Raw genomic sequence first — 55053 nt, 5'->3', positions numbered from 1 at the left:
GCCAGGGTCTTGATCGGGCCGGCGGAGATGCCGTTGGCGCGGATGGCGCGGCCGTCTTCGGTGCGGCCCACGGCCTCGGCCAGGTAGCGCACGGAGGCTTCCAGCGAGGCCTTGGCCAGGCCCATGGTGTTGTAGTTGGGGATGGAGCGCAGGGCGCCCAGGTAGGACAGGGTCAGCAGGGACGACTTGTCGTTGAGGTAGGGCAGGGCGGCCTTGGCCAGCGCAGGGAAGCTGTAGGCGCTGATGTCATGCGCAATGCGGAAGCCTTCGCGCGACAAGCCATCCAGGAAGTTGCCGGCAATCGCCTCGCGCGGTGCAAAGCCGATCGAGTGCACAAAGCCGTCGAACTTGCCCCAGGTGGCGGCCAGGTCGGCAAACATCTTCTCGATCTGGGCGTCATCGGCCACATCGCAGTCGAACACCAGCTTGGAGTCGAACTCGGCGGCAAACTCGCTGATACGGTCCTTGAAGCGTTCACCCACATAGCTGAAAGCCAGCTCGGCGCCTTGCTGGTGGCAGGCCTTGGCAATGCCATAAGCGATAGAGCGGTTGGACAGCACGCCCGTGATCAGCAGTTTCTTGCCGGTCAGAAATCCCATTGTTCTTCTCCTGATGAGTTCCAGGCCATGAGGAATGGCCAAAAAAGACTTGGGCACCGGCGCAAAGCGTTTCTCGGGGGTAAACGCTTGCACAGGTGGCCAGCTAGGGCAGAATTGTCGCATGCGATTCTGCCTTCCGCTGATTTTGTGTGCTGCTGCGGCAGCACCTGCCTGGGCCAGCCATGCCTACGCCCTCTGGGGCGAGCCGCGCTACGCGGCGGATTTCAAGCACTTTGCCTATGCCAACCCCGAGGCGCCCAAGGGCGGTGAGCTGCGGCTGGTCAGTGCGCTGCGCTACTCCACGTTTGACAAATACAACCCCTTTACGATCAAAGGCTCACCCCCGGCTTATATGGCCGAGATGCTGTTTGACAGCCTGCTGATTGCCAGCCTGGACGAGACGACGACCGGCTACGGCCTGCTGGCCGAGGACATCGATGTGGCCGCCGATGGCATGTCTGCGACATTCAAGATGCGCAAGGCGGCGCGCTTTCACAACGGCAAACCGGTGCTGGCCCAGGATGTGAAGCACAGCTACGAGGCGCTGATCAGCCAGTACGCTGCGCCCGGCTACAAGACCTTGCTGGCCGATGTGCAGGGCTGCGATGTCATCGACGACCGCACGGTGCGTTTTCGCTTCAAAAAGCCCAACCGCGACCTTCCGCTGACCGTGGGCAGCCTGCCGGTCTTTAGCCGCGGCTGGGGCCTGGGCGCCGATGGCAAGCCCAAGCGCTTTGACCAGATCGTGACCGATATGCCCATCGGCAGCGGCCCCTACAAGATCGGCCCGGTGGTGTTTGGCCGCGACATTACCTACGTGCGCGACCCCGACTACTGGGCCAAGGACCTGCCCGTGCGCGTGGGCAGCGCCAATTTTGACCGGGTCACGATCAAGATCTACAAGGACAACACCGCCAAGCTGGAGGCGCTCAAGGCTGGCGAGTTCGATGTGATGCGCTTTTTCAGCGCCGGCGACTGGGCGCGGCGCCTCTATGGCAAGCGCTTTGACCGGGGTGAGCTGCGCAAGGGAGACTTTGCCAACAAGCTGCCGTCGGGCTTTCAGAGCTATTTTCTGAACCTGCGCCGCCCGCTGCTGCAGGATGTGCGGGTGCGCGAGGCGCTGGGCCTGGCGTTTGACTACGAGTGGATGCAGCGCCAGCTGTTCTACGGCGCCTACGAGCGCGTGCATGGCCTGTTTGGCAACACCATGTGCGAGACGCATGGCAGCCCGAGTGATGCCGAACTGGCCCTGCTCAAGCCCTTTGAGAAAGACCTGCCCGCCGGCACCTTGGGGCCGCTGCAGGATCCCCCCCGCACCGACCAGGGCAGCAGCCTGCGCGACAACCTGCGCAAGGCCCAGGCGCTGTTGGCCGATGCCGGCTGGAAGGTGGACACAAATGGCGTGCTGCGCAATGCCAAGGGCGAAGCGCTGGAGCTGGAGTTTCTCGACAGCAACGAAGGCGGCATTCGCACCGTGTCCACCTGGATGCGCAACCTGGAGAAGCTGGGCATCAAGCTCCGGCTGCGGGTGGCCGATTACGCGCTCTACCAGCAGCGGGTCGACAAGTTCGACTATGACCTGATATCGGTCAATGTGCCGGGCACCAATATCCCGGGCCAGGAATACGCCGAGCTGTTTGGCAGCGCGGCGGCGGAGCAGGAAGGCTCGGGCAATTTCATTGGCTTGAAGAGCCCGGCCGTCGATGCGATGATTGCCCAGATGGCCAGCGCCAAGAGCGAGCAGGAGCTGTTGCCCGCCTGCCATGCGCTCGAGCGCATCATTGTGGCGGGCCACTACCTCATCCCACAGTGGTATGCCGCCAGCCACCGCGTGGTGTATGACGCCTGGCGCCTGGTCGAGCCGCCGCAGGTGCCGGCCTATGTGCCGGGCGAGACCTGGGTGATGTACTACTGGTGGGCGCGCATGCCGCCGATCACAGCTGACACGGCCAAGCCATGACCCGCCCGGATGCAGCGCCCCGCCGTTATATGATCCTTCTCACCGCCCCAGCGCGCCTGCCGCGCTGCCCAGGCCTTTTCTGCCACAGTGCCACGGCGCTTGCCCGCCCGTGCTGACATTGGAGCCCGCCCCGCATGCTTGCCTATATCCTCAAACGTTTGCTGCTGATGATCCCCACCTTGTTCGGGGTCTTGCTGCTGACCTTTGTGGTGATCCAGTTTGTGCCTGGCGGCCCGGTCGAGCAGTACCTGGCAGAGGCCAAGGCCGGCAACCGGGGCGCGGAGGGCGCGGGCATGGGCTACCGGGGCGCGCAGGGCATTGACCCCAAGCGGCTCGACGAGATCAAGGCCTTGTACGGTTTTGACAAGCCGCCCATCGAGCGCTTTGTGCAGATGCTGGGCCAGTTCGCCCGCTTTGATCTGGGCAACAGCTTTTTCCAGAACAAAAGCGTCTGGCAACTGATCAAGGACAAGCTGCCCGTCTCCATCAGCCTGGGGCTGTGGACCTTTTTCATCAGCTACCTGATTGCGGTGCCGCTGGGCATTGCCAAGGCCGTGCGGGCGGGCAGCCGGTTTGACATGGTCACCACAGTGATCGTGCTGGTGGGCTATGCGATACCCGGCTTTGTGCTGGGCGTGGCGCTGTTGGTGATCTTTGGCGGGCAGCTGCAGTGGTTTCCGCTGCGAGGGCTCACCTCATCGGGCTGGGAGGAGATGGGTTGGGCCGCCAAGCTGGTGGACTACCTCTGGCACATCACCTTGCCAGTCACCGCCATGGTGGCCGGCAGCTTTGCGGTGACGGCCATGCTCACGAAAAACGCCTTTCTCGAAGAGATCCGCAAGCAGTATGTGGTGACGGCCAAGGCCAAGGGTCTGAGCGAGCGCCAGGTGCTGTGGCGCCATGTGTTCCGCAATGCCTTGCTGCCGATCGTCACGGGCTTTCCGGCGGCCTTTGTCGGCGCGTTCTTCACCGGGGCCTTGTTGATCGAGACGCTGTTCTCGCTCGATGGCCTGGGCCTGCTCAGTTACGAGAGCGTGCTGCGCCGCGATTACCCGGTCGTGCTGGGCACCTTGTACCTGTTTACCTTGATCGGTCTGCTCACCAAGCTGGTGAGCGACCTGTGCTATGTCTGGGTGGATCCGCGTGTCAAGTTTGACTGAGGCGCGCATGCCTGCATCGGCCAGCCCAGCGCCAGCGGCCTGCCGCCGCGCCTCAGGCCTTGCGGCGCAGCTGCAGGCGCCGCAGCAGCACGGCCACGACGACGATGTTGAGCAGCAGCACCAGCGCGCCTTGCCAATGGCGGTGCGCCAGCAGGTGCTGCACTTCCAAGGGGATGTACAGCCCCGAGGACAGCGCGCCCAGCCATTCGCCCCAGGCCTTGTCATGCCACAGGCCCCAGGCCTCCAGCCAGCGCAGCGCGATATAGGCCGCGCCCAGCAACACCAGCGTATGGGCGGAGGTGGCATTGATCTTGTCCACCCAACCGATCAGCACGGCCGGGTAGCGGGCGTTGGGCGAGAGGCCAACGTGGCCGATCAGCTCCAACGCGAGGCGGTGCAGATCGTGGTGCAGCAGGCTGAGCAGTCCCAACAGGCCCAGCAGCGCGGCAACGCCTTTGAGCGCTTCAAAAATGGCAATGCTTTTGAGCGCGGTGCGCAGGGCTTGGGGGCTGGTGCTGACGGGCATGGCGCAGAGCATGGCCGATGGCGCGCCGTTTGGCTGTCGGCCAATGGCGACAGCGCAGCACCCCGTGCCGTCGCCGCCACCGTTGCCCACGTCGGCCCCAGGCCGCCCTATTCAGTGACAGCAGTGACAGGAGGGGGACGGTGCGCACACCGTCTCTGCAGACCATAACGATGACCGAGCCTGTTTCCCCACTTCCCCCCGGCCGCTCGCCCGCCGCTCGCGCCTGGCGCCGTTTCAAGTCCAACAGACTGGGCTTTTACAGCCTGCTGATCTTTGTGGTGCTGGTGGTGCTCAGCCTGTTTGCCGAGCTGATCAGCAACGACAAGCCGCTCATCGTGCGCTATGAGGGACAGACCTATTTCCCGCTGGCCAAGGACTACCCCGAGACCAGTTTTGGTGGCGACTTCCACACCGCCACCGATTTTCTCGATCCCTTCATCCAGCAGCAGCTGCGCAAGGATGGCAACTGGGCGATCTTTCCGCTCAACCGCTACGGCCCCAACACCATCAACTACTTTGCCAAATCGCCCACGCCTTCGGCACCCTCTGCCGACAACTGGCTGGGCACCGATGACCGGGGGCGTGATCTGCTGGCCCAGCTGATCTACGGCTTTCGCGTCAGTGTGCTGTTTGGCCTGGCGCTGACGGCCGTCGGCACGCTGATCGGGATTCTCACCGGTGCGATACAGGGCTTTTTCGGCGGCAAGGTGGACCTGGTGTTCCAGCGCTTTACCGAAATCTGGAGTGCCATGCCGATCCTGTACCTGCTGATCATCTTCAGCGCGGTGCTGGCGCCCAGCGCCGGCCTGCTGCTGGTGCTGCTGAGCCTGTTTGGCTGGATGGCGCTGTCCGACTATGTGCGGGTGGAGTTTTTGCGCAACCGCCAGATGGACTATGTGAAATCGGCGCGGGCCCTGGGCGTGCCGAGCTGGAAAATCATGTGGCGCCATATCCTGCCCAACAGCATGACGCCGGTGGTCACCTTTTTGCCGTTCCAGATGAGTGCCGCGATCCTGACCCTGACATCGCTGGATTTTCTGGGCCTGGGCGTACCCCCGGGCACCCCCAGCCTGGGCGAGCTGTTGAACCAGGGCAAGAACAGCATCGATGCCTGGTGGATTTCGCTATCGACCTTTGCGGTGCTGGTCGCCACCTTGCTGCTGCTGACCTTCATGGGCGATGCCCTGCGGGATGCGCTGGACCCGCGCAAGCAGCTGAATTCGCCGCGCGCTGGCGCAACGCCTGCTGCGCCTTCGGCTCAGCCTGCGCCGTCGGCCAGCGCAGATGCCAAGGAGGCCCGCCATGCTTGAGCAAGCGCAACCCCCGGTGGCCGTGCCCGCACCGCTGCTGCAGGTCAACCACCTCTATGTGGGCTTTGGCGGGCAGGACGTGGTCAAGGACCTGAGCTTTTGCATACAGGCTGGCGAGAAGCTGGCGTTGGTCGGCGAATCAGGCTCTGGCAAGACAATCACGGCCCTGTCGCTGCTGCGCCTGGTGGGCGAGGCCCAGTTGCGCGGCGAAGCGCTGATGGGTGGGCGCAACCTGCTGCAGATCTCCGAGCGCGAGATGCAAGCCGTGCGGGGCGATGAGATTGCGGTGATCTTTCAGGAGCCGATGACGGCGCTGAACCCGCTGATGACCATGGGCGCGCAGATTGCCGAGGTGCTGCAGCTCAAGCAGGGCCTGGGCGACAAGGCGGCCTGGGAGCAGGCGGTGCAGCTGCTGGCCACCACCGGCATCCCCGAGCCGCAGCGGCGCGCCGGCAGCTACCCGCACCAGCTCAGCGGCGGCCAGCGCCAGCGCGCGATGATTGCCATGGCGCTGGCCTCCCGGCCCAAGCTGCTGATCGCCGATGAGCCCACCACGGCGCTCGATGTGAGCCTGCGCGGCCAGATCCTGGAGCTGCTGAGCGACTTGCAACGCCAGACCGGCATGGCGGTGCTGATGATCACCCATGACCTGCCGCTGGTGCGCCATTTTGCCGACCGGGTCGCGGTGATGGAAAAAGGCCGCCTGGTGGAGCAGGGGGCCGTGGCCGAGGTGTTTGCCGCGCCCCAGCATGCCTATACCCAGAAGCTGCTGGCCAGCACGCCCCAGCGCCAGGTGGTGGCCCGCCAGCCTGAGGCACCCACGGTGCTGAAAACGCGCGGTCTGCAGGTGGCCTATGCCACGCCGCTGCCGGGCTTTGCCGGCTGGTTCCGCAAGGGCCGGTTCGAGGCGGTGCGCGGCGCCAGCCTGGCGCTGGGCAGGGGCCAGACCTTGGGGGTGATTGGCGAGTCGGGCTCGGGCAAGTCCACCTTGGCCCAGGCGATCCTGGGCCTGCTGCCCAGCCAGGGCGAGCTGCGCATTGGCCAAGAGACCTGGCAGTTGCCGGCCCAGCGCAACAGCGCGGCCAACCAGCAGCTGCGCCGCAAGGTGCAGGTGGTGTTCCAGGATCCGTTCTCGTCGCTGTCGCCGCGCATGACGGTGCAGGAGATGGTGGGCGAAGGCCTGCAGCTGGCGCAGCCCCAGCTGGCTCCAGCCGATCTGCAGCAGCAGGTGCTGGCGCTGCTGCAGGAAGTGGGCATGACCGAGGCCCAGTTCCCGGGCCTGCTCGAGCGCTATCCGCATGAGTTCTCGGGCGGCCAGCGCCAGCGCCTGGCCATTGCCCGTGCGCTGATCGTGGACCCCGAGATTCTGGTGCTGGACGAGCCCACCAGCGCGCTCGATGTCACCATCCAGCAGCAGGTGCTGGCCTTGCTGCAGCGCCTGCAGCGCGAGCGCGGCCTGAGCTATGTGCTGATCACGCACGATGTGGCGGTAATCCGGGCCATGGCCCATGAGGTGCTGGTGATGAAGGATGGCGAGGTGGTGGAGAGCGGCGAGGTCATGCAGGTGCTCGATGCCCCGCGCCAGGCCTACACGCAGCGCCTGATGGCCGCCAGCCTGGAGCTGGGCTGAGCGGGCAGCGCCCGGCAACGACTTTTTGAGCGGAATAGGGCCGCTGGCAGTGCGAAAGCTGCCTGCGGCATCAACGGGAAATCCATGACAGAACTGCTGCAAGTGACCGGTTTGGGCAAGCGCTTTGGCGGCGTGCAGGCCGTGGCCGATGTGAGCTTTGCCTTGCGCCGGGGTGAAGTGCTGGCACTGATTGGCCCCAATGGCGCGGGCAAGACCACCACCTTCAACATGCTGGGCGGGCAACTGGTGCCCGATGCCGGCAGCATGCTGCTTCAGGGCACGGCCCTGGGCGGCAAGCGGCCCCGCGAGATATGGCGGCTGGGCGTAGGGCGCACCTTCCAGATTGCCGAGACCTTTGCCTCACTGACGGTGGCAGAGAACGTGCAGATGGCCCTGCTGTCGGCCGCAGGCCGCATCTTTGGCCTGTGGCAGAAGGCGGCCCGCTTTCAGCGTGACGAGGCGCTGGCCCTGCTGGCGCTGGTGGGCATGCAGGACCAGGCCGACCGCGCTTGCAGCGCGCTGGCCTATGGCGATGTGAAGCGGGTGGAGCTGGCCATCGCCATGGCCCACAAGCCTGTGCTGCTGCTGATGGATGAGCCCACCGCCGGCATGGCGCAGGCCGAGCGCCTGCAACTGATGGCACTGACCCGGCAACTGGCCCGCGAGCGCGACATGGCCGTGCTGTTTACCGAGCACAGCATGGATGTGGTGTTTGCCTATGCGGACCGCATCATTGTGCTGGCGCGGGGCCGGCTGATTGCCGAGGGCGCGCCGGAGGCCGTGCGGCGCAACCCCGAGGTGCAGGCGGTGTACCTGGGCAAGGGCAGCACCTATGACAGCCAGGAACAGAGCCAGGAGCCAGCCGTATGAGCGCGCGGATACCCGATATGCACGCCGATCTGCTGCTGCAGGTGAGCGCGTTCAACGCCTGGTACGGCGAAGCCCATATTCTGTTTGATGTGGGGCTGGAGGTGCGGCGCGGCGAGGTCGTGGCCTTGATGGGCCGCAATGGCGCGGGCAAGTCCACCACGCTCAAGGCCATCATGGGCCTGGTGGAGCGGCGCAAGGGCATGGTGCAGTTCATGGGCCAGAACATTGCGCAGGCTGACCCCTGGCGCATTGCGCGCCTGGGCCTGGGTTATGTGCCGGAAGAGCGGCGCATCTTCAGCGACCTGACGGTGCTGGAGAACCTGGAAGTGGGCCGCCAGCCGCCCCGGCGCTGGGCCGATGGCAGCCTGGCCAGCCAGTGGACGGTGGATGAGTTGCTGGCCTTTTTCCCCAATCTGGCCGCCATGCCGCAGCGCGCTGGCGGGCAGATGAGCGGCGGCGAGCAGCAGATGCTCACCGTTGCCCGCACCCTCATGGGCAACCCCTATCTGGTGCTGCTCGATGAGCCCTCTGAAGGCGTGGCGCCTGTCATCGTCGAGCAGATGGCGCAAATGATTGTGCAGCTTAAGCAGCGCGGCGTGAGTATTTTGCTGTGCGAGCAAAACCTGCACTTTGCGCGCCTGGTGAGCGACCGTGCCTATGTGCTGGAGAAGGGCGCGATCGCGTTTGCCGGCAGCATGCAGGCGCTGATCGACGAAGAGCGGGCTGGCGCCAAGCGGATTGGCGTCTAAAGCGCCATCAGACAAAGCAAAGCCTGCACGCATCGCGTGCAGGCATGGGTGTCCCTCCAGAAATAAAAGGGACTGCGGCTTACCAGTGGCCGGTGGGGTTGATCCCGTCTTGCATCACCCAGTGGATGCGCGAGGTCTCCACGCCCATCAGCGCCGCCTGGTGCACCAGCATGTCGGTGGTCTTGCCATCGAGCACCGGCTGGCGCGAGAGCAGTTTGAACGAGTCGGTGGTGTCGCCCATCAGCATGGCCCAGCGGTAATCGGGGTCGATGGCGACGACATGGTAGCCCTCGTGGAAGGGACCCATGAACGAGGCCTTCATCGCGCCAAAGTTGGGCGCGCCGACAAAGCGGGCAATGCCATGGCCCTCGACCCAGCGGTGGGTGCCGGCATGGAAACCCCGGGTCGTGATGCCCAGGCTGCCGTCACTCAGCAGCTCGTATTCGATGCGTGAGCGCGTCAGCGGCTTGCCCAGGCCGCGCTCAATGCGGGCGATCTCGTACCAGTGGCCGACGAAGCGCTCTGCGTCAAAGTCGGCGACCGGCTCGATCAGGTCGACCGGCACCACTTTGCGGGATTTGTTGCTGGTCCACCAGTAAACGGCCAAGGCGGCCACGCCAGCTGCCAGGGGGAGCCAGAGAGAGCGCTGTTGCGGTCGTTGTTGATGATCGAGCTCTTGCATAAGAAATTATTCCTTGTTTTGTTTTCTGAATCCTAACCAGATAGGCGTAATTTACAAGCTGCCAGCGCGGGCCAAATGTAAGCAAAGCGCCTGATTTGCGCAGTTGCTTTGCGGTTTACATGCCTAATTTCGCACCCAGGCACGGGAATTAGCAGGTATTTTTATCTGCTCGCTTGGCATCTGTGGCCTAATGTCGGTTTTGTTTATCGCGAGGTCCCAGGATGGGCAACAAAATCGTTACGGAAGCTGACCGCAAGTTCACCCCTCAACCCACGTTGCCTAACGGCAAGAGCCTGCCTACGGCCGGTCGTGGTCAACAGGCTAGCCGTGCCCGTGGCACTGCTACCCGTTCCAAGAAGAACCCAGGCAAGCGTACGCACAAGGGCGGTTAATACCGCTACCGGTTTTGCCCCGTCCGCATGCCGCGCTTGCCACGATCAGGCGCGGCATGCGGATGGAGCTTTTTCGGTAAGGATGAGCCCGCATCAGCGGGCTTTTTTGCGTCTGTCTGAAGGGGTTGTCAGCGCTGCAAGCGGCGGCGCAGCTCCAGCACCTCTTCCATCAGGTCGACGGTCAGCGCGGCCAACTGGGGGTCGGCATCATAGGTGTGCTCCAGCAGCGCCACACGGCGCGCGCGCACGATGCAGGTGGCCGCAAAGCGCCAGCTGGTGACGGCTTCGGGGTTGCGTGTGCCGGTGCTGGGGGTGAGCACGCCATCGACGACGCGGGCCTGCACCCAGTCCAGGTTGCGCTGGCAGGCCTGGGCCAGGCTGGCCGCATCGAGGCTGTCGTCGTCAATGATCTGCAAGCTGCTGGTGTGTACGGTCGTGTAGTGGGGCATGGTCACACTCCTTGGCGAGGCTGGTAGTGGGGAAAGGCCTGGGCAAAGGCCGCGTAGGCCTCGCGCTCCTGCTCGGTCGTGGCCGGTGGTATGTGCAGTTGCAGCTCCAGGTACAGATCACCTGGCGTGGCAGCGGGCAGGCCCTTGCCCTTGATGCGCAGCTTGCGCCCGGCCGACCAGCCTGCAGGAATCGTCACTTCCAAGGTGCCGGCCGGCGTCTTGACCTCCGCGCTGCCGCCCAAAGCCGCCTCCCAGGGGCTGACGGGCATCGGCATATAGACATCCTTGCCTTCGGCACGCCAGCGCTTGTCGGGGCGAAAGTGCACTTCGAGCAAGAGATCGCCTGCTGGCCCACCCTGGTAGCCGGGTCCGCCCTGGCCGGCCAGGCGAATCATCTGGCCCTCGCGCACCCCGGCAGGGATCTTCACCTGCAGCTGGCGCTCCTGGCTGCGTACTTCGCCATCCTCGGTCACCTCCTGGCCGTGCAAGGTCAGCATGCGTTCGCTGCCCTGGTAGCTGTCGGTCAGGTCCAGCTCGATGCTGGCGTGCTGGTCCTCGCCCCGCATCGCCGCACGTGGCCCGCCGCTGCCAGGGCCACCGCGCTGGGCGCGTGCTGCGTCGCCAAACATCTGGCGAAAGAAGTCGCTGTAATCGGCATCGCCCCCCATGCTCTGGCGGCGAAACTGGTAATCGCCGCTGTCAAAGCCCTCGGCGCTGCGGAAGGGGTTGCCCGCGCCTGCCCCAAAGCCGCGCGGCGCGTCGAGCATCGCGTCGTATTCGGCACGCTTTTGCGCATCCGACAGCACCGCATTGGCCTCGTTGACCTCGGCCATGCGCTGGGCGGCGTCTTTTTCCTTGCTCAGGTCCGGGTGGTATTTGCGGGCGAGCTTGCGAAATGCTTTTTTGATCTCGTCTGCGCCGGCCTTTTTGTCCACGCCCAGAACGTCGTAGTAGTTTTTCGAATCCATGCCTGCTCCCGAAGATATGGCAGTTTGCTGTTGTACAGGCAACTGCCCAATGGCTGATGACTTCCTAGAACTTAGTTGCTTTTGGGTCTGATTCAAGTCAGAGAAGCGCGTATTCTCAAAGGCAGCAGGGCCCTCGGATACCGCAATGGTGGTACAAATACGCCTTTGTGTGTGGGATGGGTTGTGTATGACCGAGGCTGCGACGGCGCCCTGGCTGGTGGTGTGTTTGTGCGCGCAGTGGTGCGGTACCTGTGGCCAGTACCAGTCTGCCTTTGATGCGCTGGCCAAGGAGTGGCCGGGCATGGCCTTTGTCTGGCTGGATGTCGAGGATGAGGAAGAGGCGCTGGGCGAGCTCGATATCACCACCTTCCCCACGGTGCTGCTGGGGCGCGGCACCGAAGCCATGTTCCTGGGCCCCGTTCTGCCTCAGCCCGGCGTGCTGCAGCGCATGCTGGAGCGTTTTTCGCAAGGTGACGCGCAGGCCTTGCCCCCTGGCGATGAAGCCCATGCGCTGCTGCAGCGCACCGCGGCCATTGTGCAGGCGCGCAATACACAGACTTAGTCGTTCGCACGCCTAAAAGCCACTGCGCATCATTGCATCGATACTGGTTTGCCCCTATAATTGATGTCTACACGACCAACTGGGCGGTGCCAACCGCCCATTTTTTTTGGTCGCATGTTTTTCAGCTCGATGCTGCGGAATGTGTAACATTCCGTGGTTCTCGGGTTTTTTGTATTTGCGGGATAAATAGCACACGTGAGCTTGCAAGAAACCACCCTACAAACGGTGAGCGGCCTGGGCTACGACTTGGTGGAGATCGAACGCTCTGCCAGCGGCCTTTTGCGCATCACCATCGACCTGCCTTGGAATGCGGATGAAGTCCGCCCGGAAGGCGTGCCAGAGCAGTTTGTGACGGTGGAGGATTGCGAGAAGGTCACCCGCCAGCTGCAGTTTGCACTGGAAGTCGATGGCGTGGAATACAAGCGCCTGGAAGTGTCCTCGCCCGGTATTGACCGTCCATTGCGTCATGAGCAGGATTTCATCCGCTTTGCCGGCGCGGTGGTGGACCTGACGCTGAAGGAATCCATCGGTGCAGCTGCCGAGGGCACGACCATCAGCGCCAATCGCAAGAAATTTCGGGGCACGCTCGAGCGTACCGAGGCAGGTGGCTGGCAGATCGTCTGGAGCGATGCGCCGCCTGTGAAGCCCGGTGCCCGCGTGAGCAAGAAGCGCCCACCGGCACCGCTGCAAAGCCTGGGTTTTACGCTCGATGAGTTGCGTGAAGCGCGTCTGGCACCCATCGTGAGCTTCAAGGGCAGGGCGGCAGCAGGTGCTGCCGACGAACCCCAGGCCTGAGTGGCCCCGCACATGGTGGCGCTGATGATGCCGCCTTCTGGTTAAAGATTGAAATAGGAGAGTCGTCGCATGAATCGCGAATTGTTGATGCTGGTGGATGCCATCGCGCGCGAAAAGAACGTAGAGCGCGATGTGGTGTTCGGCGCTGTGGAATCTGCCCTGGCCCAGGCTACGAAGAAGCTGTATCCCGGCGAAGTGGATGTGCGTGTGGCTATCGATCTCGATACCGGCGACTACGACACCTTCCGCCGCTGGCTGGTGGTGCCCGATGATGCTGGCCTGCAAAACCCTGACGCCGAAGAAATGCTGATGGATGCCGTTGACCGCAAGGCAGACGCGCAGGTGGGCGACTACATCGAAGAGCAGATCGAATCCGTGCCTATCGGCCGTATCGGTGCCATGGCGGCCAAGCAGGTGATCCTGCAAAAGATCCGTGACGCCGAGCGCGAGATGCTGCTCAACGACTTCATGGCACGCGGCGACAAGATCTTCAACGGCACCGTCAAGCGCATGGACAAGGGCGACATCATTGTCGAGTCCGGCCGCGTGGAAGGCCGCTTGAAGCGCGGTGAAATGATTCCGAAGGAAAATCTGCGCAATGGTGACCGCGTTCGCGCGATGATCATGGACGTGGACCTGACCCTGCGCGGCGCGCCGATCCTGCTCTCGCGCTCTGCGCCCGAGTTCATGGTCGAGCTGTTCCGCAACGAAGTGCCCGAGATCGAGCAAGGCCTGCTGGAGATCAAGAGCTGCGCCCGTGACCCTGGCAGCCGCGCCAAGATCGCCGTGCTCAGCCACGACAAGCGCATTGATCCGATCGGCACCTGCGTTGGCGTGCGCGGCAGCCGCGTGAACGTGGTGACCAATGAGCTCGCTGGCGAGCGCGTGGACATCGTGCTGTGGTCCGAGGACCCGGCCCAGTTCGTGATTGGCGCACTGGCGCCGGCCAATGTGTCCTCGATCGTGGTGGACGAAGAAAAGCATGCCATGGATGTGGTGGTGGACGAGGAAAACCTCGCGATCGCCATTGGCCGTGGTGGTCAGAATGTGCGTCTTGCCTCCGATCTGACGGGGTGGAAGATCAACATCATGGACGCGGCCGAATCGGCCCAGAAGCAGGAAGAGGAAACCAGCACTTCCCGCAAGCTGTTCATGGAAAAGCTGGATGTGGATGAGGAAATCGCTGACATCCTGATCGAAGAAGGTTTCTCCAGCCTGGAAGAAGTGGCCTATGTGCCGCTGCAGGAAATGCTGGAAATCGAGAGCTTCGACGAAGAGACCGTCAATGAGCTTCGCACGCGCGCCAAGGATGCGCTGCTGACGATGGAAATCGTCCACGAAGAGAGTGTTGCCCGTGTTTCCCAAGCGTTGCGTGATCTGGAAGGGATGACGCCTGAGTTGGTAGCCCAGCTGGAAGCTGGTGGAATCCACACGCGTGACGACCTGGCCGATTTGGCCATTGATGAATTGACCGAGCTGACCGGACAGTCTGCCGATGACGCAAAAGCCTTGATCATGAAGGCCCGCGAACATTGGTTTGATGGACAGGAATAAGGTCAGGAGGCACGGAACAAGATATGTCGAGTAATACTGTCGCCGAGTTCGCTGTTGAACTCAAGAAATCACCGGATACATTGCTGGAGCAACTGCAAGCCGCAGGCGTGTCCAAGCACGATGCATCCGATGCACTGACTGAAACGGACAAACAAGCGCTGTTGTCCCATCTGCAGGCCGCCCACGGCGCTGCCGACCGCAAGAAGATCACATTGACCAAGAAATCTACCAGCGAGATCAAACAAGCCGACGCCACGGGCCGGGCACGCACCATCCAGGTGGAAGTGCGCAAGAAGCGGACCTTCGTCAAGCGTGACGAAGTGGCCGAGGCCGATTCCGACGAAGCCCTCAAGCACGCCGAAGCCAAGCAAAAGGAAGCCGAACACAAGGCTGACCTGGTCAAGCGCGAAGAGGAAGCCCGCCGCGAAGTGGACCTGATCGGCAAGCAGGAAGCCGATCTGGTGCAGCAACGTGCCGAGCGCGCCGAGCGTGAAGAGCGCGAGCGCAAGGAACGTGAGGCGGAAGAGCGCGCCGCTGCCTACGTGGCCAAGACGCAAGAGCGCAAGGCCCAGGAAGCTGCCGAGCAGGAAGAGGCTGCGCGCCGCCACGCCCAGGAGCTGGCTGCCCGCAACGAAGCCCAGGCTGAAGCCAAGAAAAAGGCCGAAGACGAATCCAAGGCCCGCGAGGCGGAGGAAACCGCGCGCGCTGTCGACCTGGACGAGCGCCGCCGCAAGGCCCTGGCCGAGGCAGAAGCCATTCGCGCCATGATGAATGCACCCAAGAAGGTGCTGGTGGCCAAGAAGCCTTCGGAAGAGAAGAAGGAAGTCAAGGCCGCTGATGCCAAGAAGGGCACCTTGCACAAGCCTGCCACGACCGGCACTGGCGCGGCCAAGCCTGCCGCTGGCGCAGCGCCTGGCAACAAGGAAGTCAAGTCGGCCAAGCTGTCTTCGAGCTGGAGCAACCAGAACGACAGCAACGGCAAGAAGAAAGAACTCAAGACCCGTGGTGATTCCTCGGGTGGTGTGGCCGGTCGCGGCAACAACTGGCGCTCGGGCCCCCGTGGCGGCCGTCGCGGCAATGACCGCAACGACCACCGTGGCGCGCAATCGGCAGCACCGGTGGAAGCACGCGTGCTCGACGTCTATGTGCCCGAGACCATCACCGTGTCCGAGCTGGCCCACAAGATGGCCATCAAGGCATCCGAGGTGATCAAGTCGCTGATGAAGATGGGCCAGATGGTCACCATCAACCAGCCGCTGGACCAGGACACCGCGATGATCGTCGTGGAAGAAATGGGCCACAAGGCACATATCGCCGCACTGGACGATCCGGAAGCGTTCACCGCCGAAGAAGAATCCCAGGCCGAATCCGAAGCGCTGCCACGCGCGCCGGTCGTGACCGTGATGGGCCACGTCGACCACGGCAAGACCTCGCTGCTGGACTACATCCGCCGCAGCAAGGTCGCTGCGGGCGAAGCCGGCGGCATTACGCAGCACATTGGTGCCTACCACGTGGAAACCCCACGCGGCATGATTACCTTCCTGGACACCCCTGGTCACGAGGCCTTCACGGCCATGCGTGCCCGTGGTGCACAGTCGACCGACATCGTGATTCTGGTGGCCGCTGCCGACGACGGCGTGATGCCCCAGACCAAGGAAGCGATCAAGCACGCCAAGGCCGCTGGTGTTCCTATCGTGGTGGCCATCACCAAGGCTGACAAGCCCGATGCCAACCCCGAACGCGTCAAGCAGGAGCTGGTGGTCGAGCAAGTGGTGCCCGAAGAGTACGGTGGTGACTCGCCTTTCGTGGCCGTGTCGTCCAAGACCGGCCAAGGCATTGACGAGCTGCTCGAGCAAGTGCTGCTGCAGGCCGAAGTGCTGGAACTCAAGGCACCGGTGGAAGCCAATGCCAAGGGTCTGGTGATCGAAGCCCAGCTGGACAAGGGCCGCGGCCCGGTGGCCACGGTGCTGATTCAGTCCGGTACCTTGAAGGTGGGCGATATCGTGCTGGCTGGTCAAACCTATGGCCGCGTGCGTGCCATGGTCGACGAAGACGGCAAGGTTGCCAAGGAAGCCGGTCCATCGCTGCCCGTTGAAATCCAGGGTCTGTCGGATGTGCCGCAAGCCGGTGACGACTTCATGGTGCTGCCCGATGAGCGCCGCGCCCGTGAAATCGCGACCTACCGTGCTGGCAAGTTCCGCAACACCAAGCTGGCCAAGCAACAAGCGGCCAAGCTGGAGAACATGTTCGCCGAAATGGGTGCGGGCAACGTGCAATCGCTGCCGATCATCATCAAGGCCGACACCCAGGGTTCGCAAGAAGCGCTGGCTGCCTCCTTGCTCAAGCTGTCGACCGACGAGGTCAAGGTGCAGATGGTCTACACCGGCGTGGGCGGTATCAGCGAGTCGGATGTGAATCTGGCGCTGGCCTCCAAGGCGATCGTGATCGGTTTCAACGTGCGTGCCGATGCGCAAGCGCGCAAGACCGCCGAGAGCAACGATGTCGATATCCGCTACTACAACATAATTTACGACGCTGTCGATGAGTTGAAGGCGGCCATGTCCGGCATGCTCGCTCCCGAGCAACGCGAAGAGATCATCGGTATGGCCGAGATCCGCACCGTGTTCGTGGCCTCCAAGATCGGCACTGTGGCTGGTTCGTACATCACCCAGGGTCACGTTACCCGCAATGCACACTTCCGTCTGCTGCGCGACAACGTGGTCATCTACACCGGTGAGATCGACTCGCTGCGCCGCCTCAAGGACGACGTCAAGGAAGTCAAGGAAGGCTTCGAGTGCGGTATCAAGCTCAAGAACTACAACGACATCAAAGAAGGTGATATGTTGGAAGTCTTTGAGATCAAGGAAATCGCTCGTACGCTGTAATTTCCGATGGCAACTCGCAAGAAAACTGCTGCGCCCAATCGCAGCTTCAAAGTCTCCGACCAGATCCAGCGGGATCTGTCGGAGCTGATCGCCCGTGAGTTGAAGGACCCACGTGTGGGCATGGTGACGCTGCAAGCCGTTGAGGTGACGCCGGACTATGCCCACGCCAAGGTCTATTTCAGCTTGCTGATCGGTGACCCCGACCAGACCCAGGACGCACTGAACCAGGCAGCTGGCTTCTTGCGCAATGGCCTGTTCAAGCGCCTGCATATCCACACCGTGCCGACCTTGCACTTCATCTACGACCGCACCACCGAGCGTGCCGCCGACATGAATGCCTTGATCGCCAAGGCCGTGGCATCGCGCGGACCCGAGGAAGGCTGATCGCATGCATGCCTCTCGCACACGGGTGCAGCGGCGCCCTGTGCACGGGGTGTTTCTGCTCGATAAACCCATTGGCCTGTCCAGCAACGACGCTTTGCAAAAAGTGAAGTGGCTGCTGCGCGCCGAAAAAGCGGGCCATACCGGCACGCTCGACCCATTGGCCACGGGTGTGCTGCCGCTGTGTTTTGGCGCGGCCACCAAGTTCAGCCAATTGCAGCTCGATGCCCCCAAGACCTATGAGGCCCTGGTACACCTGGGTGCTACCACCACCACCGGCGACGCCGAGGGTGAGGTGCTGCAGACCTGGGCGGTGGATGCGCCCGCGCTGACGCCCGAGAAACTGGCCGCCGTGGCGGCCCGCTTCACCGGCCCCATCAGCCAGGTGCCGCCGATGTACAGCGCGCTCAAGCGCGATGGCAAGGCCCTCTACGAATACGCCCGCGCCGGCATCACGCTCGAGCGTGAGCCGCGCGCTGTCACCATCTTGCATCTGACGCTGTCGCGTGTGCAAGAAGAGCAGGACTTTGTCGCGCTCAAGATGACGGTGCGCTGCAGCAAGGGCACCTATGTGCGTACGCTGGCCGAGGATATTGGCCAGGCGCTGGGCTACGGCGCGCATTTGCGCAGCCTGCGCCGCATAGAAACCGGTGGGATCGACCTGTCCCGCTGTATCAGCCTGCAAACCCTGGAAGCGACGCCCGATGCGGAGCGCCTGCAAACCGTGTTGCCTGTCGACACGTTGCTGGCAGCGCACACCCGTGTCACGCTCGATGGGGATAATGCAGGCAGATTTTTGTCCGGCTTGCGCCGGCGGGGTGAATGGGCCGATGCCGATGCAGTGGCCGTTTATGGAGAAGAGCCTCCTGCGCTTTTGGGTGTGGCACACATCCGGGCGCGCGAGCTCATTCCCGACCGCCTCTTAAGCCCCGTCGAGATTCAACAAATTTTGGAAGGAACGCCGCGCCCACAAGCCAGCGGCATTTTGGAAACATCATGAGCAAACAAATCCGCAATATTGCGATCATCGCCCACGTTGACCATGGCAAGACGACCATGGTGGACCAGCTGCTGCGCCAGTCTGGTACCTTCGCCGAACACGAAAAAGTCGTGGACACCGTGATGGACAACCACGCCATCGAGCGTGAGCGCGGCATTACCATCCTGGCCAAGAACTGCGCCGTGTCCTGGAACGACACTCACATCAACATCCTCGACACCCCCGGTCACGCGGACTTCGGCGGTGAAGTGGAGCGCGCGCTGTCCATGGTGGACGGTGTCGTGCTGCTGATCGATGCGCAAGAAGGCCCCATGCCCCAAACGCGTTTTGTGACCAAGAAGGCACTGGCCCTGGGTCTGAAGCCCATCGTCGTGGTGAACAAGGTCGACAAGCCCGGTGCCAACCCTGACAAGGTCGTGAACGCTGCGTTCGACCTGTTCGACAAGCTGGGCGCGACCGATGAACAGCTGGACTTCCCTGTGGTGTACGCCTCGGGCATCAACGGCTGGTCGTCGAAGGAAGAAGGCGAGCCAGGCGCGCAATGGGGCCCCGACATGTCGGCCCTCTTCGAAACCATTCTGGAACACGTGCCTGCTGTGCAGGGCGACGCGACTGCACCGCTGCAGATGCAAGTCTCCGCACTGGACTACTCCACCTTCGTGGGCCGTATCGGCGTGGGCCGTATCACCCAGGGCACGCTCAAGCCCGGCCAGCAAGTGGCCGTGATGGCCGGCCTGGACGGCAAGAGCTACACCGGCAAGATCAACCAGGTCCATACCTTCCAAGGTATTGACCGCGTGCAAGCCACCGAAGCCGGTCCTTCCGAGATCGTGCTGATCAGCGGTATCGAAAACATCGGTATCGGTGAGACCGTGACCGACCCGGCCAATCCACAGCCTCTGCCGATGCTGAAGATTGACGAGCCTACGCTGACCATGAACTTCTGCGTGAACACCTCGCCTCTGGCAGGTCGTGAAGGCAAGTACGTGACCAGCCGCCAGATCTGGGACCGCCTGCAAAAGGAGTTGCGCTCCAACGTGGCCCTGCGCGTCAAGGAAACCGACGAAGACGGTATCTTTGAAGTGGCTGGCCGTGGTGAACTGCACCTGACCATTCTGCTCGAAGAAATGCGCCGCGAAGGCTACGAGCTGGCCGTGTCCAAGCCACGCGTCGTGATGCAAATGATCGACGGCGTGCGCAACGAGCCTATCGAGCTGGTGACGGCTGACATCGAAGAAGGCCACCAAGGCGGCGTGATGCAAGCCCTGGGCGAGCGCAAGGGCGAGCTGGTGAACATGGAACCCGATGGCCGCGGTCGCGTCCGTCTGGAATACCGCATTCCGGCCCGTGGCCTGATCGGCTTCACCAACGAATTCCTGAACCTGACCCGTGGTTCCGGCCTGATCGCCAACATCTTCGACAGCTACGAGCCACACAAGGGCGAAATCGGCGGCCGCAAGAACGGTGTGCTGATCTCGATGGACGATGGTGAAATCTTCACCTACGCGCTGGGCAAGCTCGACGACCGTGGCCGCATGTTCGTCAAGCCCAACGACCCTGTGTACGAAGGCATGATCGTTGGTATCCACAGCCGTGACAACGACCTGGTGGTGAACGCGACCCGTACCAAGCAGCTGACCAACTTCCGCGTGAGCGGCAAGGAAGACGCGATCAAGATCACGCCTCCTATCGAGCTGTCGCTGGAATACGGCGTGGAGTTCATCGAAGAAGACGAACTGCTGGAGATCACCCCCACCAGCCTGCGCGTGCGCAAGCGCCACCTGAAGGAACACGACCGCAAGCGCGCATCGCGCGAAAACGCATAATCTGCGTTGCGACGTGATCCAACACCAGCAAAGGCCGCATCTGCGGCCTTTTTTGCGTCTTAGACTTGCTGAAAGTAGGCGGGCGAACTGTGGCGAACACGAGACTCGCGGCATGGCGCTGCCAACATCAAATGATAGAATTGAACTATTAATTTAATAATATTAATTAATAAATATTAACAATTTGCGAGGCCGATTTTCGGCCTTCGTCTTTTGTTTTTGAGCAATCGATGCGGGCCGATTTGCGCCATTTGTGCGATCTATACCGCACGTGCTTGATGACCCCATCGATATCCATCGGTAGCCAAAGTCTGCCGTTCATCCTTGTTATTTCTTCATGGAGTAGTTCGCTTTGAAGTTCCATTATTTGGCAGTGTTAGCTGCAGTGTCGCTGTCCGGCTGTGTCAGCAACCCATCGACTTCGTCAACCGATGCCAAGCCCCAGGATCTGGTGCAGGCCATCCAGATCTTTGAACAGGTCTGCATCAAGCAGGCCCCGTCCTTTGCGGGCTCGATCCAGGCAGCAGCCGAGTTCGGCGTCAAGGATGTCATGGATGGGGGATTTGCCACATTTGCGTCTAAACCCGACAAGAGCCTGACTGTGCAGGTCAAAGAGGGACGAGAGTGCGCCGTAACCACGCCTTCGCAGCGCGACAGAACGCTGAGCAAACAGCTGCTGTCCGTTATTCAGAAATATTCCACCACCACGGTGGCGACACGCATCCCAACCCAGGGAACCATTGAAGGCACAAGCTTCCTGTTCCACCACGACCGCAAGGGTGGCGAGGCCTTTGTCATGCTGGCCAAGGATGGCGTTAAGAAGTAAAGGGCTTCAGCTCGTATGTTCATCACTGTCCCAAGCTCAGCAGCAGCTCCTTCAAACGCTGGGCAGTAGCCACCGGCTGGCGCTGGTTCAAGGCCAGCGCAATGCCGATCTGGGGCAGGTGCTGGGTGTCGGTCAGCTCGCGGAAGATGACGCCGGGTGTCGCGGCCTTGGCGACCACGGCCGGCACCAGGGCCACGCCCAGGCCGGCGCCCACCAGGCTCACCAAGGTCTGGGCCTGCACGGCATGCTGCTTGATCTGCGGCATAAAGCCGGCGTTCTGGCAAGCCAGCACCACGAGGGCATGCAGGCCCGGCACCTCGCTGGGGCGGTAGTTCACAAAGGGCTGGTCGGCCAGGTCGATCAGCTGCAGGCTGTCCTTGATCTGCAGTGGGTTGCCTGCGGGCAGGGCGGCAATCAGGCGGTCGGGCTCGACGGGGGTGATGGACAGCTCGGTGGCCTGCGTGACGGGATAGCGCAGCAGGCCGGCATCAAAATCACCGCTGGCGACCTGGGCGCAGATCTCGCGCGTCGTGGATTCGGTCAGCACCAGGTCAATCGCAGGGTGGGCGGCGCGAAAGGTCTGCACCAGTTGCGGAATCAGCGAGAACGTGGCCGAGCCGATAAAGCCGATATGCAGGCGCCCCAGCTCGCCGCTGGCGGTGGCCTGCGACACGGCCTGCACCTGGCGCGCATGGTAGAGGGCCAGCTTAGCGCTCTCCAGCGCCGCCCGGCCCGCGCTCGAGAGCACCGTGCCGCGCCGGTCGCGCTCGAACAGCTGCACGCCCAGGTCGTCTTCGAGCTTGCGGATCGACTGCGACAGCGGCGGCTGCGACATATGCAGCTGCTCGGCCGCCTGGCGGTAGTTCAGGGTTTGCGCCAGGGTGACAAAGTGGCGCAGTTGGCGCAAGTCCATTGATATCTCCTGTGTATCAGTACCTGTCAATTGCGACATAGACACAGCTGTGAAACATATCAAATAATGCCATTCATCGCTATCACCACAACGACGGAGACAAGCCTTGAGTGCATTGACAGGCCTGCGGGTGCTGGACCTTTCCAGCGTGATTTTCGGGCCGCTGGCCAGCCAGGTGCTGGCCGATTACGGCGCCGAGGTGATCAAGATCGAGCCGCCTGGCGGCGACTCCACGCGCTACACCGGGCCGGCGGCCGAAGCCGGTATGTCGGCGCTGTTCATGGGCTCCAACCGCAGCAAGAAAAGCGTGGTGCTGGACCTGAAGGCGCCCGAAGCCCAGGCAGCGCTGCATGCGCTGCTCAAGACCGCCGATGTCTTCATGCACAGCATGCGGCCGCAAAAGCTCGCCAAGGTGGGGCTCGACCCAGTGCGGCTGCGCGCCCAGTACCCGCGCCTGGTCTATGTGGGCCTGCATGGCTTTGGTGAGGACGGCCCCTATGCCGGCCTGCCGGCCTATGACGATGTGATCCAGGGCATGAGCGGCCTGGCCGACCTGATGGAGCGCCAGACCGGCGAGGCCCGCTACCTGCCCACGATTGCGGCCGACAAGACCTGTGGCCTGGTGGCAGCGCATGCGGTGATGGCGGCCTTGTTCCAGCGCGAGCGCACGGGCGAGGGCAGTTTTGTCGAGGTGCCGATGTACGAGACCATGGTGGGCTTCAACCTGGTTGAGCACTTTTACGGCATGCATTTTGAGCCCGCGCTCAGCGGCGCCGGCTACCCGCGCGTGATGGCGCCCTGGCGCAAGCCCTACAAGACCTTGGACGGCCATGTCTGCATGATGCCCTACACCGATGGCCACTGGCGCCGCTTTTTTGCCGCCGTGGGCCAGCCCGCGCTGGCGCAGGACGAGCGCTTTGCCACCCAGGCCCAGCGCACCCGCCATATCGCGACCCTGCTGGAGACCATGAGCAGCTATGTCGCGCAAAAGGACACTGCCTACTGGCTGCAAACCTGCGAGGAGCTGGAAATTCCCGCCGCCCCCGTCGCCCGCATGGACGACCTGCCGCGCGACCCGCACCTCCAGGCCACCGGCTTTTTTGTCGAGCAGCACGACCCCGCCATGGGCACGGTGCGCTTTCCGCGCTCTTCCGTGCGCATCGATGGCGCGCAGGCGCCCATCGGCATGCCGCCGCGCCTGGGTGAGCACACCGAGCAGCTGCTGCGCGAGGCCGGTTGGGACGATGCCCGCATTGCGGCGTTGCAGCCCTCGGTGGCTGAATGAAATGCAGAAAGTAAAAACACCATGACCGCCCATAACTGGATTTCTTCGACCGACAACCGCGCAGCCAAGCTGGCAGGCACTGCCCGCATGGGCCAGGGCTTTGTCTGGCAGGACCTGCAGGTCGGCCAGCAGCTGCGCACCTTTCGCCGCACGGTGACGGAGACCGACCTGGTCAATTTCATCAATACCACCGGCATGCTCGAGGCCATCTTTATCGAAGACGGCTACGACGGCGGCGCGATCCGGGGCCGCCCGGTGCCCGGTGCGCTCACCTACACCTTGATCGAAGGCTTCATCCTGCAAAGCATGATCCAGGGCACGGGCCTGGCGATGCTGGAGCTGCACCAGAAGATCCTGGGCCCGGTGGTGGTGGGTGACACGATCGAGGCGCTGGTGGAGGTGACCGATATCAAGCCGACCAGCAAAGGTGGCCGGGCGGTGGTGACTTCGCGCATCGAGGTCTACAACCAGCGACAGGAGCAGGTGATGGTCTACACCGCCGTGCGCCTGCTCGCTGGGCGCTAGGCGATCACAGCAACCCGCGTCAGATGAAAAAACACATACAGGAGACAAAGATGCAATATGGTTTGGTACGTCGTTCCGCCTTGCTGGCCCTGGCGCTGGTTGCTGTTGGTGGGGCCGCACAGGCGCAGGATCCCTGGCCCAGCCGGCCGATCACCCTGGTCGTGCCGTTCCCGCCTGGGGGGCCCACCGATATGGTGGCGCGCGTGCTGGCCCAGCAGGTGGGCCAGCAGCTGGGGCAGACGGTCATCGTCGACAACCGGCCCGGCGCCAACGGCAATATTGGCAATGCGCTGGTGGCCAAGGCGGCCGCCGATGGCTATACGGTGCTCTACAACACCTCGTCGATTGCGCTCAGCCCCTCGCTGTACAAAAAGCTCAGCTACGACGTGGCCAAGGACCTGCGCCCGGTCGCATTGACGGCCGTGGTGCCGCTGGGCCTGGTCGTCAACCCCAAGGTGCCCGCCAACACGGTGCAAGAGCTGGTGAAGTATGCGCAAGACAACAAGGGCAAGCTCTCTTACGGCTCGGCCGGCAATGGCAATGTCACCCACCTGGCCGCCTTTCAGGTGGTGCAGCACTATGGCATCGACGCCAGCCATGTGCCCTACAAAGGCAGCGCCCCGGCCGATGTGGACCTGGTGGCCGGCCAGATCGAGTTCATGACCGACACCATCAACTCGGTCGCGCCCTTCATCAAGGACGGCAAGCTCAAGCTGCTGGCAGTCAGCACCGCCCAGCGCATTCCGAATTTTCCCAACGCTCCCACCCTGGCCGAAAGCGGCATGACCGGCTTTGAGGCTGGTGCCTGGCAAGGCGTGATGGTGCCCGCCAAGACGCCCGATGCGGTGGTGCAGCGGCTGAACGCTGAGCTGATGAAGGCGCTGAAGGACCCCGGTGTGCTGGAGAAGCTGCGCGTGCAGGGCACCGAGCCGCTGGGTTCTACCCCGCAGGCCTATGGCGACTATATCCAGAGCGAGATCAAGCGCTGGGCCGGCGTGGTCAAGAGCACGGGCGTGTCCCTGGATTGAACGAAAGCGAAGACGATGACGATTTTGAACGGACTGGCGCTGACGCGCATCCCGCCCGAAGGCGAAGCGCTGCGCGCCCAGGTGCGTGCCTTTTTGCAAGAGGCGGTCAAAGACATTCCTGCCCATATCCGCGCCAAATCCTGGAGCGGCTACGACCCGGCCTTCAGCCGCAAGCTGGGCGAGAAGGGCTGGCTGGGCATGACCTTTCCCACCGCCTATGGCGGCCACGCGCAGGGTGCGTTTGCGCGCTATGTGGTGGTCGAGGAGCTGCTCAATTTTGGCGCCCCGGTCGGCTCGCACTGGATTGCCGAGCGCCAGAGCGCGCCCTTGATCCTGAAATACGGCACCGAGGCGCAAAAGCAGCGCTATGTGCCGCCGGTGGCGCGCGGTGAGAGCTTCTTCTGCATCGGCATGAGCGAGCCCAATGCCGGCTCGGACCTGGCCAGCGTGCGCACGCGCGCCGTGTCCAACGATGCCGGCTGGCTGCTCAATGGCCAGAAGATCTGGACCACCAACGCCCAGCACTGCCAGTACATGATTGCGCTGGTGCGCACCTCGGGCGAGGCGGCCGACCGCCAGAAAGGCCTGTCGCAGCTGATCGTGGATCTGAGCCTGCCGGGCGTGACGGTGCGGCCCATCGAAGACATGTCGGGCGACCGCCATTTCTGCGAGGTGTTTTTTGACAATGTGCAGCTGGCCCCTGATGCGCTGGTGGGCGCCGAAGGGCAGGGCTGGGAGCAGGTGACGGCAGAGCTGGCTTTTGAGCGCAGCGGCCCTGAGCGCCTGTTTTCGTCCGTGGTACTGCTGGACCAGTGGCTGGCCTTTTTGCGCACGCAAGCGGCGCCGCGCGCCGAATCCCTGAAGCTGGCCGGCCAGATCCTGGCGCGCCTGGCACCGCTACGCGCGCTCTCGGTGGCGGTGCAGGAAAAGCTGGTGCAGGGCCAGAGCCCCATCGTCGAGGCCGCCCTGGTCAAGGACCAGGGCACGGTGCTGGAGCAGTTCATACCGGCTGCGATTGCCGATGACCTGATGGCGCTGGAGGGCGAAGCCGTGCCGCACGAGTTGCTGCTGACCCTGAACTACCTCAGCCTGGTATCGCCGTGCTACACGCTGCGCGGCGGCACCCGCAGCATTTTGCGCGGCATGATTGCGCGCGGCCTGGGCCTGCGTTGAGCGCAAGGAGAAGATGATGGACCATTTGATTACCGAGGCCCTGCGCGATCTGCTGACTGGCCAATGCACGCCCGCTGTGGTGCGCGCGATCGAGGGCGAAGTGGCTGCCGGCCAGAGCCCCGCCGCTGCGGCGCTGTGGCAGCAGATTGAGGACACCGGCTTTGCCGACCTGCTGCTGAGCGAAGAGGCTGGCGGCGCCGGCCTGGGCTTGCGTGATGCCTTTGGCGTCTGGGACTTGCTGGGCCAGCACGCGATGCCGCTGCCGCTGGCAGAGACCATGCTGGCGCGGGCCTGGCTGGCAGCTGCCGGTGTGGCGCTGCCGCAGGGCGCGATTACATTGGCTCCGCAGCTGGCTGCTGATTCCGGGGGCCTGCGGGCCAGTGGTGTGCGCGGCGCCCGCGTGGCGCCATGGGTGCTGGGCCAGCAGGGCGCTGATCTGTGGTTGCTGCCGGCGGCCGCCGCGCAGGCCAGTGCCAGCATTTTTGTGCTCGATGCGGATCTGCACTGGCCTGAAGCCGCGCTGGCCTCGGCCCAGCGGCTGCCGGCCGCAGCGTCATTGCTGGTGGCCCAGGCCGGGCTGGTGTCGGCCTTGCTCGCGGGCAGCCTGCTGACGGTGTTTGAGAGCACCTTGAACTTTGCCAACGAGCGCCAGCAGTTTGGCCGCCCGATTGGCAAGTTCCAGGCGATCCAGCATGAGCTGGCGGTGATGGCCGAGCATGTGAGCGCCGCACGCATGGCCGCGCAGATCGCCTGCGAGGCCGATGGCGTGGCCGCAGACCCGCTCAAGGTGGCCGTGGGCAAGGCGCGCACCAGCGAGGCTGCGGTGGAGGTGGCATCGCTCGCGCATTCGATCCACGGCGCGATTGGCTTTACCACCGAGTTTGACCTGCAGCTCTACACCCGCCGCCTGCACCTGTGGCGCCAGACGGCTGGCAGCGAAAGCTATTGGCAGCTACAGGCTGGCCAAGCATTGTTGGCGGCCGATGGCATGGCGCTCGATGTGATCCGCCAGATCACGGACAGCTGCACGCCCGTAGCCTGATTTGGCACCTGATTGACCGCAGCCCGCGCCGTTTTTCGGCTATGGTGGCGGTTGTTTTCAGAAGAACAAGGAGTCAAATCTTATGTCGGTCTACACCGAAGATGTGCAAAGCGAAGTGCGTGGCCAGCTGGGCTTGATCACGCTCAACCGGCCCAAGGCGCTGAACGCGCTGTCGCTGGCGATGGTGCGCGAGCTGCGCGATGTGCTGCTGCGCTGGCAGCAGGACGAGAAGGTGCTGGCCGTCGCGATCCGGGGCAGCAACAAGGAGGGCGCCTTTGGCGCCTTCTGCGCTGGCGGCGATATCCGCTTTTTGCATGCAGCGGGCATGGCAGGCAACCCCGAGCTGGAGGATTTCTTCAGCGAGGAATATGCGCTCAACCACCTGATCCACCATTTTGGCAAGCCCTATATCGCGTTCATGGACGGCATCGTGATGGGCGGCGGCATGGGCATCAGCCAGGGCGCAAGCCTGCGCATCGTCACCGAGCGCACCAAAATGGCCATGCCCGAGACCGCCATCGGCCTGTTCCCCGATGTGGGCGGCGGCTACTTCCTCTCGCGCTGCCCCGGCCATGTGGGTGAGTACCTGGGCCTGACCGGCCAGATGATCGGCGCGGCCGATGCGCTGGCCTACCAGCTGGCCGATGGCTACCTGGGCAGCGCGCAGCAGCAGGCGCTGTGGGACGGGCTGGCCAGCGGCAGCTTTGCCAATGGCCAGGCCGTAGAAGCCTTTGTCAAAGCCGCCTTGGCACCTCTACCTGAGCGCGCAGCCAACCCCGATGCCGAGATCGCCCAGTATTTTGGCCTGGCCGATGTGCCGGCCATCATCGCTGCGCTGGAGGCCGGCAGCAGCGACTTCGCCCGCGCCACCGCCGAGACCCTGCGCAAGCGCTCGCCGCTGATGCTGTTTGTCGTGCTCGAGCAGATCCGCCGCGCACGCGGCATGGGCCTGGCCGAAGACCTGCGCATGGAGCGCGACCTGGTGCGCCACTGCTTCTATTTGCGCCCAGACCGCAAAAGCGAAACGCTCGAAGGCATCCGCGCGCTGGCGGTCGATAAGGACCACCATCCCCGCTGGAGCCCCGCCCGCATTGAAGAGGTGGACCTGCAGGAAGTGGCACAGATGTTTGCCAGCCCTTGGCCGGTAGAGGCGCACCCGCTGCTGGCGCTGAACTGATAAGCCATCAGCCATCACAGCCTCCGAGCCAGACAAGGGCCTGCGTGAATACGTAGGCCCTTGCCGCCTGTCAAAGGGCCTGGCGAATCGGTGTGCTATACCTTGGCATGTGATCCTCAGGTATCCATGAAAGGCAAGACCATGACGCATGCAGACTCCCAGGCCTCCTCGATCCGCGTGGAGGCCAATATCGGCGAAGGCTTTTGGCGCAAGGGCCCGCAAGACAGCCTGCCACCACCGGACATGATGGGCGCCTATATGCGCAACCGGCCGGTGTTGGGCGCGCCGGTAGCGGGGCGCAAGGCCTGGATCATCGGCAGCGGCATTGCCGGCCTGGCAGCCGCCTTCTACATGATCCGCGACGGCGGCATGGCCGGCGAAGACATCACCATCTTGGATACGCTGGGTGTGGCTGGCGGCTCGCTCGATGGCGCGGGCAATGCCGAGCAAGGCTATATCGTGCGCGGCGGCCGCGAGATGAACTGGAACTACGACAACTTCTGGGACCTGTTCCAGGATGTGCCGGCGCTGGAGCTGCCCGAGGGCTACAGCGTGCTCGACGAATACCGCTTCGTCAACGACAACGATCCGAACTGGTCCAAAGCCCGGCTGATGCACCAGCAGGGCAAGATCCGCGATTTCTCGACGCTGGGTCTGACCAAGGCGCACCAGTGGGAGATCGTCAAGCTGCTGCTCAAGCGCAAGGAGGAGCTCGACGACATCAGCATCGAGTCCTATTTCAGCGCCAGTTTTCTGGAGACCAATTTCTGGTACCTGTGGCGCTCGATGTTCGCGTTCGAGAACTGGCAAAGCCTGCTGGAGATGAAGCTCTACATGCACCGCTTCCTGGACGCCATCGATGGCCTCACCGACATGTCGGCGCTGGTGTTTCCCAAGTACAACCAGTACGACAGCTTTGTCGTGCCGCTGACGCGCATGCTCAAGGACAAGGGCGTGAAGGTGCAGTTCAACACCCGTGCCTATGACCTGGACATGAAGGACGATGCGGGCCGCCGCACGGTGACCGCGATCCGCTGCAAATCAGCAGGCCAGGAGGTTCAGATTGACGTCGGCCCCCATGATGTGGTGTTTGCGCTGACTGGCTCGATGACCGAGGGCACCGCCTATGGCGACCTGGACACCGCGCCGGTGCTGGCGCGCGGCAATGAGGAGCCGGGTGAGGACAGCGACTGGACCCTGTGGAAGCGCCTGGCGGCCAAGTCGCCGGTGTTTGGCCGGCCCGAGAAGTTCTATGGCGATGTGAAGGGCTCGATGTGGGAGTCCGCCACCTTGACCTGCAAAGCCTCGCCGCTGATCGACAAGCTCAAGGAGCTGTCGGTCAACGATCCGTACTCGGGAAAGACGGTGACCGGCGGCATCATCACCTTCACCGATTCGAACTGGGTGATGAGCTTTACCTGCAACCGCCAGCCGCACTTCCCCGACCAGCCCGGCGATGTGCTGGTGCTGTGGGTGTACGCGCTGCTGATGGACAAAAAGGGCAACCATGTGGCCAAGACCATGCCCGAATGCACGGGCCGTGAGATTCTGGCCGAGCTGTGCTACCACCTGGGCATTGCCGACCAGATCGATGCGGTGGCGGCCAATACCAAGGTGCGCCTGGCCTTGATGCCTTACATCACCGCGCAGTTCATGCCCCGCGCTGCTGGCGACCGGCCCCATGTGGTGCCCGAAGGCTGCACCAACCTGGCCTTGGTCGGCCAGTTTGTCGAGACCAGCAATGACATCATCTTCACGATGGAAAGCTCGGTGCGCACCGCGCGCATCGGTGTCTACACCTTGCTGGGCCTGCCCAAGCAGGTGCCAGACATCAGCCCCACGCAGTACGACATCCGTAACATCATCAAGGGCGCGCGGGCGCTGAATGGCAACCAGCCCTTTGTCGGCGAGCGTTTGCTGCACCGGGTTCTGGGCAAGACCTATTTCGCCCACATCCTGCCGCCGCTGCCCGAGAACGAGGAGACCTTGCGCGAGCGCGCGGAATCGGAGCTGGCGCAACTGCTGGGCAAGGGCGGCCAGGCTTTGAGCAAGGTCTCCACCTGGCTGGAGCGCTACAGCAGCAATCTGCGCGACAAGTCCAAATAAGCAGCGCGCGGGACTGATCGCCCCAACGCAAAGAGGTGGCCGCAAGGCCACCTCTTGTTGTTTGCGCTAAGGGCTAAAGGCGCTGGCCAATCAAGGCTTGGCCAGCTTCCACACACCGCCGCCCATGCCATCGCCACGCTTGTCGCCCGCCTGGCTGTCTTTGGCAAAGTAGTACAGCGGCCAGCCCTTGTAGGCCCATTGCTGGGTGTTGTCGGTGCGGGTGATGATGCTGAAGTCACCAATCGGCTTGGCACCGGCGGCCACGCCCAGCGGCGGCCAGTTGGTGGCGCACTGCTGGTAGCAGGTGGATGCACCGCTGCCGGCAGTGTCCTTGGTGAAGGTGTAGAGCGTGCGGCCATCGGGGCCGACGAGCACGCCATCTGCGGATCGCACTGGCGTGCTCGTGTCCGCCGCTTTGTGGTGCATGGAGCCACAGGCGGTCAAAAGAACGGCGGACAGCGGAATGGCCAGTACAGCAAGCTTGGAGAACATAGACGGCACCCAGGTTGGTTGATGGTGTCCTCAATATAGGTGGGGGCGCTGGCCTGCCATGTCGGACAGATGCCCATCCTGGCCGCGCGCCGCGCCCAGCCGCCGGTCCGCTGTGTCGGGCCTTATCGCATGCGCTTGCTGGCAGCCAGGCCCTGGGCGGCAGCCAGCAGCACACTCCCCAGCACGACAAAACCCAGCGCAATCGCTGCCGCATAGACCGCCACACCGCCAAAGCCACCGACATGGGCCGGGTTCAAAAAAGGGTAGGGGTACCAGCCCGTCAGCTGGCCGCGCAGCAAGGTGTAGAGGAGGTAGAGCGCCGGCAGGACCAGCGCCTTGCCCAGAGCCTTGCGTGCCAGCGGCGTGGCCGGCGGGGCGAGCAGCCAGTCGAGCACCACGGCGACCGGCATCAGGTAGTGCAGTACCGCGTTGATCCAGGCCTGCATCAGGCCCACATCCAGATTGCGCAGCAGCAAGGCAAACACCAGGCCGACAATGGCCATATTGAGCGCGGAGAAAAAACGCAACAGGCTGAGCCAGGGGCGTTCGCCATGCGCCGGTGTGCATGCACTGAGCACCAGCACCAGCGCGGCCAACAGGTTGGACAGCACCGTGAAATAGCTGAAGAAGTTGGCAAAACGCAGGCCGTGCGCGGCATGCAGAGACAGCTGTTGGCCGATAGCCGCAAGGACCAGGGTGGCCAGGCCAAAGCGCGCAAGCCGCAGCACTGTGTGCATGGCGGGGTCTCCCGTCAGAATGGAGCCGCTATCTTAGAGCCAGGGCATGATTTTTCTCAGGCGCTGGCGCCCAGGTGCAACCACCGTTGAAGCATCTGGTCTATCAGCGGTTATGCACCTTCATCGCGCGCTCGACCTCGCGCTTGCCTTCGCGGTCCTTGATCACATCGCGCTTGTCGTGCTCGGCCTTGCCCTTGGCCAGCGCAATATCGCATTTGGCCAGGCCGTTTTTCCAGTGCAGGTTGATGGGGACGAGGGTGTAGCCCTTTTGCTCGACCTTGCCGATCAGGCGCTTGATCTCGTCCTTCTTCATCAAGAGCTTCTTGATGCGCGCGGCATCGGGGCTCACATGGGTGGAGGCGGTCTTGAGCGGGTTGATCTGGCAGCCCATCAGAAAGAGCTCGCCATTCTTGACCAGCACATAGCCATCGGTGAGCTGGGCCTTGCCCTCGCGCAGCGCCTTGACCTCCCAGCCGTGCAGCACCATGCCCGCTTCGAAGCGTTCCTCAAAGAAATAGTTGAATGCAGCCTTCTTGTTATCGGCTATGCGGCTGTTGGTGTTGTTCGTCTTCGACATAATTGCAATATTAGGGGCAAAACGGCTTTCCCAAGTCCATAGGGCTGCTGGGGGCTGCGCTTTTTGTTCTGGTCTATGATTTTATGAATGTTTCGGGCCGCAGCCGGTTTGCTGCTGCGGCCCTCTCTCCTGTCTGCATGAAAACTGTCAACAAGTCCGTCCTGATCTGGTACAGCCCCCAGGAGATGTTCGATCTCGTGGCCGATGTGCCGCGCTATCCCGATTTTCTGCCCTGGTGTGACCATGCGCGCGTGCTCGAGCAGCACGCCGATGGCGTGACAGCCGAGGTCGGCATTGCGCTGGCGGGCATCAAAAAATCCTTTGTCACCCGCAACACCTATGAGCCGGGCAAGCGGCTGCAGATGGCCCTGGTCAAGGGACCGTTCTCGCAGCTGCAAGGCGACTGGCGCTTTGAGCCGGTGGGCGATGGCAGCCAGCGCGCCTGCAAGGTATCGCTGAGCCTGAGCTATGGCTTTGACAGCATGGCGCTGGCCGCCGTGGTCGGCCCCATTTTTGACAAGATCGCCGCCACGATGATGGATGCTTTCATCCAGCGGGCCGAGAAGATCTATGGCTGATACCGCAGCGGACGCCGCGCTGATGCAGATCGAGGTGGTCTGGGCCCAGAACGGCCAGCCCCAGACGGTGCAGCTGCAGCTGGCCGCCGGTGCCAGCCTGGCCCAGGCCCTGGCAGCGGCTGGCCAGCAGAGCGGTCAGGTGTTTGCCGATGCGCAGGATGCAGGCATCTGGGGCAGGGTGCGGCCCCGCAGCCAGCTGCTGGCCGATGGGGATCGGGTGGAGCTGTACGAAGCCCTCAAGGTCGACCCCAAGAAAGCGCGCCGTGAGCGCTTTGCCAAGCAGGGCGCCCGCGGCACCGGCCTGTTTGCCCGGCGCAGGCCGCAGTCCAAGGCCGGCTACGGCGCCTAAAGAAAGGTCCACAGCCATTGCGCGGCCATCGCCGCATGAAAAAAGCCAAGCAGATGCTTGGCTTTTTGGCGTGGGGCACGGACGATCAGCAGTTGTTGAAGATCACCTCATCGGTGCGCTTGATCTCGGCATCGCGCTGCTCGGCGCTCTGGAACACCATCTCGCCCTTTTCATTGGGCGCGCGCACGGCCTTGCCAGTGTCATACATCGCCTTGGCCTGCTGGGCGCGTTTGCAGTTGTCGGCCTTGGCTGCTGCTTGCTTGGTTTTTTCAGCGGCTTCAGCATCGGCCTTGGCTTTGGCATCAGCTGCCTTCTTGGCTTCAAGCTCCTTGTCCTTGCCGGTAGCGGCCTTGGCAGCGGCTGCGCCGCCAGCCGGAGCGGACCCAGCAGCGGGGGCGGGGGCGGGGGCTGCTGCACCATCGCCAGACTCGCCTTCCTGGGGAGCGGGGGCGACCTCGCGCAGCGCAGGGCCCGTGCCCGAGGACTGCACGCCCTTGAGCGAGCCGTAGCCCTTGGGGCGCTTGACGATGTTTTTCTCTGGCACGTCCAGCCCGGGTGGTCGGTCGCTGAAGACCTTGCGGCCATCTTTGTCGATCCACTGCCATTGGGCCATGGCGGGCGCGCCAATGCCAATGGCTACCGTGAGCAGGAGCAGCTTGATGAGTTTCATAGAAGGCGAGTGTAGCTTGCCGATTGTCAACGCCAGACAAAGTTGTTGGTTAGAGATAACAACCTGGAGTTGTGGGGCTGTCATACGGCGGCCCTGCAAGCTGCTTACAAAAGACGGTAGAATCTTTCTTTTGGAGCCTTCACAATGCGCCTGATCGGAAAAGCGCTCACCTTCGACGATGTGTTGCTGGTGCCCGCATACTCCCAAGTCCTGCCCAAGGACGTCTCTCTCGCCACCCAATTCTCCCGCAATATCCGCCTGAACCTGCCCCTGGTGTCTGCCGCCATGGACACGGTGACGGAAGCCAGACTGGCGATTGCCATCGCCCAAGAGGGCGGTATTGGTGTGATCCACAAGAACATGACCGCCGAGCAGCAAGCTGCCGAGGTCTCCAAGGTCAAGCGCCATGAATCGGGCGTCGTGCACGACCCGGTGGTGATCACGCCTGAGCACACGGTGCTGCAGATCATGCAGCTGTCCGAGGAGCGGGGCATCTCCGGCTTCCCGGTCTGCGACGGCGGCAAGGTGGTTGGCATTGTGACCAGCCGCGATCTGCGCTTTGAGACCCGCTACGACGTCAAGGCGCGCGACATCATGACGCCGCGCGACAAGCTGGTGACCGTCAATGAAAAGGACGACACCACGCCCGCTGCAGCCAAGGCTTTGCTCAACAAGCACAAGCTCGAGCGCATTCTGGTGGTGAACGATGCCTTTGAACTCAAGGGCCTGATCACCGTCAAGGACATCACCAAGCAAACCACCTTCCCCAATGCCGCACGTGACCGCGCTGGCCGTCTGCGTGTGGCGGCTGCCGTTGGCGTGGGCGCTGGTACCGAAGAGCGTGTGGACCTGCTGGTCAAGGCTGGTGTGGACGCCCTCGTGGTGGACACCGCCCACGGCCACAGCCGTGGCGTGATCGAGCGCGTGCGCTGGGTCAAGCAGAACTACCCCCAGGTCGATGTGATCGGCGGCAACATCGCCACCGGCGCAGCGGCGCTGGCGCTGGTCGAGGCCGGCGCTGATGCGGTCAAGGTCGGTATCGGCCCCGGCTCCATCTGCACCACCCGTATCGTGGCCGGTGTGGGTGTGCCCCAGATCATGGCCGTGGACAGCGTGGCCCAGGCCCTGCAAGGCACGGGAGTGCCTTTGATCGCTGACGGCGGTATCCGCTTCTCGGGCGATATCTCCAAGGCCCTGGCCGCTGGTGCATCGACCATCATGATGGGCGGCATGTTTGCGGGTACCGAAGAAGCACCCGGTGAAGTGATCCTCTACCAAGGCCGCTCGTACAAGAGCTACCGTGGCATGGGCTCGATCGGCGCGATGCAGCAAGGCTCGGCCGACCGCTACTTCCAGGAATCGAGCACCGGCAACCCCAATGCCGACAAGCTGGTGCCCGAAGGCATCGAAGGCCGCGTGCCCTACAAGGGCTCGATGGTTGCGATCGTCTACCAAATGGCCGGCGGCGTGCGCGCATCGATGGGCTACTGCGGTTGCGCATCGATTGCCGAGATGAACGAGAAGGCCGAGTTTGTGGAAATCACCGCAGCCGGTATCCGTGAGTCGCACGTGCACGATGTGCAGATCACCAAGGAAGCGCCGAACTACCGCGCTGACTGATGGTCCTGAGAATGGCTGCCGCTGGCAGCCATTTTTTTGGAACCCCTTTGAAGGAATGCCGATGAAGCTTGCCGAAGCCCTGTTGCTCAGAGCCGACCACAAGAAAAAGCTGCTCTCGCTGCGTGAGCGCATTGCCCGCAATGCCATCGTGCAAGAGGGCGAGCAGCCCAAGGAGCGGGTTGAAGACCTGCTGGCCGAGGCCACCTCGACCTTGCTCGCGCAGCAGCAGCTGGTGCGCGCCATCAACACCGCCAACGAGACGGCCCGCTTGGCCGATGGCCGTCTACTGGCCGATATCCTCGCCCAGCGCGATACTCTGGTCGCCCAGCATTCGCTGCTGGTCGCCACCATCGCCGCCACGCACAAGGATGTGGACCGCTACAGCCAGCGCGAGATCAAATGGCTGCCGCAGATCAACGTGGCCAGCTTGCAAAAGCAGGCCGATGACCTGTCGCGCCGTATTCGCGAGACCAATGTGGTGCTGCAATCGGCCAATTGGCAGGTTGATGTGGCGGCATAGGTTTTCACTGACCCAGCAGGAGATGACTGTCTAGTTTTTGGAGCGCCACGGGCGAGTGCAAAGACCCCGGCTGGGAGCCAGGGGGTTGAAAATATTCTGGGTCCCATCTGGATGCGCGGAGGGCAGCGCAAACGTGCTCAATACACGGCTTACCCATCAGCCCGGAACCACGTACCCTGTACCTTTGACAGCGTATACCTCACCACCTTGCACTGACGCGGCGCTCCTCTCCCTCTTGTGACAACAGCCCATCAGGCGCTGTTGCACCACAAGCAGCCACAACCAAAACCCCTTCAATTCTGGTCTATTGGCATAAAACTGGTCTGAATGATAGAATCTGGTCTGAATTGATGTTCAGGCCAGATTTTTTGTCACCCACTTCCATGCACAGCGTCGGTATCTACGAAGCCAAAACCCGTTTTTCTGCCCTGGTCGAGTTGGTCGAGCAGGGCGAGGAAGTGCGCATCACGCGCCACGGCAAAGAAGTGGTGCGCATGCTGCCGATGCGGCGCAAGCCGGTGATCACCGACGAACAGATTGCCCGTGAGCTGGCCCAGATTGAGGCCTTGCAGGCCAGCATTGCGCCCGCCTCTGATGCGGATGCAGTCCCTCAGCTGCGCCGCAGCGGCAGGAGCGCTGCATGAGCGCCGCCTTCAGTGCCTTTGTGCTCGATGCCTCGGTCACCGCAGCCTGGCTGTTGCCGGAAGCGGCGAGCAGCGATACCCAGCGCCTCTACGCCCGCATTCGCCGCCATGAGGTGGACCCGCAAGCGCCCAACCTCTGGTTCTGGGAATGCAGCAACCTGGTCGCTACCGGTGCCAACAGCGGCCGTATCCCGCTGGGCAGTGTTGAAGGCCTCTGGGGCGTGCTCGATGCCATACGCCACCGGGTGGAGCTCCATGACCTGGCACCTGCCCAGCACAAGGCCGTGCTGGATGTCGCGCTGGCCACCGGCCTGCCGGTCTACGATGCCGCCTACCTGTGGCTGGCCCAGTCGCTGCGCCTGCCGCTGGCCAGTTTTGATGCTGCGCAAGTGGCAGCAGCCCGCCAATGCGGCATCACCGTGCTGGCCGCCGACGATTTTTGACCCATCCACCCCGTTTTTTCTCTATCCAAACCCAACGATCCTGCTATGCAACACGACAAGATCCTCATCCTTGACTTTGGCTCCCAAGTCACCCAACTGATCGCCCGCCGCGTGCGCGAAGCCCATGTCTACTGCGAAGTGCATCCCTGCGATGTGAGCAGCGACTGGGTGCGCGAGTTTGCCGCTGACGGCAAGCTCAAGGGCGTGATCCTGTCCGGCAGCCATGCCAGCGTCTACGAAGTGGATGACCGCGCACCGGACGCCGTGTTCGAGCTGGGCATTCCCGTGCTGGGCATCTGCTACGGCATGCAGACCATGGCCACCCAACTGGGCGGCAAGGTCGAAGGCTCCAACAGCCGCGAGTTTGGCTACGCCGAAGTGCGCGCCCATGGCCACACCGAACTGCTCAAGGGTATCGAAGACTTCGTGACCCCCGAAGGCCACGGCATGCTCAAGGTCTGGATGAGCCACGGCGACAAGGTCACCGCGCTGCCACCAGGCTTCAAGGTCATGGCCTCGACGCCATCCTGCCCGATCGCCGGCATGGCCGACGAGGCCCGCCGCTACTATGCGGTGCAGTTCCACCCCGAGGTGACGCACACCGTGCAGGGCCAGGCCTTGCTCAACCGCTTTGTGCTCGATATCTGCGCCACCCAGGCCGACTGGATCATGGGCGACTACATCGAAGAGGCCGTGGCCAAGATCCGCGAGCAAGTCGGTGACGAAGAGGTGATTTTGGGCCTATCCGGCGGTGTGGATTCGTCCGTCGCTGCCGCGCTGATCCACCGTGCCATTGGCGACCAGCTGACCTGCGTGTTTGTCGACCATGGCCTGCTGCGCCTCAACGAAGGCGACATGGTCATGGAGATGTTCGAAGGCAAGCTCCACGCCAAGGTTATCCGCGTGGATGCCTCCGACCTGTTCCTGGGCAAACTCGCTGGCGTGAGCGAGCCAGAAGCCAAGCGCAAGATCATCGGCGGCCTGTTTGTCGACGTCTTCAAGGCCGAGGCGGCCAAGCTCAAAGCAGGCGACGGCGGCCACAAGGGCGCCACCTTCCTGGCCCAGGGCACCATCTACCCCGACGTGATCGAGTCGGGCGGCGCCAAGAGCAAGAAGGCCGTCACCATCAAGAGCCACCACAACGTCGGCGGCCTGCCAGAGCAGCTGGGTCTCAAGCTGCTCGAGCCGCTGCGCGACCTGTTCAAGGACGAAGTGCGCGAGCTGGGCGTCGCCCTGGGCCTGCCGCGCGGCATGGTCTACCGCCACCCCTTCCCCGGCCCAGGCCTGGGGGTGCGCATCCTGGGTGAAGTGAAAAAGGAATACGCCGACCTGCTGCGCCGCGCCGACGCCATCTTCATCGAAGAACTGAACAACTGGGTGGACGACGCCACCGGCAAGACCTGGTACGACCTGACCAGCCAGGCCTTCACCGTCTTCCTGCCCGTCAAGAGCGTGGGCGTCATGGGCGACGGCCGCACCTACGACTACGTCGTGGCGCTGCGCGCGGTGCAGACCAGCGACTTCATGACGGCTGACTGGGCTGAACTGCCTTATGGCCTGCTCAAGCGCGTGTCGAACCGGATCATCAATGAAGTGCGCGGGATCAATCGCGTTACGTATGATGTGTCTAGCAAGCCGCCTGCGACGATTGAGTGGGAGTGAGCTGGCTCTAGAAAGTAGCCAGAACTAGCTTGAAGGCATTCCATGCTGAGCCCGCTGTATAGCGGGCTTTTTTGCGCCCTTCAGGCATCTAGGTCTGTCAGTTGCAGCTGGGTAGCAAGGCCAGTAGCCAGGGCATCTGCGGGCGCATTCTCAGCCAGATTAATACTGACGGCGGCGCGTCCAACCAAAGAGCGCAAGCAGGGACGAAAGAGCAACGGTAGCCCAGATACCGAGGGTTGGCACCGGTGTGGGAGCTGCAGTTGCTTGCACCGCTGTGATTTCTATCGTGAACGACTTGGTATCGCTGAGCGACGTGGGGCTACTGGCATCCGTTGCGGAAATATCCACCGTGAATGTACCGCTCTGTGTAGGTTTGCCAGATAAGACGCCGGTTACCGGGTCAAGAAGAAGTCCAGCAGGAAGATTGTTTGCGCTCCAAGTCAACGGAGCGAGTCCGCCAGTTGCTTCTACCGTAAATGGTAAATAGTCTTTGCCCTGCATTCCTGCTGGCAGACTTGCAGTGGCGATAGAAACCGGCGGAATCACCTGAGCTGCAGTGCCAGCAGTTAAATCATCAAAGCCAAAGACATCCGTTGCATTACTGTTATTAAAAACAACAGAGACAAATGGATTGTCCATATCTATGAGGCCATAATAAAATACTGAGCCATCTGCGGCGGGATTGCTGTGTGGAACGGCAACTGTACTGGATGTGCCATCTGAATAGGTGATGCTCAACTGTCCGCCAAAATCGGATATGTCTGTCGCATAGAATCCAAAAGCGGTCTGTGGCAATGAGAAGCTAATGGTGAAGTTGGTGCTGGTCTCTATAAAGTTGGAGCCGGACGTAGCAAATCTGCCATTTCCCAAAAAGTTGGTAACCGTTGCTGATCCGGAAAGAGTTGCGGTTCCAGATGCACCCATGTTCACAGAAAATGGTGTCGGCGTGCCTGCACTGATCGCATCAAAATTCTCAGTATTTGCGCCATTCAGTCGCGCAATAAATGCATCCCGCGCGGCATCGGATTGGGGTCTGGGTGCGCTGGCAGATCCATTAACAGCATCCTCTCCGAAAAATGTCTCTACGGCAGCATTGGCCAAGCCTGCTGATGCCAGCCCTGCAGAAAGAATACCGATCCTGAGAGTATGAAGAACGCGCATTGTCTAGCCTCTTATGTAAAAAATAACATTTGATATAAGAGTTCTTTTACGTGCAATCCCCAAAATTAGTGATTTTCACAGTGAAAGGTTGGTGGGAAAATATTCCATGGAGTTGCCCTTGGTTCATTAGATCCATAAAACATGTGTCTCCGAGCGTCAATGTGCGGAGCCGAGGTGCAGCTTAAGGATGGGCTTGAACCAGCGTCGCCAACCACTCCCTCGGTGACACCCCCACCTTCCCTGCAAACGCCCGCGACAAGGCGGAAGGATTTGCATACCCCAGCTCCTCCGCCAGCACCTTGATCGAGCGCCTCTCGCGCAGCCCGTTCTGCGCCAGTGCCACCCTCCAACCTGTCAAATAATCGGCAGGCGTTTGCCCCACCAGATCGCGAAAGGTATTGGCAAACGCGGTGCGCGACATCCCCGCTTGCGCTGCCATGCGCTCCAAGGTCCAGGCGTCGCCCGGGGCGTCGTGCATGGCGACCAGGGCGCGGGCCAGGCGTGGGTCGGACATGCCATTGACCAGGCCAGGGCGGATGCCGGCCTCCTGCGGGTGGTCCAGCAGCCAGCGCAGCAGCTGGATCACGACGACTTCAAACAGACGATTGACCAGCAGGCGCTGGCCGCAGCGCACCTGGTCGGTTTCGGACAGCAGCAGTTGCAGCGCCATGTCCATGCCAGGCACCTGGGCCAGCGGCAAGGCTATTAAAGGTGGCAGTGAGCGGGCCAGCGGGTTGGCCGATCCGCCTTCAAACACGAGGCGTGCACAGCTGAAGTCGGCGCCTTCTTGCGGTGGGTTGTGAAAGCGGTGGGTGAACGGGGCAGGGTAGAGCAGTACGGTGGGCTCTTCAAAGCGCAGCGATTGCGGCACATCGCGGGCGCCAGGGTGGCTCACTTCCAGCTCGCCACGGCGCAGCACATGCAGGTAACCAAAGCCCTCACTGGCATCAAAGTGGGTCAGGCCGCAGAGCGCGCCGGAGTGGTGCAGCTGCGCCTTGACGCGAAAGCGCTCCAGGATGCTGGAGAGACGGTCGATTGAGGCTGCGGGTTGCATGCTGTACGAATTGGTGTTATTTGTGAATTAATTAGTCCAAATTATACATTCGGGGCGCGCATACTGACTCTGCGTTTCAACCCCTTCAGGAGTCTTTCATGTCCCGCGTTTCTACCGACAACACCCCCGCCGCCAGCCAAGCCGTGATGGCGCAGATTCAGAGCGCCTTTGGTGCCACGCCCCATATGTTCAAGGTGGTTGCCAACTCTCCCGCCGCGCTGCACAGCATGTGGGCCGCCTTTGGCGCACTGGGCAAAGGCAGCATTGGTGCGAAGCTTGGCGAGCAACTGGCGGTAGCCATTGCCAACTACAACCGCTGCGAATACTGCCTGGCCGCCCACATGGTGCTGGGCCAAAAGGCCGGCGCCAGCCTGGCCGATATGTCGGCCGCCCAGATTGGCCAATCGGGTGATGCCAAAACCGCAGCCGCCTTGGCGTTTGCGTTGAAGGTGGTGGCGCAGCGTGCGCAGATCAGCGATGCCGACATTGCCAGCCTGCACCAGGTCGGTTTTGGCGATGAGCAGGTCGTGGAGATCATCGCGCATGTGGCTTTGAGCCTGTTCACCAACTACATCAATGTCGCCTTGGATGTGCCAGTGGATTTTCCGAAAGTCGCACTGAAGTGAGCCCGACGCCTGCGCTGCCCATCGACCTGTTGCAAGAGGTACTGAATGAAGATCGCTGTTTTTGACACCTATGTGCTGCGGCCCGATGGGCGCAGCATGCATTTCGATATCCTCGTGCGCGACCAGGAGCCCGATAAGGGGATCGATGCCGTGCTCGCGCATGGCCGCCGCTATCTGGCCGCCAAGCGGCTGCCGGCTGAATCGTTGACAGCGCAGGAATGCCGCTTTTGCCATGTCCAAGCGGCTGCGCCAGCGGTGGAGCAAGAGATCGCGCGCAGCGGCTTTGCCATCATCGAGCTGCAGCATTGCGATTGACGCACCGGCAGATTCGCACCTACGCACCAGAGAAAGCATCGGCATGAAAGCAGACACTCAGCGGACCACCGCGACCCGGCATGACCAGCATGGCCGCTGGCCACAGGCCGAATCCGTCGATGACTTTCGCCACAACCTGGCCATCGTCCATGCCCGTATCGCGGCGGCCTGCCAGCGGGTGGGGCGCGACCCGGCCGCAGTGCGCCTGTTGCCTGTGAGCAAGACCAAGCCCGAGTCCAGTCTGCGCCTGGCCTATGCCGCCGGCTGCCGCATGCTGGGTGAGAACAAGCCGCAAGAGGCCTATGGCAAATGGAAGGCAATGCAGGATTTGCCCGATCTGCAGTGGTCGGTTATCGGCCACCTGCAAACCAACAAGGCCAAGCTGGTGGCGCGTTTTGCGACCGAGTTCCAGGCGCTGGACAGCCTGCGTGTGGCCGAGGCGCTGGAGCGGCGCCTGCAGGTGGAAGGGCGCAGCTTGGATGTATTTGTGCAAATCAACACCTCGGGCGAGGCGAGCAAGTATGGCCTGCCGCCTGAGGAAGCGGCGGCTTTCATCAAAGCGCTGCCCGCGTTCTCTGCGCTGCGTGTGCGCGGGCTGATGACCTTGGCGCTGTTTTCTGCCGAGGCCGCGCAGGTGCGCCAGTGCTTTGTGCGCCTGCGTGGTTTGCGTGATCAGCTGCGGCAGGACGCGCCGGCGGGTATCAGCCTGGATGGGCTGTCGATGGGCATGTCGGGGGACTACGAGATGGCGGTGGAGGAGGGTGCCACCATTGTGCGCGTGGGGCAGGCGATCTTTGGCGCGCGGGCCATGCCGGATAACTATTACTGGCCTGTGGCGGTCGCACAGCAGGCGGGCTGATGGGTTTGAGTCAGGATCCAAGTCCCAGCTAGGTTGAGTCCGGGTAAGGAGGAAGGGCTCAATTACCCAGTTTCAGGGATAGGAGAAAAACACAAAAAGTAACATAATGATCAATTGTTCACATTTTGATTGCTTCTGATGTTGTCTTGGTTCTCTACTTTGCCTTCTTGCTCCATCTCTGGCTGGGCCCGCGCCACGCCGCTGGCTTTGTCGTTCGCGTTGGCCACTTCCATGGCCAGTGCGCAGAGCATTGATACGGTTCCAGACTGGGATGGCATCGGATTTATCAGCTCCTTCGGTGTGCCAAACACGGCAACCTATGGTCAAACAATCACCGCTCCCGCGACTCCGGCGATGCTGCGTGCATTTGATGTTCGTATCAATCCGCAGGGCGCTGAAATCCCATTCAAGTTCTATGTTTATGAGTGGGATCCAACCAGCGACCGCGCTACCGGTGGGCAGTTGTATGCCAGCTCTGTACAAACGACAGAAGCCGTAAGCCAGTTTCAAACCTACGGTGTGTCTGGGTTGAGCATCACGCTGGAGCCGGGAAAGCAGTACGTGCTCTTCGCCAGTGTGTCTGAAACTTCGGGTTCCGACTCCAACGCCCGTTGGGCGAGTGTAGGCGATGGCTCTTATGCGGGCGGCCGTTTTGTGTTTACCAACAATGGTACAAATGTGTCGGCTTGGACGAGTGGGACTTGGAGCAACATAGCCCGCGATTTGGCGTTTACTGCGGATATTCAGTATGTGGGCCTGCCTGCGGCTCCCAATCTGACTGCTGCTTCAGCTGGAGACGGCCAAGCCAGATTTGAACTCAGCCTGTCTGACTCCGGCTCGGCCCCCTTGCAGCAGTACAGCATTAGCTGCGAGTCGCAAGGCGATGCAGTAGGCGCCAGTGCCAGTGGTGCGAGCAGCCCGTTGGTGGTTACTGGGCTGACCAATGGCACTAGCTACGACTGCACCGCCACAGCAACCAATACCGATGGACTGACCGGTCCTGAGTCGAACGTGGTCACTGTCACGCCAAAGGCTGCACCGGTGGCGCCAAAGCCGGTGCCAACGCTGAGCCAATGGGGTATCTTATTGGTCTCCGGTGTGTTGGCAGCGATGGCTATGTTGGGAATGGCGCGCACAGGCCGCCGCCGGGGTTAAGCGCTCTGTCCACCAATGCCAGCCGCCTCCGGGCGGCTTTTTTGTTGCGGCATGGAGCGATCTTGGTATAGGCAAGTCTCGCCTTCAGGCGCACAAGGCAGGCATGATCGGCCCATCCGATGGCTGTCATGCGGCGCCTTTCTGGACGGCGCTGGCCTCAACCTGCTTTGTTTTGTATGATGAATGACTCTATACCACCACCGATTCCCATGTCCTTATCCTCACAGCCCGGCAGCAGTCTGCACCACCAGGTGATGGACAGCCTGGGGCGGCTGATTGCCAGTCCCGAGTACGGGCCCGGCGCCACCTTGCCCAATGAGGAGGAGCTGTGCGAGCGGCTGGGGGTGAGCCGTACTGCGGTGCGCGAGGCGATCAAGGCGTTGAGCGCCAAGGGCATGCTGGAGGCGCGGCCCCGCACCGGTACGCGCGTGCGGCCGCAGGAGCAGTGGAGTCTGTTTGATGCCGATGTGCTCGGCTGGCTTTGCAGCCAGGGGGTGGACCAGGCGCTGGGCCGGCACCTGATGGTGATGCGCGGCATTCTTGAGCCGGCGGCCGCCTCGCTGGCAGCGCGCATGCACACCGATGCGCAACTGCAGGCGCTGCAGCAGGCCTTTGCGGCGATGGAGGCCGCGACATCAATTGATGAATGGGTGGTCGCCGACCTGGCCTACCACCAGAGCATCTTGCAGGCCACCGGCAACCCCTTGCTGATCTCGCTGGGCGGTATTGTGGCCTCGGCGCTGGAGTCTTTGCTTACTGTCAATGCCCAGCAGGCCGGACAGTTCAACGATGGCCTGCTGATGCACGGCAAGGTGCTGGCCGCCATTGAGCGGCGCAGTGCCGACGATGCGCAGCTGTGGATGCGGGCGCTGCTGGCTGACACGATTGCCCGCTGGGGCGCGCCCGCCTAAAAGCCTGCATATCCAGGTTTCGCGCGGCTGTCGCGCAAAGCGCAGGGCGGCAAAATTCCTAGGGTTTGCTCTGATTTAATCATCATACAAATAAACCGATGATGGCGACTTCTGAAATTCTCAAGGTCGCCATTCCATGTCTCGTTCCCTGTTTGATCTGTCGGGCCGTACGGCGCTGATTACCGGCTCCTCGCGCGGCATTGGGCTGGCGCTGGCCCAGGGCCTGGCGGAATCGGGGGCAACGGTGGTGGTCAACAGCCGCCAGCAGGCAGCGGTGGATGCGGCTGTGGCGCAGCTGCAAGGTCTGGGCCTGAAGGTGCAGGGGGCGGCCTTTGATGTGGCCGACCAGGCGGCAGTGGAGGCGGCCTTTGCCGCGTTTGATGCCCAGGGCCTGGCGATCGACATCGTCGTCAACAATGCCGGCATCCAGCACCGCGAGCCCTTGCTTGATGTGTCGCTGGAAGACTGGAGCCGGGTCATCAACACCAACCTGACGGCGGCCTTTGTCGTGGGCCGCACGGCAGCGCGCCGCATGATCGAGCGCGGCACCGGCGGCAAGATCATCAATATCGGCTCGCTGACCAGCGAGGCGGCCCGTGCCACGGTGGCGCCCTACACGGTGGCCAAGGGCGGCATCAAGATGCTCTCCAAGGCGATGGCGGCCGAGTGGGCCATGCATGGCATCCAGGCCAACTCCATCGGCCCGGGCTACATCCTCACCGACATGAACGAGGCGCTGGTCAATAACGTCGCGTTCGATGCCTGGGTCAAGGCCAGCAATCCCACGCAGCGCTGGGGCCGGCCCGATGAGCTGGTGGGCACGGCCATCTATCTGGCCTCGGGCGCATCCAACTATGTCAACGGCCAGATCATCTATGTGGATGGCGGCTGGCTGGCGGTGCTGTAAGCGGGCGCGGCACCATGGCTACCTTGATTACCGACGTCAAAGTCATCGCGACGGCGCCCGAGGGCATCAACCTCCTGGTCGTCAGGATCGAGACCAACCAGCCCGGTCTCTTCGGCCTGGGCTGCGCCACCTTTGCCTACCGCCATCTGGCCGTGCGGTGCCTGGTCGAGCAGTACCTGCGCCCGCTGCTGATCGGCCGCGATGCCAGCCAGATCGAAGAGCTGTGGCAGCTGATGCACCAGAACGCCTACTGGCGCAACGGCCCCATCGAGAACAATGCGATCTCGGGCGTGGACATGGCGCTGTGGGACCTCAAGGGCAAGCAGGCCGGCATGCCCCTGTACCAGCTGCTGGGCGGCAAGCTGCGCGAGGGCGTGCCCATCTACCGCCATGCCGATGGGCGGGATCTGGAAGAGCTCTGCGACAACATCCAGAAGTACCGCGAGCAGGGCATCACCCACATCCGCTGCCAAAGCGGTGGCTATGGCGGTGGCGGCTTTGGCGCGGCGCCCGGCACGGCGCCCCGGGGCGCCGCTGATGGCATCTACCTCGATGCGCGCAAGTACATGCGCGAGACGTTGAAAATGTTCGACGCCATCCGCAGCCGCATCGGCTTTGAGGTGGAGCTGTGCCATGACGTGCACGAGCGCTTGAAACCTGCCGATGCCATCCGCTTTGCGCAGGCGCTGGAGCCCTATGAGCTGTTCTTTCTGGAAGACGCCATCGCGCTGGAAGAGGGCGACTGGCTGCGCCAGCTGCGCGACAAGACCAATGTGCCGCTGGCCCAGGGCGAGCTGTTCAACCACCCCTTTGAATGGCGCGGCATCATCGCCGAGCGGCTGATTGACTTTATCCGCGTGCACCTGAGCCAGGTGGGCGGGATCACGCCGGCGCGCAAGCTGCAGCTGTTTGCCGAGCAGTACGGCGTGCGTACGGCCTGGCATGGCCCGGGCGATATGTCGCCCCTGGCGCATGCGGCCAATATCCATATCGACCTGGCCTCGCGCAATTTTGGCGTGCAGGAGTGGTCGGGCACCGAGCCGCCCAATTTTGTGATCCAGGAGCTCAAGGGCCCGCGCGATGCGCTGCTGGCCGTGTTCCCCGGTTTGCCCACATTCCGCAATGGCTATGTCTACGCCAATGAGCAGCCCGGCCTGGGCGTGGACATCGACGAGCGCGAGGCGGCCAAGTACCCCTGCAGCAGCGCAGTAACGACCTGGACGCAGACGCGCCTGGCCGATGGGAGCCTGCAGACCCCCTGATTCCCAGCATGCCGGGCCAGCAGCGCCGGCTTTTTTCGATTGACAACAAAGACGGAGACAGACAGATGACCACTCACTTCCAACTGCGCCGCATCGTGCTGGCCACCCTGGCGGCATCAGCAATGGGCGCTGGCGCCGTTTATGCTGAAGTCAAGGCCCGCGTGGGCCATGCGATGCCCGAGAGCCACCCGCAAGCCATTGCGATGAACAAGTTCGCTGAGCTTGCCTCCACCTACACCAATGGCAATGTCAAGGTGCAGGCCTACCACAGCGCGGTGCTGGGCAGCGATGAGAAGCAATTGCAGGCCGTGCAGGCAGGCACGCAGGATCTGTACATCGGCACCCTGGCGCCGCTGTCCTCGCGGGTCAAGGAAGTGCAGGTCTGGGATCTGCCTTTCATGTTCCGCAACTCGGCCGAGGTCTATGCGGTGCTTGATGGCGCCTCGTCCAAGAAGATTTTCGAGAAGATCGCACCGGCCAACCTGGTGGGCCTGACCTGGACCGGCATGGGCTTTCGCAACCTGTCCAACAGCAAGCACCGCGTGGCCAAGCCCGAGGATGTGAGCGGCCTCAAGATCCGCGTGATGACCAACCCGGTGGCCCTTGATACCTGGAAGACCCTGGGCGCCAATGCCACCCCGATGGCCTTTGCCGAGGTGTTCCCGGCGCTGGAGATCAAGGCGCTCGACGGCCAGGAGAACCCGCTGCAGCACATGTGGGCCAACAAGATGCAGGAAGTGCAGAAGTTCATCACCATCACCAACCACGTCTACACGCCTTCCGCTCTGGTGGCGTCCAAGAAGTTCTGGGATGGCCTCTCGCCCGCCGACAAGGCCGGTGTGCAAAAGGCCGCGACCGAAGCGGGCCTGCTGCAGCGCAAGCTGCTCGACGAAGGCGACAGCCAGGCCATCGACAACTTCAAGAAGGCCGGTGTGACGGTGGACACCATGCCCGCTGCCGAGCTGGCGCGCATGCAGGACAAGGTCAAGCCCGTGCTGGCCAAGTTCTCGCCGCAGATCGGTGATGAGTTCGTCAAGGGCTTCTTTGCCGAAATCGAGCAGGCGCGCAAGGCCCAGTAAGGCCCAGGAAGGGTATGGGCCCAGGCCGGCATAGGCTGGGTCCGCTCCCTGCATTTCTTTTCAAGGTTCTGGCAGCGCCCCATGGCGCGGCGCTGCCGGCTTAGACATACAAGCATTCAGGTGGCGGCACGGCACAAGGCCGCGCTGCCGGGAAAGGTGTTGCCATGGGCAAGGTACTCAAAATGCTCGCCGACGGGCTGACGCGCGCGCTGGAAATCGCCATGGTGCTGTGCATGCTGGTCATGCTGGTGATGGTGTTCGGCAATGTGATGCTGCGGCTGTTTTTCAATACCGGCATTGATCTGTCGGAAGAGGTGCCGCGCTTTGCCTTTGTATGGCTGACCTTTCTGGGCGCCATCGTGGGCATGCGCAAGCGCGCCCATCTGGGGGTGGACCTGATGGTCCAGATGATGCCGCTGGTGGGCCGTCGCGTCTGCTGGGGCCTGAGCCAGGCCATCATGCTGCTGTGCTGCGTCTACATCGTCTACGGCACCTGGCTGCAGCACGACATCATCGCGGGCAATGCCTCGCCGGTGGCGCAGCTGAGCATGCTCTGGGTCTACGGCGTGAGCTATTTCACCGGGGCGGCCATTGGCTTTATCTGCCTGTCGAACCTGGTGCGTCTGGTGCTGGGCAAGGTGGCGGACTATGAGCTGATTGACGTGCAGGAAGAGGGCATGGAAGAGGCGCGCGAGGCCGAGCACGCCATGCAGGAGCAGACCCAATCGCAGGCCCGGTCCCAAGGAGGTCGCGCATGACCATCTTCATTTTTATCTCGTCGCTGCTGGGCCTGATGGCTCTGGGCATGCCCATTGCCTTTGCGCTGATTGGCTGCGGCCTCGCGCTGATGTACTACATGGGCTTTACCGATCCGCAGATCGTGGTGCAGAACATGTGGGATGGCGCCAACAGCTTCCCGCTGCTGGCCGTCCCGTTCTTCATGCTGGCGGGCGAATTCATGAACGCCGGTGGTATGACGCGCCGCATCATCCACATGGCCATGGCCTGGATTGGCCATATCCGGGGCGGCCTGGGCTATGTGGCCGTTGGCGCCGCCGTGATCATGGCCTCGCTCTCGGGCTCGGCGGTGGCCGATACCGCGGCACTGGCCGCCGTGCTGGTGCCGATGATGCGCAAGGCCGGCTATGAGGTCAACCGCTCCTGCGGCCTGATCGCCTGCGGCGGCATCATCGCGCCGGTGATTCCGCCATCGATCGCAATGATTCTGTATGGCGTGACCGGTGGCGTGTCCATCACCAAGCTGTTCATCGCCGGCATTGTGCCGGGCCTGTTGATGGGTGTCGCGATCTTGCTGGCCTGGCGCTGGTGCATTGGCCGTGACCCGATCGTGACCGAGCCCAAGCGCAGCATGGCCGAGCGTCTGACGGCAACACGCCAGTCGCTGTGGGCGCTGGTACTGCCGGTGGTGATCATCGGGGGGCTGAAGTTCGGCTGGTTCACCCCCACCGAAGCCGCCGTCATGGCCGCGATGTACTCGCTGCTGGTGGGGATGTTTGTCTACCGCGAGATCAAGCTGAACCAGCTGTTTGCGCTGATCTACCGCGCCGCTGAGACCACCGCCATCATCATGTTCCTGGTGTCGGCCGCTGGCGTATCGGCCTGGCTGATCACCACCGCGAACATTCCGCAGCAGCTGGCCGCGCTGGTCGAGCCGCTGATGGACAACAAGATGCTGCTCACCTTTGCGCTGATGGTGCTGGTGCTGCTGGTGGGCACGGCGCTGGATTTCACGCCCACGGTGCTGATCATGACGCCTGTGCTGATGCCGGTGCTCAAGCAGGCGGGCATCGACCCGGTCTACTTCGGCGTGCTGTTCATCATGAACAATGCCATTGGCCTCGTCACCCCTCCGGTGGGCACCGTGCTCAATGTCGTCTGCGGGGTCGCCAAGATACCGATGAGCGGTGCCATCAAGGGGGTGATTCCGTTCATGGTGGCCCAGACGATTGTGATGTTCCTGCTGGTGGTGTTCCCACAGATCGTCATGTGGCCGCTGGAGATGATGAGCCGCTAAGCCTCAAACCGTCACCCCAAACCCATTCATTGAAGAGCCTTGGGCGCTTGCCAGCCGCAAGCGCCAAGGGCGGGCTTTGCCCAAAAAAGACAAGGAGCCGACCATGAAACTGATTCCACGCCGCAGCCTCGTTGCCGGCCTGGCCTGCGCCACCTTGGCGATGCTGGGCCTGGCGCCCGCCCAAGCCCAGGAGGGCAAGCGCGCTCGCCTGGGCCATTCCTTTGCCGATTCGCACCCCCGCGCCATCGCGATGAAGCAGTTTGCTGCCGATGTCGCCAAGTCCACCGATGGCAAGGTGCAGATCGATGTGTACAGCAGCGCCACCTTGGGCAGCGAAGACAAGATGCTGATTGCAGTGCAAAGCGGCACGCAGGACCTGTACATGGGCGCGCTCTCGCCCATCGCCGCACGCAAGAAGGCGCTGCAGATTTTTGATTTTCCGTTTCTGTTTGCCAGCGATGCCGAGGCCGCCCATGTACTCGATGGCCCGGTGGGCCGCCAGATGTTGGGCGACATTGCCGATATGAAGATGCGTGGCCTCGTGTGGGCGGGCGGTGCCTTCCGCAATATGTCCAACAGCAAGCGGCCGCTGGCCTCGCTGGCCGACATGAAGGGCCTGCGCGTGCGCGTGATGCAAAGCCCGATGGCGCTGGCCAGCTTCAATGCGATGGGCATGAACGCCGTGCCGATGGCCTTCTCCGAGGTCTACCCGGCGCTGGAGATCAAGGCACTCGATGGCTATGAGCACCCGGTGGTCGACATGTATGCCAACAAGATGTACGAGGTGCAGAAGTACCTGACCATCACCAACCATGTCTACACGCCCGTCGCGCTGATCGCGTCCGAGAAATGGTGGTCGGGCCTGACGCCCGCGCAGCAGCAGGCGGTTCAGCAGTCTGCCGAGAAGGCCCGCATCCTGCAGCGCAGCGAAGAGCTGCGCCAGGCCGGCGAGGTGGTCGCCCAGCTCCAATCGCATGGCATGCAGGTGGGCGAGATGCCGGCTGCCGAGCTGGAAAAGATCCGCGCTGCGGTGCAGCCGGTGATCGACAAGAACCAGGCGACCGTCGGCCAGGAGTTTGCCCAGTCGTTTTATGCAGCGCTCGCCAGCTACCGCAAAACCAAGCCTTAAGCCACTCACTTATCCAAGCCAATTAGGAACTTCTGATATGGAAGCGCTTGTTATCCACGCACCCGGCGATCTGCGGGTGCAATCCGTCCCCGTGCCTGCGCCCGGGCCTGGCCAGATGCTGGTGCGGGTGCGCTGCGGCGGCATCTGCGGCTCAGATCTGCATTACTACCAGCACGGCGGTTTTGGCACTGTGCGCATCAAGGAGCCGATGGTGCTGGGCCATGAGGTCTCGGGCGTCATCGAATCGGTAGGCGCCGAGGTGACGGGCTTTGCTGCCGGCCAGCGCATCGCAGTCAGCCCCAGCTGGCCCTGCGGCCAGTGCCGCTTTTGCCAGATGGGCCTGCAAAACCACTGCCTGGACATGCGCTACTACGGCAGCGCGATGCGCACGCCCCATGTGCAGGGTGCGTTTCGCCAGCAGATCGTCATCGAGTCGCACCAGGCCCATCTGCTGGCCGCGCAGGTGAGCGATGCCGAAGGCGCCATGGCCGAGCCGCTGGCAGTTGCCCTGCATGGCGTGCAGCGGGCCGGCCCACTGCTGGGCCGCAAGGTGCTGGTGACAGGATGCGGGCCGATTGGTGCGCTGGCCATCATTGCCGCGCGCCGCGCAGGCGCCGAGCACATTGTGGCCACCGACATGAGCGCGCACCCGCTGGCCAAAGCCTTGCAGGTGGGCGCCGATGAGGTCGTGCATGTGGGCGAGTCGCCCGATGGCCTGGCCCGCTACGCAGCCGACAAGGGCCAGTTCGATGTGCTGTTCGAGGCCAGCGGCAACCCGCATGCCTTGCGCGGTGCCTTCGATGTGCTGCGCCCGCGCGCCACCATCGTGCAGCTGGGCCTGGCCGGTGCCGAGATGACCCTGCCGATCAACACGCTGGTGGCCAAGGAATTCGACTGGCGCGGCTCCTTCCGCTTTCATGAGGAGTTCGCCACTGCGGTGGCCCTGCTCAACAAGGGCTTGGTCGATGTGAAGCCGCTGATCTCCGCCACCTTGTCCTACCGCGATTCGGCCCGCGCCTTTGCGCTGGCGGCCGACCGCTCGCAGGCGATGAAGGTGCTGCTGGACTTTGAGTGACCCCCGCACCAACCCCAGCCACCACTGCTGATTCCCACCCCCATTTTTCTCAGTTCGTCCCATGAAAATCGTCAAGCTCACCACCTTTATCGTGCCACCGCGCTGGTGCTTTCTCAAGATCGAAACCGACGAGGGCATCGTTGGCTGGGGCGAGCCGGTGGTTGAAGGCCGCGCCCACACGGTGGCCGCAGCGGTCGAGGAACTCTCCGACTACCTGGTGGGCCGCGACCCGCGCAACGTGCAGGACCTGTGGAATGTAATGTACCGCGCCGGCTTCTACCGGGGCGGCCCGGTGATGATGAGCGCCATTGCCGGTGTCGACCAGGCGCTGTGGGACATCAAGGGCAAGGCGCTGGGTGTGCCGGTGCATGAGCTCTTGGGCGGCAAGGTGCGCGACCGTATCCGCGTCTACTCCTGGATCGGGGGTGACCGTCCGGCAGATACGGCCGCGCAAGCGCAAGCGGCCGTCGCCCGAGGCTTTACCGCCGTCAAGATGAACGGCACCGAGGAGATGCAGTACATCGACAGCCATGCCAAGGTGGAGCAGGCCGTGGCCAATGTCGCGATGATCCGCGAGTCGGTGGGCAAGCACATCGGCATTGGTGTGGACTTCCACGGCAGGGTACACAAGCCCATGGCCAAGGTGCTGATGCGCGAGCTGCGCGACTTCAACCTGATGTTCATCGAAGAGCCCGTGCTCAGCGAGCACCTGGAGGTGATCCCCGAACTCGCTGCCATCGGCGCCGCTCCGATCGCGCTGGGCGAGCGCCTCTATTCGCGCTGGGATTTCAAGCGCGTGTTTGCGCAGGGCGGTGTCGACATTATCCAGCCCGACCCCTCGCATGCCGGCGGCATCACCGAGACCTGCAAGATCGCTGCGATGGCCGAGGCCTACGATGTGGCGGTGGCCCTGCATTGCCCGCTGGGGCCGATTGCGCTGGCCGCCAACCTGCAGATCGATGCGGTCTGCTACAACGCCTTCATCCAGGAGCAAAGCCTGGGCATCCACTACAACCAGGGCAATGACCTGCTCGACTATGTACACAACCGCGATGCCTTTGACTACCAGGATGGCTATGTCGCGATGCCCGGCGGCCCTGGCCTGGGCATTGAGGTGAACGAGGCCTATGTGGTCGAGCGCGCCAAGGAGGGCCACCGCTGGCGCAACCCGGTATGGCGCCATGCCGATGGGAGTGTGGCGGAGTGGTGAGGCCAGGCGCCTCAACCCGGGTGTCTTGCCGGGTGGGGCGGCGGTTTAAGCAATGCCGCCATTGGCGCGCAGCACCTGCCCGTTGATCCAGCCCGACTCCTTGCTGGCCAAAAAGGCGACCACCGCCGCGATGTCCTCGGGCTCGCCCAGGCGCTCCAGCGGCGGCATCTTGGCAAAGTGCTCAATTTGCGCCTCGCTCTTGCCGGCAAAGAACAGCTCGGTGGCGACCGGGCCGGGAGCGACCGCGTTGACGGTGATCTGGCGGCCGCGCAGCTCCTTGGCGAACACGCGGGTAAAGGCCTCGACGGCGGCCTTGCTGCCGTTGTAGATCGCGTAGCCGGGCAGGTTCAGTGCCAGCGCGGTGGTCGAGAGGTTGATGATGCGCCCGCCTGCGTTGAGGCGTGTGGCCGCTTCGCGCAGCGTGTTGAACACGCCCTGGGTGTTGATCGCAAAGGTCTTGGCAAACAGCGCGTCACTGGTCTCGGCCAGGGTGCTGGTGGCGAGCACACCGGCGTTGTTGACGAGCACATCAATCTGGCCCAGCTGCTGCTCGACGGCGCTGAACATGGCCTGGACCTGGTCAGCCTGCGAGATATCGGCACGGATGGCCATCGCCTGGCCACCTTCTTGCACCAGCGCCTGGGCCAGTGCTTCGGCCTCTTGCGCGTTGTTGGCGTAGTTGATGGCGATGGCGTGGCCGTCCTGGGCCAGGCGGCGGGCAATGGTGGCACCGATTCCGCGCGATGCGCCGGTGATCAGGGCAATGGATGTGGGCTTGGTCATGTCTGCTTTCCTGTCGTTGATCGAATGGCTGGATTTTTCACTATTCCATTCAAAAGATCATTGTGCTGATTTGAATTTTATAATTCGGTTTACTTTAATAATATGCGCCGCATTGGGTTGGCGTTGTTGCGATGGACCGCTTTCAGGAAATGCAGGTATTTGTGCGGGTGGCCGACCGCAGCAGCTTTGCGCAGGCGTCGGACGATCTGCAGATTCCGCGTGCCACGGTAACCAACCTGGTCCAGCGGCTGGAAGCGCGGGTGGGCGCACGCCTGCTGGACCGCACCACGCGCCAGGTGCGGCTGACGGCCGAAGGTGAGGACTACTACCGCCGCTGCACCCGGCTGCTGGCCGATCTGCAGGAGGCCGAGAGCGCCTTTCGCCATGCGCCGCCGCAGGGCCTGCTGCGGGTCAACCTGCAGGGCACCTTGGCGCGCTTTTTTGTGATGCCGCATCTGGGGGCGTTTGCGGACCAGTACCCTGAGGTACAGCTGCACATGGCTGAAGACGACCGGCTGGTGGACCTGGTGCGCGAAGGGGTGGACTGCGTGCTGCGGGCCGGCAGCCTGCAAAGCTCGTCGCTGATCGGGCGCCAGGTGGCGTCGCTGCGCCAGGTGACGGTCGTCAGCCGGGCCTATGCCGAGCGCCACGGCCTGCCGCAGTCACTCGATGACCTGGCGCAGCATGCCGCTGTGGCCTATGTCTCCAGCGCCACGGGCCGGCCGGTGGCGCTGGAGTTTTGCGTGGGCAAGCAGGTGGTGGAGCGGCGGCTCAAGCCCAGCATCACCGTCAACGGCGCCGATCTGTACACCGGCGCAGCCATGGCG

Annotated in this window: 56 protein-coding genes (2 of these 56 only partly in view); 42 read left to right on the top strand and 14 right to left on the bottom strand. The window is 62.9% G+C overall.

Features of this window, described 5'->3' with window-relative positions:
• Window positions 1-599, bottom strand: partial view of an enoyl-ACP reductase FabI gene (gene fabI, locus WH265_RS02245; RefSeq protein ID WP_021027875.1) — the 5' portion only. Its footprint begins 202 nt before the window's first position; the window shows 599 of its 801 coding nt (coding positions 1-599); the start codon lies at window positions 597-599; the stop codon falls past the left edge of the window.
• Between the two features lie 121 nt (window positions 600-720).
• Between fabI and WH265_RS02240 the strand changes: the two genes are divergently transcribed.
• Together WH265_RS02240 and WH265_RS02235 are read left to right on the top strand one after the other, a co-directional pair.
• The gene (locus WH265_RS02240; protein WP_339557193.1) at window positions 721-2559 is read left to right on the top strand and encodes an extracellular solute-binding protein; all 1839 of its coding nucleotides are present in this window, start codon (window positions 721-723) and stop codon (window positions 2557-2559) included.
• A gap of 134 nt (window positions 2560-2693) precedes the next feature.
• A complete protein-coding gene (locus WH265_RS02235) occupies window positions 2694-3719 on the top strand; it encodes a microcin C ABC transporter permease YejB (protein WP_021027873.1) in 1026 nt (341 codons plus the stop codon).
• Between the two features lie 52 nt (window positions 3720-3771).
• Here WH265_RS02235 and WH265_RS02230 read toward each other — a convergent pair whose 3' ends face one another.
• Window positions 3772-4245, bottom strand: coding sequence for a DUF2127 domain-containing protein (locus WH265_RS02230; RefSeq protein ID WP_339557192.1), 474 nt, complete (start codon window positions 4243-4245; stop codon window positions 3772-3774).
• A gap of 170 nt (window positions 4246-4415) precedes the next feature.
• Between WH265_RS02230 and WH265_RS02225 the strand changes: the two genes are divergently transcribed.
• The 4 genes from WH265_RS02225 (at window position 4416) to WH265_RS02210 (ending at window position 8804) form a co-directional block, all read left to right on the top strand.
• Window positions 4416-5555, top strand: a complete 1140-nt coding sequence (locus tag WH265_RS02225) for an ABC transporter permease (protein WP_339557191.1) — start codon at window positions 4416-4418, stop codon at window positions 5553-5555.
• Window positions 5548-7185 (top strand): ABC transporter ATP-binding protein, encoded by a 1638-nt coding sequence (locus WH265_RS02220; protein ID WP_339557190.1) that lies wholly within the window; start codon window positions 5548-5550, stop codon window positions 7183-7185. The genes WH265_RS02225 and WH265_RS02220 overlap by 8 nt, the downstream gene beginning before the upstream one ends.
• A gap of 84 nt (window positions 7186-7269) precedes the next feature.
• Window positions 7270-8055: an ABC transporter ATP-binding protein gene (locus WH265_RS02215; RefSeq protein ID WP_339557189.1), complete on the top strand. Its 786-nt coding sequence runs from the start codon at window positions 7270-7272 to the stop codon at window positions 8053-8055.
• A complete protein-coding gene (locus WH265_RS02210) occupies window positions 8052-8804 on the top strand; it encodes an ABC transporter ATP-binding protein (protein ID WP_339557188.1) in 753 nt (250 codons plus the stop codon). The genes WH265_RS02215 and WH265_RS02210 overlap by 4 nt, the downstream gene beginning before the upstream one ends.
• 79 nt (window positions 8805-8883) lie before the next feature.
• On the opposite strand, the gene WH265_RS02205 is transcribed toward WH265_RS02210, so the two are convergent.
• The 3 genes from WH265_RS02205 to WH265_RS02195 form a co-directional block, all read right to left on the bottom strand.
• Window positions 8884-9486 (bottom strand): lipocalin family protein, encoded by a 603-nt coding sequence (locus WH265_RS02205; RefSeq protein ID WP_339557187.1) that lies wholly within the window; start codon window positions 9484-9486, stop codon window positions 8884-8886.
• A 520-nt stretch (window positions 9487-10006) separates the two neighbouring features.
• On the bottom strand, window positions 10007-10327 hold the full coding sequence (locus tag WH265_RS02200) for a MerR family transcriptional regulator (protein WP_339536485.1): 321 nt from the start codon (window positions 10325-10327) through the stop codon (window positions 10007-10009).
• A gap of 2 nt (window positions 10328-10329) precedes the next feature.
• Window positions 10330-11295, bottom strand: coding sequence for a DnaJ C-terminal domain-containing protein (locus tag WH265_RS02195; protein WP_339557186.1), 966 nt, complete (start codon window positions 11293-11295; stop codon window positions 10330-10332).
• Window positions 11296-11482: 187 nt separating this feature from the next.
• On the opposite strand from WH265_RS02195, the gene WH265_RS02190 reads away from it, so the two are divergent.
• The 8 genes from WH265_RS02190 to WH265_RS02155 all read left to right on the top strand — a co-directional run bounded on the left by WH265_RS02190 (window position 11483) and on the right by WH265_RS02155 (window position 21124).
• Entirely contained in the window at window positions 11483-11857 is a 375-nt protein-coding gene (locus WH265_RS02190) for a thioredoxin family protein (protein ID WP_339557185.1), read from the top strand.
• Window positions 11858-12052: 195 nt separating this feature from the next.
• Complete coding sequence (gene rimP, locus WH265_RS02185; RefSeq protein ID WP_021027865.1) at window positions 12053-12652, top strand: ribosome maturation factor RimP; 600 nt, start codon at window positions 12053-12055, stop codon at window positions 12650-12652.
• A gap of 69 nt (window positions 12653-12721) precedes the next feature.
• Window positions 12722-14206, top strand: coding sequence for a transcription termination factor NusA (gene nusA / locus WH265_RS02180; protein WP_021027864.1), 1485 nt, complete (start codon window positions 12722-12724; stop codon window positions 14204-14206).
• Window positions 14207-14229: 23 nt separating this feature from the next.
• Entirely contained in the window at window positions 14230-17091 is a 2862-nt protein-coding gene (infB, locus tag WH265_RS02175; RefSeq protein WP_312990055.1) for a translation initiation factor IF-2, read from the top strand.
• Window positions 17092-17097: 6 nt separating this feature from the next.
• Window positions 17098-17475 (top strand): 30S ribosome-binding factor RbfA, encoded by a 378-nt coding sequence (gene rbfA, locus WH265_RS02170; protein WP_021027862.1) that lies wholly within the window; start codon window positions 17098-17100, stop codon window positions 17473-17475.
• Window positions 17476-17479: 4 nt separating this feature from the next.
• Window positions 17480-18472 (top strand): tRNA pseudouridine(55) synthase TruB, encoded by a 993-nt coding sequence (gene truB / locus WH265_RS02165; RefSeq protein WP_339557184.1) that lies wholly within the window; start codon window positions 17480-17482, stop codon window positions 18470-18472.
• Window positions 18469-20298: a translational GTPase TypA gene (typA, locus tag WH265_RS02160; RefSeq protein WP_021027860.1), complete on the top strand. Its 1830-nt coding sequence runs from the start codon at window positions 18469-18471 to the stop codon at window positions 20296-20298. The genes truB and typA overlap by 4 nt, the downstream gene beginning before the upstream one ends.
• Window positions 20299-20650: 352 nt before the next feature.
• Complete coding sequence (locus WH265_RS02155; protein ID WP_339536480.1) at window positions 20651-21124, top strand: hypothetical protein; 474 nt, start codon at window positions 20651-20653, stop codon at window positions 21122-21124.
• A 22-nt stretch (window positions 21125-21146) separates the two neighbouring features.
• Here WH265_RS02155 and WH265_RS02150 read toward each other — a convergent pair whose 3' ends face one another.
• Window positions 21147-22037 (bottom strand): LysR family transcriptional regulator, encoded by an 891-nt coding sequence (locus tag WH265_RS02150; RefSeq protein ID WP_339557183.1) that lies wholly within the window; start codon window positions 22035-22037, stop codon window positions 21147-21149.
• A gap of 106 nt (window positions 22038-22143) precedes the next feature.
• Between WH265_RS02150 and WH265_RS02145 the strand changes: the two genes are divergently transcribed.
• The 7 genes from WH265_RS02145 to WH265_RS02115 all read left to right on the top strand — a co-directional run bounded on the left by WH265_RS02145 (window position 22144) and on the right by WH265_RS02115 (window position 30373).
• On the top strand, window positions 22144-23322 hold the full coding sequence (locus WH265_RS02145) for a CaiB/BaiF CoA transferase family protein (RefSeq protein WP_339557182.1): 1179 nt from the start codon (window positions 22144-22146) through the stop codon (window positions 23320-23322).
• Window positions 23323-23409: 87 nt separating this feature from the next.
• Window positions 23410-23847, top strand: a complete 438-nt coding sequence (locus WH265_RS02140; protein ID WP_407928857.1) for a MaoC family dehydratase — start codon at window positions 23410-23412, stop codon at window positions 23845-23847.
• A 50-nt stretch (window positions 23848-23897) separates the two neighbouring features.
• Complete coding sequence (locus WH265_RS02135) at window positions 23898-24875, top strand: Bug family tripartite tricarboxylate transporter substrate binding protein (protein WP_339557181.1); 978 nt, start codon at window positions 23898-23900, stop codon at window positions 24873-24875.
• A 15-nt stretch (window positions 24876-24890) separates the two neighbouring features.
• Window positions 24891-26048: an acyl-CoA dehydrogenase family protein gene (locus WH265_RS02130; protein WP_339557180.1), complete on the top strand. Its 1158-nt coding sequence runs from the start codon at window positions 24891-24893 to the stop codon at window positions 26046-26048.
• 13 nt (window positions 26049-26061) lie between these two features.
• Entirely contained in the window at window positions 26062-27090 is a 1029-nt protein-coding gene (locus tag WH265_RS02125; RefSeq protein ID WP_339557179.1) for an acyl-CoA dehydrogenase family protein, read from the top strand.
• Window positions 27091-27172: 82 nt separating this feature from the next.
• On the top strand, window positions 27173-28267 hold the full coding sequence (locus WH265_RS02120; RefSeq protein WP_339557178.1) for an enoyl-CoA hydratase/isomerase family protein: 1095 nt from the start codon (window positions 27173-27175) through the stop codon (window positions 28265-28267).
• Window positions 28268-28408: 141 nt separating this feature from the next.
• Window positions 28409-30373, top strand: coding sequence for an oleate hydratase (locus tag WH265_RS02115; RefSeq protein ID WP_339557177.1), 1965 nt, complete (start codon window positions 28409-28411; stop codon window positions 30371-30373).
• 90 nt (window positions 30374-30463) lie between these two features.
• On the opposite strand, the gene WH265_RS02110 is transcribed toward WH265_RS02115, so the two are convergent.
• From WH265_RS02110 to smpB, 3 genes are all read right to left on the bottom strand, one after another.
• Window positions 30464-30865: a COG4315 family predicted lipoprotein gene (locus tag WH265_RS02110; RefSeq protein WP_027010979.1), complete on the bottom strand. Its 402-nt coding sequence runs from the start codon at window positions 30863-30865 to the stop codon at window positions 30464-30466.
• 122 nt (window positions 30866-30987) lie between these two features.
• Window positions 30988-31602, bottom strand: coding sequence for a Pr6Pr family membrane protein (locus tag WH265_RS02105; RefSeq protein WP_339557176.1), 615 nt, complete (start codon window positions 31600-31602; stop codon window positions 30988-30990).
• Between the two features lie 103 nt (window positions 31603-31705).
• Window positions 31706-32179 carry an SsrA-binding protein SmpB gene (gene smpB / locus WH265_RS02100; RefSeq protein WP_021027262.1) on the bottom strand — a complete coding sequence of 158 codons (474 nt, stop codon included), beginning with the start codon at window positions 32177-32179 and terminating at the stop codon, window positions 31706-31708.
• Window positions 32180-32316: 137 nt separating this feature from the next.
• On the opposite strand from smpB, the gene WH265_RS02095 reads away from it, so the two are divergent.
• Both WH265_RS02095 and WH265_RS02090 read left to right on the top strand, forming a co-directional pair.
• Window positions 32317-32757, top strand: coding sequence for a type II toxin-antitoxin system RatA family toxin (locus WH265_RS02095; protein ID WP_116924090.1), 441 nt, complete (start codon window positions 32317-32319; stop codon window positions 32755-32757).
• Entirely contained in the window at window positions 32750-33106 is a 357-nt protein-coding gene (locus tag WH265_RS02090; protein WP_445228473.1) for an RnfH family protein, read from the top strand. Before WH265_RS02095 ends, WH265_RS02090 begins: the two co-directional genes overlap by 8 nt.
• Window positions 33107-33191: 85 nt before the next feature.
• Here the strand turns inward: WH265_RS02090 and WH265_RS02085 are convergent, their stop codons facing one another.
• A complete protein-coding gene (locus WH265_RS02085) occupies window positions 33192-33776 on the bottom strand; it encodes a DUF4124 domain-containing protein (RefSeq protein ID WP_339557175.1) in 585 nt (194 codons plus the stop codon).
• A 144-nt stretch (window positions 33777-33920) separates the two neighbouring features.
• Between WH265_RS02085 and guaB the strand changes: the two genes are divergently transcribed.
• The 5 genes from guaB (at window position 33921) to guaA (ending at window position 38665) form a co-directional block, all read left to right on the top strand.
• Window positions 33921-35396, top strand: a complete 1476-nt coding sequence (gene guaB, locus WH265_RS02080) for an IMP dehydrogenase (RefSeq protein ID WP_021027258.1) — start codon at window positions 33921-33923, stop codon at window positions 35394-35396.
• A 61-nt stretch (window positions 35397-35457) separates the two neighbouring features.
• Complete coding sequence (locus WH265_RS02075) at window positions 35458-35916, top strand: DIP1984 family protein (RefSeq protein ID WP_339557174.1); 459 nt, start codon at window positions 35458-35460, stop codon at window positions 35914-35916.
• A gap of 383 nt (window positions 35917-36299) precedes the next feature.
• A complete protein-coding gene (locus WH265_RS02070; protein ID WP_116924086.1) occupies window positions 36300-36560 on the top strand; it encodes a type II toxin-antitoxin system Phd/YefM family antitoxin in 261 nt (86 codons plus the stop codon).
• Window positions 36557-37003, top strand: a complete 447-nt coding sequence (locus tag WH265_RS02065) for a type II toxin-antitoxin system VapC family toxin (protein WP_339536471.1) — start codon at window positions 36557-36559, stop codon at window positions 37001-37003. The genes WH265_RS02070 and WH265_RS02065 overlap by 4 nt, the downstream gene beginning before the upstream one ends.
• A 45-nt stretch (window positions 37004-37048) precedes the next feature.
• On the top strand, window positions 37049-38665 hold the full coding sequence (guaA, locus tag WH265_RS02060; protein WP_021027254.1) for a glutamine-hydrolyzing GMP synthase: 1617 nt from the start codon (window positions 37049-37051) through the stop codon (window positions 38663-38665).
• A 159-nt stretch (window positions 38666-38824) separates the two neighbouring features.
• Here guaA and WH265_RS02055 read toward each other — a convergent pair whose 3' ends face one another.
• Entirely contained in the window at window positions 38825-39826 is a 1002-nt protein-coding gene (locus WH265_RS02055) for an IPTL-CTERM sorting domain-containing protein (protein WP_339557173.1), read from the bottom strand.
• 181 nt (window positions 39827-40007) lie between these two features.
• Window positions 40008-40880, bottom strand: a complete 873-nt coding sequence (locus tag WH265_RS02050; protein ID WP_339557172.1) for an AraC family transcriptional regulator — start codon at window positions 40878-40880, stop codon at window positions 40008-40010.
• Between the two features lie 98 nt (window positions 40881-40978).
• Here WH265_RS02050 and WH265_RS02045 point away from each other — a divergent pair, with 98 nt between their 5' ends.
• From WH265_RS02045 to WH265_RS02035, 3 genes are read left to right on the top strand one after another with little or no spacing between them, the layout of a single operon-like run.
• Window positions 40979-41506, top strand: coding sequence for a carboxymuconolactone decarboxylase family protein (locus tag WH265_RS02045; protein WP_339536468.1), 528 nt, complete (start codon window positions 40979-40981; stop codon window positions 41504-41506).
• A 45-nt stretch (window positions 41507-41551) separates the two neighbouring features.
• The gene (locus WH265_RS02040) at window positions 41552-41821 is read left to right on the top strand and encodes a DUF2024 family protein (protein ID WP_312988568.1); all 270 of its coding nucleotides are present in this window, start codon (window positions 41552-41554) and stop codon (window positions 41819-41821) included.
• Window positions 41822-41864: 43 nt separating this feature from the next.
• Entirely contained in the window at window positions 41865-42680 is an 816-nt protein-coding gene (locus WH265_RS02035) for a YggS family pyridoxal phosphate-dependent enzyme (RefSeq protein ID WP_339557171.1), read from the top strand.
• Window positions 42681-42790: 110 nt separating this feature from the next.
• Here the strand turns inward: WH265_RS02035 and WH265_RS02030 are convergent, their stop codons facing one another.
• The gene (locus WH265_RS02030) at window positions 42791-42913 is read right to left on the bottom strand and encodes a hypothetical protein (RefSeq protein WP_339557170.1); all 123 of its coding nucleotides are present in this window, start codon (window positions 42911-42913) and stop codon (window positions 42791-42793) included.
• Between WH265_RS02030 and WH265_RS02025 the strand changes: the two genes are divergently transcribed.
• From WH265_RS02025 to dgoD, 10 genes are all read left to right on the top strand, one after another.
• Window positions 42912-43835, top strand: coding sequence for an IPTL-CTERM sorting domain-containing protein (locus WH265_RS02025; RefSeq protein ID WP_339557169.1), 924 nt, complete (start codon window positions 42912-42914; stop codon window positions 43833-43835). The two genes, WH265_RS02030 and WH265_RS02025, sit on opposite strands and share 2 nt — an antisense overlap.
• Window positions 43836-44044: 209 nt before the next feature.
• A complete protein-coding gene (locus tag WH265_RS02020) occupies window positions 44045-44746 on the top strand; it encodes a FadR/GntR family transcriptional regulator (protein WP_021027241.1) in 702 nt (233 codons plus the stop codon).
• A 136-nt stretch (window positions 44747-44882) separates the two neighbouring features.
• Entirely contained in the window at window positions 44883-45653 is a 771-nt protein-coding gene (locus WH265_RS02015; protein ID WP_339557168.1) for an SDR family oxidoreductase, read from the top strand.
• A 14-nt stretch (window positions 45654-45667) separates the two neighbouring features.
• Entirely contained in the window at window positions 45668-46915 is a 1248-nt protein-coding gene (locus tag WH265_RS02010; protein WP_339557167.1) for an enolase C-terminal domain-like protein, read from the top strand.
• Between the two features lie 65 nt (window positions 46916-46980).
• The gene (locus tag WH265_RS02005; protein WP_339557166.1) at window positions 46981-47994 is read left to right on the top strand and encodes a TRAP transporter substrate-binding protein; all 1014 of its coding nucleotides are present in this window, start codon (window positions 46981-46983) and stop codon (window positions 47992-47994) included.
• A gap of 164 nt (window positions 47995-48158) precedes the next feature.
• Window positions 48159-48752: a TRAP transporter small permease gene (locus tag WH265_RS02000; RefSeq protein ID WP_021027238.1), complete on the top strand. Its 594-nt coding sequence runs from the start codon at window positions 48159-48161 to the stop codon at window positions 48750-48752.
• On the top strand, window positions 48749-50029 hold the full coding sequence (locus WH265_RS01995) for a TRAP transporter large permease (protein ID WP_339557165.1): 1281 nt from the start codon (window positions 48749-48751) through the stop codon (window positions 50027-50029). Before WH265_RS02000 ends, WH265_RS01995 begins: the two co-directional genes overlap by 4 nt.
• A gap of 103 nt (window positions 50030-50132) precedes the next feature.
• On the top strand, window positions 50133-51158 hold the full coding sequence (locus WH265_RS01990) for a DctP family TRAP transporter solute-binding subunit (protein ID WP_339557164.1): 1026 nt from the start codon (window positions 50133-50135) through the stop codon (window positions 51156-51158).
• 37 nt (window positions 51159-51195) lie between these two features.
• Window positions 51196-52233 (top strand): L-idonate 5-dehydrogenase, encoded by a 1038-nt coding sequence (locus WH265_RS01985; RefSeq protein ID WP_339557163.1) that lies wholly within the window; start codon window positions 51196-51198, stop codon window positions 52231-52233.
• 61 nt (window positions 52234-52294) lie between these two features.
• The gene (dgoD, locus tag WH265_RS01980; RefSeq protein ID WP_021027234.1) at window positions 52295-53443 is read left to right on the top strand and encodes a galactonate dehydratase; all 1149 of its coding nucleotides are present in this window, start codon (window positions 52295-52297) and stop codon (window positions 53441-53443) included.
• 45 nt (window positions 53444-53488) lie between these two features.
• On the opposite strand, the gene WH265_RS01975 is transcribed toward dgoD, so the two are convergent.
• Entirely contained in the window at window positions 53489-54226 is a 738-nt protein-coding gene (locus WH265_RS01975) for an SDR family oxidoreductase (RefSeq protein WP_339557162.1), read from the bottom strand.
• A gap of 131 nt (window positions 54227-54357) precedes the next feature.
• Here WH265_RS01975 and WH265_RS01970 point away from each other — a divergent pair, with 131 nt between their 5' ends.
• On the top strand, window positions 54358-55053 hold the 5' portion of the coding sequence (locus WH265_RS01970; RefSeq protein WP_339557161.1) for a LysR family transcriptional regulator. 195 nt of this gene lie beyond the right edge of the window; 696 of the gene's 891 nt are visible here — the first part of the coding sequence; the start codon lies at window positions 54358-54360; its stop codon lies off the right edge, out of view.

Origin of the sequence: Comamonas sp. MYb396 (genome assembly GCF_037479555.1) — a bacterium.
Taxonomy (GTDB): Bacteria; Pseudomonadota; Gammaproteobacteria; order Burkholderiales; family Burkholderiaceae_C; genus Comamonas.
Note: the sequence above shows the minus strand (reverse complement) of the source record. Positions and strands in the feature narration are given on the sequence as shown.

Excerpts from the sequence above, each read along its gene's own strand:
- WH265_RS02240 (WP_339557193.1), top strand. The coding sequence starts at position 721 with ATGCGATTCTGCCTTCCGCTGATTTTGTGTGCTGCTGCGGCAGCACCT.
- WH265_RS02235 (WP_021027873.1), top strand. The coding sequence starts at position 2,694 with ATGCTTGCCTATATCCTCAAACGTTTGCTGCTGATGATCCCCACCTTG.
- WH265_RS02230 (WP_339557192.1), bottom strand. The coding sequence starts at position 4,245 with ATGCCCGTCAGCACCAGCCCCCAAGCCCTGCGCACCGCGCTCAAAAGC.
- WH265_RS02225 (WP_339557191.1), top strand. The coding sequence starts at position 4,416 with ATGACCGAGCCTGTTTCCCCACTTCCCCCCGGCCGCTCGCCCGCCGCT.
- WH265_RS02220 (WP_339557190.1), top strand. The coding sequence starts at position 5,548 with ATGCTTGAGCAAGCGCAACCCCCGGTGGCCGTGCCCGCACCGCTGCTG.
- WH265_RS02215 (WP_339557189.1), top strand. The coding sequence starts at position 7,270 with ATGACAGAACTGCTGCAAGTGACCGGTTTGGGCAAGCGCTTTGGCGGC.
- WH265_RS02210 (WP_339557188.1), top strand. The coding sequence starts at position 8,052 with ATGAGCGCGCGGATACCCGATATGCACGCCGATCTGCTGCTGCAGGTG.
- WH265_RS02205 (WP_339557187.1), bottom strand. The coding sequence starts at position 9,486 with ATGCAAGAGCTCGATCATCAACAACGACCGCAACAGCGCTCTCTCTGG.
- WH265_RS02200 (WP_339536485.1), bottom strand. The coding sequence starts at position 10,327 with ATGCCCCACTACACGACCGTACACACCAGCAGCTTGCAGATCATTGAC.
- WH265_RS02195 (WP_339557186.1), bottom strand. The coding sequence starts at position 11,295 with ATGGATTCGAAAAACTACTACGACGTTCTGGGCGTGGACAAAAAGGCC.
- WH265_RS02190 (WP_339557185.1), top strand. The coding sequence starts at position 11,483 with ATGACCGAGGCTGCGACGGCGCCCTGGCTGGTGGTGTGTTTGTGCGCG.
- nusA (WP_021027864.1), top strand. The coding sequence starts at position 12,722 with ATGAATCGCGAATTGTTGATGCTGGTGGATGCCATCGCGCGCGAAAAG.
- infB (WP_312990055.1), top strand. The coding sequence starts at position 14,230 with ATGTCGAGTAATACTGTCGCCGAGTTCGCTGTTGAACTCAAGAAATCA.
- rbfA (WP_021027862.1), top strand. The coding sequence starts at position 17,098 with ATGGCAACTCGCAAGAAAACTGCTGCGCCCAATCGCAGCTTCAAAGTC.
- truB (WP_339557184.1), top strand. The coding sequence starts at position 17,480 with ATGCATGCCTCTCGCACACGGGTGCAGCGGCGCCCTGTGCACGGGGTG.
- typA (WP_021027860.1), top strand. The coding sequence starts at position 18,469 with ATGAGCAAACAAATCCGCAATATTGCGATCATCGCCCACGTTGACCAT.
- WH265_RS02150 (WP_339557183.1), bottom strand. The coding sequence starts at position 22,037 with ATGGACTTGCGCCAACTGCGCCACTTTGTCACCCTGGCGCAAACCCTG.
- WH265_RS02140 (WP_407928857.1), top strand. The coding sequence starts at position 23,410 with ATGGGCCAGGGCTTTGTCTGGCAGGACCTGCAGGTCGGCCAGCAGCTG.
- WH265_RS02135 (WP_339557181.1), top strand. The coding sequence starts at position 23,898 with ATGCAATATGGTTTGGTACGTCGTTCCGCCTTGCTGGCCCTGGCGCTG.
- WH265_RS02130 (WP_339557180.1), top strand. The coding sequence starts at position 24,891 with ATGACGATTTTGAACGGACTGGCGCTGACGCGCATCCCGCCCGAAGGC.
- WH265_RS02125 (WP_339557179.1), top strand. The coding sequence starts at position 26,062 with ATGATGGACCATTTGATTACCGAGGCCCTGCGCGATCTGCTGACTGGC.
- WH265_RS02120 (WP_339557178.1), top strand. The coding sequence starts at position 27,173 with ATGTCGGTCTACACCGAAGATGTGCAAAGCGAAGTGCGTGGCCAGCTG.
- WH265_RS02115 (WP_339557177.1), top strand. The coding sequence starts at position 28,409 with ATGACGCATGCAGACTCCCAGGCCTCCTCGATCCGCGTGGAGGCCAAT.
- WH265_RS02110 (WP_027010979.1), bottom strand. The coding sequence starts at position 30,865 with ATGTTCTCCAAGCTTGCTGTACTGGCCATTCCGCTGTCCGCCGTTCTT.
- WH265_RS02105 (WP_339557176.1), bottom strand. The coding sequence starts at position 31,602 with ATGCACACAGTGCTGCGGCTTGCGCGCTTTGGCCTGGCCACCCTGGTC.
- smpB (WP_021027262.1), bottom strand. The coding sequence starts at position 32,179 with ATGTCGAAGACGAACAACACCAACAGCCGCATAGCCGATAACAAGAAG.
- WH265_RS02095 (WP_116924090.1), top strand. The coding sequence starts at position 32,317 with ATGAAAACTGTCAACAAGTCCGTCCTGATCTGGTACAGCCCCCAGGAG.
- WH265_RS02090 (WP_445228473.1), top strand. The coding sequence starts at position 32,750 with ATGGCTGATACCGCAGCGGACGCCGCGCTGATGCAGATCGAGGTGGTC.
- WH265_RS02085 (WP_339557175.1), bottom strand. The coding sequence starts at position 33,776 with ATGAAACTCATCAAGCTGCTCCTGCTCACGGTAGCCATTGGCATTGGC.
- guaB (WP_021027258.1), top strand. The coding sequence starts at position 33,921 with ATGCGCCTGATCGGAAAAGCGCTCACCTTCGACGATGTGTTGCTGGTG.
- WH265_RS02075 (WP_339557174.1), top strand. The coding sequence starts at position 35,458 with ATGAAGCTTGCCGAAGCCCTGTTGCTCAGAGCCGACCACAAGAAAAAG.
- WH265_RS02070 (WP_116924086.1), top strand. The coding sequence starts at position 36,300 with ATGCACAGCGTCGGTATCTACGAAGCCAAAACCCGTTTTTCTGCCCTG.
- WH265_RS02065 (WP_339536471.1), top strand. The coding sequence starts at position 36,557 with ATGAGCGCCGCCTTCAGTGCCTTTGTGCTCGATGCCTCGGTCACCGCA.
- guaA (WP_021027254.1), top strand. The coding sequence starts at position 37,049 with ATGCAACACGACAAGATCCTCATCCTTGACTTTGGCTCCCAAGTCACC.
- WH265_RS02055 (WP_339557173.1), bottom strand. The coding sequence starts at position 39,826 with ATGCGCGTTCTTCATACTCTCAGGATCGGTATTCTTTCTGCAGGGCTG.
- WH265_RS02050 (WP_339557172.1), bottom strand. The coding sequence starts at position 40,880 with ATGCAACCCGCAGCCTCAATCGACCGTCTCTCCAGCATCCTGGAGCGC.
- WH265_RS02045 (WP_339536468.1), top strand. The coding sequence starts at position 40,979 with ATGTCCCGCGTTTCTACCGACAACACCCCCGCCGCCAGCCAAGCCGTG.
- WH265_RS02040 (WP_312988568.1), top strand. The coding sequence starts at position 41,552 with ATGAAGATCGCTGTTTTTGACACCTATGTGCTGCGGCCCGATGGGCGC.
- WH265_RS02035 (WP_339557171.1), top strand. The coding sequence starts at position 41,865 with ATGAAAGCAGACACTCAGCGGACCACCGCGACCCGGCATGACCAGCAT.
- WH265_RS02025 (WP_339557169.1), top strand. The coding sequence starts at position 42,912 with ATGGCCAGTGCGCAGAGCATTGATACGGTTCCAGACTGGGATGGCATC.
- WH265_RS02030 (WP_339557170.1), bottom strand. The coding sequence starts at position 42,913 with ATGGAAGTGGCCAACGCGAACGACAAAGCCAGCGGCGTGGCGCGGGCC.
- WH265_RS02020 (WP_021027241.1), top strand. The coding sequence starts at position 44,045 with ATGTCCTTATCCTCACAGCCCGGCAGCAGTCTGCACCACCAGGTGATG.
- WH265_RS02015 (WP_339557168.1), top strand. The coding sequence starts at position 44,883 with ATGTCTCGTTCCCTGTTTGATCTGTCGGGCCGTACGGCGCTGATTACC.
- WH265_RS02010 (WP_339557167.1), top strand. The coding sequence starts at position 45,668 with ATGGCTACCTTGATTACCGACGTCAAAGTCATCGCGACGGCGCCCGAG.
- WH265_RS02005 (WP_339557166.1), top strand. The coding sequence starts at position 46,981 with ATGACCACTCACTTCCAACTGCGCCGCATCGTGCTGGCCACCCTGGCG.
- WH265_RS02000 (WP_021027238.1), top strand. The coding sequence starts at position 48,159 with ATGGGCAAGGTACTCAAAATGCTCGCCGACGGGCTGACGCGCGCGCTG.
- WH265_RS01995 (WP_339557165.1), top strand. The coding sequence starts at position 48,749 with ATGACCATCTTCATTTTTATCTCGTCGCTGCTGGGCCTGATGGCTCTG.
- WH265_RS01990 (WP_339557164.1), top strand. The coding sequence starts at position 50,133 with ATGAAACTGATTCCACGCCGCAGCCTCGTTGCCGGCCTGGCCTGCGCC.
- WH265_RS01985 (WP_339557163.1), top strand. The coding sequence starts at position 51,196 with ATGGAAGCGCTTGTTATCCACGCACCCGGCGATCTGCGGGTGCAATCC.
- dgoD (WP_021027234.1), top strand. The coding sequence starts at position 52,295 with ATGAAAATCGTCAAGCTCACCACCTTTATCGTGCCACCGCGCTGGTGC.
- WH265_RS01975 (WP_339557162.1), bottom strand. The coding sequence starts at position 54,226 with ATGACCAAGCCCACATCCATTGCCCTGATCACCGGCGCATCGCGCGGA.